The sequence below is a fragment of the Streptococcus sp. 1171_SSPC genome (genome assembly GCF_001069335.1).
Lineage (GTDB): Bacteria > Bacillota > Bacilli > Lactobacillales > Streptococcaceae > Streptococcus > Streptococcus xiaochunlingii.
This window is the reverse complement of sequence record NZ_JWAK01000012.1, coordinates 11,727-68,667: the sequence shown is the minus strand read 5'-3', so window position 1 is coordinate 68,667 and position 56,941 is coordinate 11,727. Positions and strand designations below refer to the sequence as shown.

Here is a 56,941-nt window from a genome sequence, read left to right as displayed (position 1 = left end):
GTGACTTAGCATCTACTGAAGCTGCTGGTTGACCATTTTCATCAAGAAGGGTAATCGTATCCTTGTCGATTGGCGCAACTGGATCACCTTCTGTGAAAGTAACTGTACCAGTTTGAACTACACCTTGAGGGGCTACTGATTCAGCAGGTGACGCTGTTGGTGTCACAGGTGTTACGGTTGGCGTGTAAGTTGCAGAAGCTTTTGTTCCGTTCATGTCTTCACGAACTACAGTTACTGCAGGTGCTTTACCAACAAATGATTTTTCTGGTACAAATGTAACTGTTCCATCTGGAGCTACTGTGTAAGTACCTACTCCTTCAACCTTCTTACTTGTAGTTCCATCATCAAATTTAGCCGGAACAGCTTCGTTAATGGCTACAGTCTTTTCAACACCATCAATTTCAGCAGTACCACCTTTAAATTCTGGTTTACCTTTTTGAGTCGCACCTTGAACATTTATAGTTTCTGCTGGTGTTGCGGTTGGGGTTACTGGAACGATTTCTGGTGTGTAAGTTGTATCCACCTTGATACCGTTTGAACTTTCAGCTTGAACCTTAGCTGGGGTTACTTTACCAGTGTATGATTTGTCTGTTGGTGTGAAGGTTACTTGCCCTGTTACTGGATCAATAGAGAAAGTACCAATTTCAGTTGTACCATCTTCAGCAAAGGCTGGTGTGCTTGAAACTTCGTTACCATCTTTATCTAGCAATGTGTAGCTATTGTCTTTAATGGTAATAGCTTTATCTTCACCATTTACTTGAACAGTAGTTCCTGCAAAGGTTGGTGTCCCTATTTGTGTTGCACCTTGGATATCTTTAGAAGTTGCAGGGTTTGCAGTTGGAACTGCTGGCACAACAGTTGGTGTGTAGGTCGCATCTGAAGTAATGGTTGCAGTCTTACCATTAGCATTTGTAATAGTAGCAGTTGCCTGAACAGTTACGCCTTTTGCAGTACCAACAAAGTCTTTTTCTGGCGCAAATGTTACTGCTCCAGTCGTTGGGTCGATAGTATAGCTACCTTCACCTGCTACTGTCACTGTTGTTTCATCAGTTGGTTGACCAGTTGCGGGATCCACCAATTTCTTTCTTGTGATTTCAGCAGTCTTGTCGTTGCTCAACTCAAATGTAGGAGTTTGTGTTTGAGGAACGTTTTGAACATCCACAGAAACCTTGTCTGTAGGAGTCACTGTGATTGGAGTAACCGTTGGTGTGTATTTAGCTGTAGCAGTCTTGATGTACTCCTGTTGGATCTTACCATCTTTGTTTCGACCAACTGGCGCTGACAATGTAACATCCACACCTTTAGCTGTACCAGTAAAGCTTGGTTCTGGAGTGAAGGTTACTTCACCTGTTGAAGGATTGATCGTGTATGTCCCTTCCCCTTCAACTGTTACAGATGGCTCATCAATCGTGCGACCTGTAGCTGGATCTACCAACTTAGCAGGATATTCTGCACTTGGAGTGATTGCAATCTTGTCACCATTTGAGTTAGTCGCAGTTGTGTTAAAGGTCGGTGTTTCTTTTTGAGTTGCACCTTGAATATCTTTAGAAGTCTTGTCAACCCCTTCAATGTCAATCGGTGTTACAGTAGGAACATATTGACCATCCATAGTATTTAATTGGCCATTCACATTAGGCTCGCTGTCTGGGAATTTTGTTGACCAACCAGTATCATAGCCATTATTATCTGAACGACGGATAGAGATACCATCAGCTGTTCCTAGGAAGTTATCTTCTGGGATAAACTCAACGTCTACATCTTTGCCCTTAGCAGTAATCTTGTATTTACCTTGTCCTTGAACGACGTAGTAACCGTCTGCGTCAAGGGTTGCGCGGTTGCCATCTTTGTCAACGATGTATGGTTCTACAGTTTCATCAATAACAGCATTAGAATCACGTTCAAACTTGTGTTCTCCACGTGCTGTAAAGGCAACAGTTGCTGATTGTTTCGTACCTTGAGGGCCACTTGTTTCCTTAAATTCTCCTTTTGGTGGGTGGGTGATTTGAGTCTTGAAGTCTTCTACTTCACCTGAGAAGGCCATGCCAGTTGGGCTTTCGATCTCGTTCGCTTTCTTAGCGATACGAACACGAGCACCTAACTCTTTAACGCTTGGGTCGACGTAAGTCTTGCTGTTTGCAAAGGTCAACTCAACAGTACCATCTTGTGTGATTGTAGCGAGATTTGAGCGTTCATCTTCATCGAATTTACCATTTTGGTTAAAGTCTACCCAACCATAGATATGTGCTTCTGAAGCTCCATCCGTATGAGCTTGAATTGACATCTTGTAGTTACCTGGTTTGGTACGGTCCATTTGGATCATCTCATTGGTTGTCCCTTTGAGTTCCTCTGGAAGCAATTGGTTAATTCCTTCATCGGCCGTAGTTGCCTTATCATCACCGAACCAGTCTTGAGTGGTGTTCTCATCCATATCTGGGCTCACGTTACCAATGTACGGTTGATTTACTTTAGCTCCAGTAACACCGTCTACAGTTGCAATGGTATGGACTGCCTTACCATATGACTCAGGAGCATCCCCTTCATCAAGTGGGAAGAATCCTAGCATTGCTGACTGTTTACCAGCTGAAGCGATATAAAGTCCCACTTCAGATGCTCCACGTGTCATAACGAGTGGAACTGTTCTATTTCCTTCAGAAATGTTTGGTCCAAAGATACCGGTTCCTAGACCACCTGTAACTTGGTCAGGATTTCCAAAGTACTTCCATGCTACTGGTTTCTTATCTGGTCCAGCTTGAGTAGAATTATCACGAAGTTGTCTTAGGTTAATGTTATTATATTTAGGTTTAGAACCAAAAAGATTCTCTGTATCTTGTGGTTCATAAGGAACAGAGGTAGCTGGTCTAGTAGTTTTCTTCCATTCCCCAATGTGCTGCCAACCTTGTCCGTTGGTAGTAAACATAACAAATTCACCAGGGTTAGCAGACTCACCATCAGCCATAACAATAGCTGGCTTAACTTTCTTTCCACGGAAGGTTGCAGAGATTTCAAACTGAATTCCAATATTCCCACCATTATATGCAGAACTCATGGTCGTCTTTTTGGCTTTCGTATCAACGTTTTCATGTTTGATTTCAGTCCAACGGTTTTGGGCATCAGCGATAACGTCGGCTTCTTTGCCATCAGCAAAATATTGCCTAGCAATTGGTGAAGTAACACCCTTTACATATCCATTTTTTGCATTTGGATCATAGGTCGCTTTTTCAGCTTCTGTAGCCCCTTGTTCTTCCATCCGTTTTTTATAGATTTCAGTTGCTTGGAATGGTTTCAAAGATTTGACTTTTACAGTAACTACATAACCAGGCATGATTTCCTTGGTATAGGTTGCCCCAACTTGAAGAGCTAAGGCCTCTTCTAGTTCATTTGGTTTAACTTCCTTTTTAGCGACTTGGATTGTTTTTGCTCCTGTCCAGTTAGCTACATCTCCAAAGTCCAACCAAGAGATTTGGCTAGTCATAGATTTAGCATCAAGATCTGTTGTAAAGCCAGGTTTTTCAACTTTTGGAGTTGAAGTTGCATCTTCAACATCATCCGCGATCAAGTTAGGATCGTTGGCGTCACCAAGAGCACGACGGCTACGACGGCGAACATCCGAGGTTGCTACTGGAACAGCTGGTGTTTCTGGCGCAGGTGCTACTACAGCTGCAGAAACTGTTTCTTTATTATCAGTTGCTGTTCCTTCTGTCCCTTTGTTACTTGGGTTTGTTGATCCTTCTGCCACTGCAGGAGTTGCTACTGGAGCCTTTTCTTCAACAGGAGCTGTTGTAGTTGGGGCTGTTTCTGGTGCAGTTACAGGAGCTTCAGCTTGGTATGTTGTAGCTGAAGTTGAAACTTCACTAGTTGTTGAAACGGGTGCTTCCGTTGTAATCGCAGGTTGGCCTGCTTCTTCTTTCGTTGCAACCCCTACTTGGTTCTCTGCGTTTTCATCAGCTGCGACGCTTGAAGCTGTCCCAACCATCACTAGCGTCCCTAAAAGAACCGAGCATACTCCGACATTCAATTTTCGAATTGAAAATCTACTAATACGATCATTGAATAAATCCTTACTCACTTAAATTCCTCCAAAAATTTTAAAACTTATATTTATATTTTACGGCTAATGCCTAACCTTATTAATTCTACCAAATTAATTTAACTATTCAAAATACAATGTCTCAAAAATTGATCAATTTTTTAAAATTTGACGATATTACTAATCATTAAATTTAAAAAATAGGAAGTACGAATCATTATTTAAAAAATAACAAACGGTCTTCCTATTTTTGTCAACTAACAATAATCTCTATATAGCTAAATCAAACTTCAACTGAGGTTTGACAGGATCATAATCCTCTAGTACAAAATCTTCAGGTTTGATAGCAAAGAAATCTGTACCATCTGGCACATTCAAAACCAAACGAGGCTTGCAATCAGAAGGCTCACGCCGAAGCAATTCCTCCGCCTGTTCGAATTGGTTATCATAGATGTGCAGGTTGTTAATAAAGTAAAAGAACTTGCCAACCTTCCAGCCAAAGTGCTTGGCAATCATCATTTGAAGAGCTACGTATTGCATGGCATTGATATGGTGCGCCACCAACATATCATTGGAACGTTGGGTCAAGGTCGCATCCAGATAGATTTCCCCATCTATACGGCGCACATCAAACATGGTTTGAAAAGCACAAGGTAAGAGCCCTTCGCTCTCCTCAAAGGCTTGGTAGTCCCATAGAGAAATGATATTGCGACGATTCCAGGGATTGGCTTCCAACTGTTTGAGAATTTTGTTGATGATGTCGTGCTTTTTAACGACAGCACCATAACGCTCTCCAATCGTTCCCGTGTCTCCCACTTCCCAATCATTCCAGTAACGGACCTGATACTTATCATTTAGGAGTTCCAGACTATTGGACTGGTCCTGGTAGATCCAGAGCATTTCCTTGATGGCTGACTTGATGGCGATAGGACGAAGGGTCGTAATAGGGAACTCGCCCTTGGCCAGATCAAACTCCATAAAAGCTCCCGTGATGTACTTGGAATTGGCAGTTGTGCCATCCTTGTACTTGGGCCGAGCTTGCTCAGACCAGACGCCCTCTTCCATAATTCTTCGAATATTTTCTTTAAAAAGGATATCTGCTTTTGTCATTCAATCTCCTTAAATACTGTAATACCTACATTATAACACAGGATAAAAGAAAAGAGGTCCAAATGATTCGATTTGGATCTCTTTCAAATAAATTCTATTGTAGGACAAGTGATGCAGCACCAATCACACCTGCATCATTTCCAAGATTAGCAAGCACCAGTTGGGTCGATGTACGAACTTGTGGGAAGGTATTTTCATCAAAGACCTTTTGAACTCCATCCAAGAGGAATTGACCGGCTGCTGATACACCACCACCAATGACGATGTTGGCTGGGTTCAAGACACTAGCGATGTTGGCACAAGCAATACCCAAGTATTGAGAGAAATGACGGTAGACAATCAAGGCCAACTCATCTCCATCTTTAGCAAGATCAAAGACTGTCTTAGCTGTAACTTCTTCGCCATCATCAATGAGACGTTTCAAGGTCGCATCTCCTGCATATTCATCTGCATAGCGACGAGTCAAATTGACAATCCCGGTTGCTGAGGCTACTGTCTCCAAACAGCCTTTCTTACCACAAGTACAATCAAATGGACGATCGAAGTCTACTGTGATATGACCAAGCTCACCAGCTACACCACCAGCACCGTGCAAGAGTTTTCCTTCCGCAACGATACCGCCACCAACACCAGTTCCAAGTGTCATGAAGACGACATCTGGTTGGTTTTCGCCAGCACCTTTCCAGCGTTCCCCAAGGGCAGCTACGTTGGCATCATTATCGATGAAGAAAGGAATTCCCAAGGCAGACTCAATATCTTTCTTGATCGGCTGTACGGTTTTCCAGTTGAGGTTGTATGCTCCAACGACAGTTCCTTCGAAGCGATCCACTGCACCAGGAGATCCCATCCCAATTCCAATAAAATCTTCTGCGGATAAGTTTAACAACTCCAAGTGGTGTTGAATGGAAGCGATGATATCAGGAACGATGTGGCTTCCTTCGTCAAGGATGTTGGTCTTGATAGACCACTTCTCTTGAATCTCTCCTTCTTGCGTCAAAATGGCAAATTTGACAGATGTTCCACCTAAGTCAATACCAATAATTTTTTTGGACATTTTATACTCCTTTGTTCCTATTCTCTTGACACTAGTATACCAAAATGTGAAAAGGGTTTCAATTATTTTTCAAGAATTCTCTCAATTTCATTTGCAAAAAAAGAACCTGTCTGCAAAAACACAGACAGATTTCTTTACTCTTCGTTATGAAGTTTTAAAAAGAGTCTCAAGGATTGAACGCCAATTATGAAAAAGAACAATCCCAAAATATGTAACAAGAAGATACTAATAGATAGAGGACTAACAATGAGAAACAATCCTGTAAACAATTGAATAAGCCCCCAAAAAGTAAACTTCTTGGATAATTCTTCAGATCGTTTGGAAAGATAGTGAGCCTTACGTAAACTCAAAGCAGACTTATATAAGAGCCAAATTCCAAGTGTAATCGGAAAGACAATCGGCAAGGTCTTGTAGCCATATAGTAAGAGATAGACTGCAAAGACTAGCGAGACCACGCTTTGAAATAAATAGGGATCCGACAAGGTCGCTTGAGTCCGTAGACGGTAGTAACGCGACAAACGCGAAACTGAAATCAAGAAAAAGCCCAGAGAAATCAACCAACTAAAGGTGGCAATTTTTTCGATTGGATTCACAAAGAGAATAAAACCAATACCACAAAATAAAAATGATGACAATAACAGACTGTATTTGCTAATATGATGCATTCTTCCTCCTTTAGTTTTCTGCCAACTCACTCAAGTACTCATACCGTTCATATTTGGCTAAGAGCCGCTCGTTTTCTTCATCCATCTGACGTTGGAGACTGGCCAACTTACCGAAGTCAGAACCATTCTCATTCATCTCAGCCTCGATGGTTGCAATCTTGTTTTCAATCTCTTCAATCTCACTTTCAATGGTCGCCCACTCCTGCTTTTCCTGGTAGCTCATTCGTTTCTTTTCTTCTCGGACTTTGACTACCTTTTCTTTTTCAGGCTTGCTACTTTCAGCTACCACTTCTAGCTCAAACTTTTTCTCATCTAGATAGTCGGTATAGTTGCCGAAAAACTCACGAATGCTACCATTTTCAAATGCTAGAATCTTAGAAGCAACCTTGTCTAGGAAATAGCGATCGTGGCTAACGGTGATGACTGGTCCACCAAAGCCTTGTAGGAAGTTCTCTAACACTGTCAAGGTCGCGATATCCAAATCATTGGTCGGTTCGTCCAAGAGCAAGACATTTGGTTTTTCGATGAGAAGTTTCAAGAGATAAAGACGCTTCTTCTCCCCACCAGAAAGTTTCTCAATCAAGGTGCCATGGGTTGAACGAGGGAAGAGAAATTGCTCCAACAATTCGGCAATTGATGTAGATCCTGCGCTGGTCTTGACTTCTTCCGCTACTTCTTGGAGGAAGTTGATCATCCGCTTACTTTCATCCAAGCCTTCGATCTGCTGGGAGAAGTAGGCAATCCTTACCGTTTCTCCAATAATGACCTTTCCTGCAGTCGGTTGAAGTTTTCCAGCAATGAGGTTGAGCAAGGTTGATTTCCCAACTCCATTATCTCCCACAATTCCAATCCGATCTTTGTTTTGAACCAATAGATTAAACTGCTGCAGAATCGGACCTTGATCATAGGCAAAATCGACATCTTGAAATTCAATGACTTTCTTACCGATTCGACTGGTTTCAAAGGACATTTCTAGATCTGTTTCTGTAACCTGGTGAGATAGGTCCTTTTTGAGGTCGTGGAAACGATTGATTCGAGCCTGTTGCTTGGTAGCACGCGCCTGCGGTTGGCGACGCATCCAGGTCAATTCTTGCTTATAGAGTTGTTGCTTCTTGTGAAGAAGAGCCGCATCCCGTTCGTCCTGCTCTGCTTTTAAGAGAACGTAATCCTGATAATTTCCTTGGTATTCGATTAGACCGCCACGGTCCAGTTCGAAAATACGAGTCGAAATATTATCCAAGAAATAACGGTCATGGGTGATGAAAAGAACAGTTTTCTTAGAGTTCTTCAAGAAATTGGTCAACCATTCAATGGTATCAATATCCAGATGGTTAGTCGGCTCATCTAACAGCAACAAATCATGGTCTCCCAAGAGAACCTGTGCTAGCTGGACACGGCGACGCAGTCCGCCAGACAAACTCCCCACCCTAGCAGACAAATCCTGAATACCCAGCTTGGTCAGGACTGTTTTGACTTGGCTTTCGATTTCCCAAGCATTGAGAGAGTCCATCTCCGCCATGATTTTTTCCAGTTTCGCTTGCTGGCTCTCATCGTACCGGCTCATCAACAACTCATACTGACGGATCAATTGGAGCTCTTTCACGTCTTCTGACAAAACTGTATCGAGAACCGTCTTACTTTCGTCAAACTGGGGTTCTTGGGTAAGATAACCGATCTTATAGTCATTCTTTGTAGTGAAAGGAGACCGGTCTCCATCATAGCCCGAACGGCCCGACAAGACATCTAAAAGAGTTGTTTTCCCTGTTCCATTGACCCCGATTAGTCCAATTCTGTCTAAGTCATGGATGATAAACGAAATCTCTTTAAAGACCGTCTTATCACCGACTGACTTGGTTAGTTTTTCAACAATAAAATCACTCATGATTCTTCCTTATTCATTTCAAGATAGTGGGTCACAAAGTTTGAGATAGATTCCTTGTCATTTTCTAGTTCTCCATCAACGATGGCCCATTCAATAGCAGATAGCACTTGTCCTAGACTTGGACCTGGTTTTAAGCCGTATTCCTTCATCAGCATCCCACCGTTGACTACGATTTCGTGCTTATCATGGATAGCTAGAGAATCATACAATTCTTCGATGACTTGGTAATCTACGGGCAATCCATGAGCCTGACGCAGTTCTTCCGCTGACAAGAGAAGGCTACGGTCATAGCGATAGACATCCCGACGATTTAAACTAGCCTTTTCACGCAAACGGTAGATTTCAACCAACTGCTCCACCTTCTTAGCGAAGTCACGAGAGGTTTTCCATTTCTTGAAAAAAGCAGAGACCTTATTCTCGTCTAGGGTCAAGAGTAAAGCAGCCCAAGCTTGCTCGGAACTCGTAAAGGTATAATCCATGGACAGCTGGAACAGTTTCTCTAGTGACGATTGGCTATTTTGTAAGAGGGGAAGGTACTGATAGCTTTTGCTAGCAATCACACCTTCCAATCCCTTGCGCCAAAAAGGAGCTAAGAGGAGCTTATCCAGCTCAATAAAGACGCGTTCAACAGAGATTTTCTCCAACAAGGGAGCGCAATCTGTCATGGCCTTAAAAGTCTCTTCTTCTAGGTCAAACCCAAGACTGGCCTGAAAGCGAAAACCACGCATGATCCGAAGAGCATCTTCGTTAAAGCGTTCTGTCGCCACACCAACAGCTCTTAGGATGCGATTTCCCAAATCTTCCAGTCCATCGAAGAGGTCAATAATTTCCCCTTCTTCACTCAAGGCAAAGGCATTGACGGTAAAATCGCGACGCTTGAGATCTTCTTCTAAGGAACGGACAAAATTAACTGCACTGGGTCTTCGAAAGTCGACGTAGACATCCTCTGTTCGAAAGGTGGTAATTTCATATTCTTGATGATTTTCAAGAACCAGGACCGTCCCGTGTTCAATCCCGACATCAATGGTCCTCTCGAAAATAGCCTTAGTCTCTTCCGGGTAAGAGGATGAGGCAATGTCTACATCGTGGATGGGCCGACCTAAAATGGCGTCCCGTACAGAGCCCCCGACGAAATAAGCTTCATATCCAGCTTTTCGAATCTTTTCTAATATTGGCAAAGCCTCCTGAAATTCAGAAGGCAGTTTTTTTAATCTCATAATAGATGTTCTAAACCATAGACAAGCTCATGACGCTTGACTACTTCTTTTACTCCCAGATTGACCCCTGTCATGAAGGACACCCGATCGTAGGAATCGTGGCGTAAGGTCAATCCTTCTCCTTGACTACCGAAAATCACTTCTTGATGGGCTACCAGACCAGGCAAACGAACCGAATGGATGTGCATGCCTTGGTAGTTAGCACCGCGAGCACCTGGAAGGCTCTCTTCTTCATCTGGCGCTCCCTGCTCTTGTGGTTGACGGACCTGACTGATCAACTCAGCTGTCTTCACAGCAGTCCCACTCGGTGCATCCTTCTTCTTATCATGATGCAACTCGATAATCTCTACATTCGGGAAATACTTAGCTGCCTGCGCTGCAAATTGCATGAGCAAGACTGCTCCAATAGCAAAGTTTGGCGCGATAAGGCCTCCAAGATTTTTCTCACGAGACAATTCAATCAAGTCAGTGATTTCTTCTGTTGTAAATCCAGTTGTCCCAACCACAGGCGCTAGTCCATGCTCCAAAGCAAAGCGGGTATGTTCATAAGCAACTTTAGGGATGGTGAAGTCAATCCACACATCCGCATCCAGCGACAAAACCCCTTCTTTGTCATGAAAGACCGGAATACCCGCCAGCTCGTTTTCAGACGCATGGGGATCAACCAAGCCAACTAGTTCAAGCTCGGGGTCTTCTAACACCATGTGATAAGCCGCTTGGCCCATTCTCCCTTTAAAACCTGCAATCACTACTCTAATTGGCATGTTTTCTCCTTATACTTTCGGTACAAAACTGATAGCAACACTATGATTTCCTAAGTGCGTACCAATGACACTGCCAAAGGTCGCAAATGGAATCTCACCAGCAAAACCGTCTTGATGAAGAATATCTCGAAGCGTTTCTGCTTTATCCAGTGCATTCCCATGGATGATAATGATCTGATAGTCTTTATCTGCAGTTCCTTCTTTGACAATCTCAGCTAAGCGTTTGATGGCTTTTTTCTCAGTCCGGACTTTCTCGTATACCTCAATCACGCCTTCCTCGTTAAAATAGAGGATGGGCTTGATGCTGAGGAGATTCCCTAGAATCGCCGCTCCATTGGAGAGACGACCCCCTTTGACCAAGTGATTGAGATCATCAACCATGATGTAGGCAGAAGTCCCATCGATTTGTGTCTGGATGTTGGCTAGAATATCATCAAAAGAACGGCCTTCATCAGCCCATTTAACTGCTTCTTCAGCCATCCACCCAAGAGGGGCGCTGGTAATCTTAGAATCTGGAAAAGCGATCGTAAGATTTGGGAATTCATCTTTCATATACTGGATATTCTGATAGAAACCAGAAATACCAGAAGAAAGGAAAATCCCTAAAACATGGGTATAGCCTTTAGCCTCTAGTTGCGGTAAGAGTTCTTCTAATTCCGCGATACTAGGTTGGCTGGTTTTCGGAAGTTCAGAAGAAGCTTCCATCTTTTGATAGAACTCTTCTGCTGTCAGATTTTTACCTTCTACGTAAGATACTCCATCAATGACAACTGGAATATCTAGGACAAATAAATTATCGTGTCCTCTTGATTCATCTGATAGATAGGCAGAAGAATCTGTGATGACTGCTAATTTCATGCATTAAAACTCCAAATTAATCCCTGGTAAATCAAGGGCGATTTCAGTTACCTCATAAGTCAAACGATTCAGCATATTCAAGCAAGGACGAGCTAATTCTTCCACTTCTTCTTTGCTAAACTCACTTGGCTCGTTGACCAAACGGTTGTGAATGTGGTTGATTTGGGTAATGGTCCCGCTGATGACAAAGCCATCAAAGACAATCATATAGGTTAAAATAACGATTAAAGAGGTTGTCTTTAACTCTGTATCGCGTTGAATCAATTGAAAGTTGACGTCTACTTTTGTCTCGGGAGTTCCATTTTCTTTTTCCCATTCAAAGTTACGAGCATCATAATGATACTGGCTGACGAATTCTTTTTCACGTTGGATATCCATACTTGTTCTCCTAAAAATAAGCGTTATGAAAATTATACCATAAATTAAATCAAGATTCTATTGCAGAACCATGTCTTTTCACACTGTTTTCTATCAGAGAAAAAAGAAAAAGGCTGGGGAAATCCCAGCCTTTTCGTCATGTTTAGTTTTTAGGTTTGCGAAGCAATCCAAACAAGATACCACTTACAACTGCACCGATCAATACGAACAAGATGTAAAGAAGTGGATTTGATGTAAGAGCGATAACGAAGATTCCTCCGTGAGGAGCCATGAGTTTCAAGCCTGCAAGACCAACAAGAGCACCTGTCAATGCTGAGCCTGCGATGAAGCTAGGGATGGCACGAGCTGGGTCAGCTGCACCGAATGGAATGGCACCTTCTGTGATGAAGGAAAGACCCATAACAATGTTTGTCAAACCAGAATCGCGTTCTTCTTGTGTGAATTTATCTTTGAACAATACAGTTGCTACGAATACTGCCAATGGAGGAACCATACCAGCTGCCATAACGGCTGCCATAACAATAGAACCACCTGAAGCAACAGATTCAGCAAGTGTACCTGTAGCGAAGACATAAGCGGCTTTGTTAACTGGTCCACCCATATCGACAGCCATCATACCGCCGACGAGAAGTCCAAGAAGGACAGCTGAGCTACCTGACAAGCTTGAAAGGAAGTTGTTAAGACCAGTATTGATAGCAGCCATTGGAATATTGATGAGGAACATCAAGAATCCTGTCAAACCAACTCCAAGTAATGGCAAGAGAAGGATTGAACGGATACCATCAAGAGAGCGTGGAAGACCTGCTAGAGCTTTACGAAGAACAAGAATCACTCCACCTGCAAGGAAACCACCAACTAAGGCACCAAGGAAACCAGATGATACTGCACCTGGCAACTCACCTTTTGCAGCGCCGTAGGCGATATTTCCAAATGCTGATCCTGAACTAGCAATAGATCCAGCGATAAACCCTGCTACAAAACCAGGTTTTTCGGCGATTGAGAATCCGATGTAACCTGCAAGTACAGGAAGCATGAAGCCAAAGGCCGCTCCACCGATTGTTTTGAATTGAGCTGCTAATTCATGGTATGAACCAAGTTGGGACAATTGATCTTGAGGCACCCCAAGAATTTGGTCAATCAAGAAGGCAAGGGCAATCAAGATACCACCACCGATAACGAATGGAAGCATTTGAGAAACCCCACTCATCAAGTGTTTGTAGAAGGCTCCACCCAAGCTTAATTTTTCTTGACTAGCGCTAGCTTGTGCAGCATTTTCAGCGCGGAAGACATCTGCTTTGCCGTCCAAGATGGTTTGGATCAATTCTTCTGTTTGACGGATACCTGCTGCGACTGGTTTAGAGATCAATTTTTTGCCATCGAAACGAGCAGTTTCAACTGCCTTATCTGCAGCAATGATGACCCCTTCAGCTTTTGCGATTTCTTCAGCTGTCAGGCGGTTGCCGACACCAGATGCACCGTTGGTTTCAACACGGACCGTAACACCCATTTCTTCACCTTTTTTGATGAGGGCTTCTTCTGCCATGTAAGTGTGGGCGATACCTGTTGTACATGCTGTAACAGCAACGATGAGAGGCTTGTCAGATGAAGTTGCTTCTTTGACTGCTTCTGCTTTTTTCGCTTCTTCAGCTACAGCTTCTTGCTCTTCTGCATCAAAGGCTGCGATCACTTGATCAGGAGTGCTTGCTTGGCGAAGTTTGTCCGCAAATCCTGGTTTCATCAAGTATTTAGACAATTCAGCTAGGGCTGCCAAGTGAGTGTCGTTTGCTCCTTCTGGAGCTGCGATCATGAAGAACAAGTCAGTTGGTTGTCCATCAAGCGATGCATAGTCCACACCCTTGTTTGATTTTGCAAACAAGACTGTTGCTTCTTTGACTGCTTCATTTTTGCTGTGGGGCATAGCAATTCCGTCACCCAAACCAGTTGAAGTTTGTGCTTCACGGTTCATGATTCCAGTTTTAAAGGTTTCAAAATCTGTCACCACACCATTGTCAACGAGCGATTGGACCATCTCATTGATCACGCCCTCTTTATCTGTTGCCTGAAGGTCAAACAACATCACGTTTTTATTTAAAACGTCTTGAATTTTCATAGTTTTTCTACCTCTACTTTTTCATAAGTTTCTTTTATATAGTCAGCTGTCGCCAAATCATCTGAGAAGGTGGTTGCTGTGCCACAAGCCACGCCCCATTTGAAGGCTTCGATGACATCTCCCGTCGTTGCGAGATTCCCAGTGAAACCTGCCACCATGGAATCTCCAGCCCCGACAGAATTCTTCACTTGACCCTTGATTGGTTTTGCGAAGTATGTGCCACTAGGGCTTACCAGAAGAGCACCATCACCCGCCATGGAAATAATGACGTTTTGCGCTCCTTTGGCCAAGATTTCTTTGGCGTAGCGTTCAATTTCTGGCAACTCTGTCAAGGTAACTCCAAAAATAGCTCCCAACTCATGGTTGTTTGGTTTAACCAATTGGGGATTGAACTCCAAGGAATCAATCAAGGTTTGCCCTTCAAAATCACAAACCACTTGAGCACCTGTCGCACGAGTTGCTGCGATCAATTGTTTGTAAACGGCATTCCCAAGTGAAGATGGGGCAGATCCTGCAAAAACTACTACATCATCTGCTGTTAAGCTTGAGAGGATGCTGAGCAATTCTTGCAACTGAGCTTCTGTCACTTCAGGGCCGTTCCCATTGATTTCTGTTTCCTTATCAGCCTTGATCTTGACATTGATCCGTGTATCTTGGTCCACTGTCACAAAGTTGGTCGAAATAGCTTCGCTGGTCAGTACATCTTCAATGAAGCGTCCTGTGAAACCACCGATAAATCCAGTCGCTGTGTTCTCGATGTCGAGACGCTTTAAGACACGACTGACATTGATTCCCTTACCACCGGCGAATTTATCTTCCGAAGCCATCCGATTGACCGCCCCTGTCTCTACATGATCGAGACGGACGATGTAATCAATCGCTGGATTTAATGTAACTGTATAAATCAAACCTCAATAACCTCCGTTTTTTCTTTTAATTTAGAAAGGATTTCCGTATCTGAAACATTGGTAATGATGGTTGCTCTCTTCACTGGAGCTACCTTAACAAAGGATGTCCGCCCAAGTTTTGACGAGTCTAGAAGAATGTAAGTATTCTTTGCATTCTCTAAAATGGCCCGTTTGACGGCCCCCTCTTCAAGATCCGGTGTGCTGTACGACTCTAGGTCGACGCCATTCATCCCAATAAAAGCTCGATCGAAACTTAACTGACCGATTTGATTCAAGGCCATCCCTCCGATGCTAGCGTCGGTCGACGTCTTAACCATCCCTCCGATGATGACCGTCGGAATATCTCTCTCCACTAAACTCGCTGCATGGTGAATGGAATTGGTCACAACTGTAACGGTTGGATTGGCCAATTCATGAACTAATAATTCATTGGTGGTCCCTGCATCGATAAAGACAACTTCAAAATCTTTGATCAATTCTGCTGCTTTTTTTGCAATGGCAGATTTTTCTTGCACGTTTTTGATCGCTTTATCTTTATTGCTTTCTTCTTCCTGCAAGGAATGAAGACTTTCAGCCCCACCGTGAATTCGTCTTAGTTTATTCTCAGCTTCTAGTTCATCCAAATCGCGTCGAACCGTTGATTCTGAAGAGTTTAACTCTTGAACCAAATCCTCAATAGAGACGATTCGCTCTTTGATAACCTTTTCTAAAATGATATGTTTTCGTTCAGATTTTAACATATTACCTCCTTTCGGAAACGATTACAAGGACTATTATACTCTCTTATCTTTCAAAGTCAAGCATTAAATATCATTTTCTTTCATTTTCTATCAATTTCTTTAAAATCGTCCATTATACTTTCTTTTCATATCGCTACTTAAGTCTTGAACAAAATACCTAAAAACCTCAGCAGTAAATTTCTGACAGAATAAAAAAGAGGCTGGGACAAAAGTCCTAGCCTCTCAATTGTCTTTGGATTRTYGARCAAGACGCAGTGGTTGAGTGGGCTCTACTACGCTGATTTCATCATCTTTTACAGCCCTACTCAACAGTGCGGAGGTGGGACGACGAAATCGAATTCTAACGAATTACCGATTTCTGTCCCACTCTCACTTTAACAACTATTCAACTTTTTTAAACCCAAGCCCTCGGAACCATTTGGATAATCCTTTTTTACTTTTGTGTTCGTCTTTTCCAGTAGCTTTCTCAAGATCATCTTCGACTTGCAAGTGTTCTTCTGATTGAGTAGAAGCCAGTAACGTAACTTGAGCCTGATCAGCAGCTCCTTCTTCTCCTGCTACTACAGGTTGGTTTCCATCCTCATTTGACTGAATTTTCTTTATCTGACTCCTGAACTCACTAGCTTCTTTTTGGTAAGCCATAAAACTTGCAAAGGCTGTTTCAAATTCTACTTTTTTCTCTTCGAGTTCAGTTTTTGCGGAAGCCACCAAGGCCTGGGCATCAACTAGCAGTTCAGATGAATTGGTAAACAGTTTCAGATGACCTTTGGCTTGCTTTAATTGTTTTTGAGCGATTTGAAGTTGAGCATGTGCGCCTTCAAGCTTAGATCCAGTCTCTTTCGCTGCATTCTGTAAAGCTTCTAATTGCTTTTTATCTTCTTCTAATGCCAGAGTAACATTTTTCAAGGCTTCTTCTTTAGGGCTAATACTACCTTGTATACGAGCTCGTGATACTGCCAGTGAGTTTTCGGCTTCCTTGACTTCTATCGACGCAGCCTGCCATTTCTTCATCGCAGAAGCTAAGTTACGTTGTGCACGCGCCAATAGTTGCTCATGACTTGCAAGAGAATTCTTGACATCGAATAAATGACCAGAAAGAATATTGATGCGAGACTCTTGGTTAATCTTTTCGACCTTTAGACTCTCCAATGTATTTTTTACAGCCTTCACATCTGCTTTTGTCGTCCTTGCATCGGCAACTTTTCTCATCCACTTGGTCAGTTCTTCACTGGTATAAAGCGGACTTCCTTCTTCAAAGAAAGCTGCTTGAGATACTTCTAAATCTGGATCATAGGCAACTGAAATGGCCTTGTATTGATTTCCCATCATGTGGACATAGTGTCCAACCTTAGCAAATAGCTCCGGTTCCACTTTTCTGGAGATTTGTCTAGGATCTAACTGACTTTCATCCGTCGATAAACCATATTGATGAGCCAGTTGACGATAGAGGTCTTTTTCACTATACCAGATGGCAACAGCTTCTCTAGGCCGATACCCCCAAGCCACATTTTCATTCTCCTGGAAGTTGGACTGTTCTGACCGATGGTTTACATAGTACTCTGTTTGGAGTTGACTAGCAGGTAACTGATAAGGAGCTACCAAAAGTTCCGCTAAACCAGCCTGGCGCCGATATTGATTGACGGCATCAACAATTTCTAACGCTTTTAAGACGTTATCTAATCTAGTGACCTTTCCACCTGCCAGCTGGTCCTCTTCACTCCTACGGCGATAAAGAGCCAAGGCTTCGACAGCGCCTTGGTCACCTGCCTTGGCCCACTCTTGAAGTAAGGTCTCATAGCTTGCCTGTTGAAGATTGATGGGACTCAGCATTGCCGCTTCACGGACCTGTTCTAACTCCACTTCTTTTAGGGAAATTTGATGGGCTAATCTCTCAATTTTCTCCTGTGCACCAGCAATCTCACTGGAAACCTGCTTTAAGACCTGGGGCACATTGGCATGAGTTTCTGTCAAATTAACCACTAATGCTTGAGCTATTTTTACTTCGTTTTGCGCCTGCTCCTCTTTTTGCTGTGCATTGGCTAATACTGTCTCATCGTTCTGGATGGGTTGTTTGGCTTTTCTCAATTCATTACCTGCAATATCAACAAGCAACTGTTGAGCAGCGATTTTATTCTCTTGATTCTTTATAGCAGAACGGACTTGTTGATCAGATTCTGTTGCTTGGCGTACCTTCTCTTCTTCTAAAATAACAACTGCTTCAGCAACCGCAACTTCATTCTCAGTTTTGCCAATGGAGCTTAGATTGGAGTCTTGAATCCTTGTTTCAGTGATTTGCAGGTTCGCTTCCGCAGCTTCCAGACCAGATTTGGCTACATTGTATTCAGATTGAGCTTGATTCAAGCGCAAACGTTGGTCTTCTACTCTTTTTTCAGCTTTTAACAACTGTTCATTTAAGATATCCACATCCATAAAACTTGTATCCATTCCAATCACATCCGTCGATTGCTGATCAGCAGTGTCCTTCTGGGCGATCTCCTCTGCTTGCGCCTTATGTCCAGCCAAACCTGAAAAGAGGGTTGTCTCTGCGACACCCGTTGTAAAGACTGATTTTCTTATTTTTTTGCCCATTGCAAATACCACCAAAACTTTTTCATATCTCTTCTCTCTCCACTTTAGAATACCACATTTTGTTACCAATAACTAGTAGGATGAGGAAGATTTTTTATTATTTTTATGGCAAAAGAAAAACAGCAAAGGCTGTTATTCTTCTTGTTTAATTTTCTCCAATATCTTCTCTTCTTCTGCTGTCAATTTATAGTTTTCTAGCAGATCAGGACGACGCTCCAAGGTCTTTTTCAAACTCTGATAGAGACGCCATTGACGGATATTTTCATGGTGACCACTCATGAGGACATCTGGAACTGTCATCCCTCGGTATTCATAGGGCCGAGTGTATTGAGGATATTCTAGAAGCCCAGACGAGAAACTATCATCCTGGTGACTGGACTCTTTTCCGATCACCTCTGGAATCAAGCGAACTGTCGCATCAATCATGGTCATGGCAGCTAGCTCACCACCGGTCAAGACATAATCGCCGAGAGAAATCTCATCTGTCACTAAGGTCTTGATCCGTTCGTCGTAGCCCTCATAGTGACCGCAGATAAAGATCAATTCTTCTTCTTGAGCTAATTCTTCTGCGTAACTTTGATCAAAGGTCCGACCTGCTGGATCAAGTAAGATCACGCGCGGGTTCTTTTTCTCAATAGCATCAAAGGCATCGAAAATGGGCTGAGCGCGTAAGAGCATGCCCTGCCCGCCACCATAAGGTTCATCATCCACATGACGGGCTTTCTCTGCGTTTTCACGGAAATTATGGTAGTTGATCTCGAGAAGTCCCTTTTCACGCGCCTTTCCGACAATAGAGTGCTCCAAAGGCGAAAACATTTCTGGAAAGAGGGTTAAAATATCAATCTTCATCGTCTAACCCTTCTAAGATGTCTACATCCACCCGATTTCCTGGGATATCAATACTGAGGACTACTGGTGGGATATAAGGCAGGAGAAGGTCACGTTTTCCTTTGCGTTTTACGACCCAAACATCATTGGCACCTGGTTGCAGGATTTCCTTGATCTGACCGATGAGGTTGTCATTTTCGTATACATCAAGGCCAATGATCTCATGGTAATAAAACTCACCCTCATCCAAATCTGTCAAGTCTCCCTCAGCAACTTTGAGGCTAAAACCCTTGAACTTTTCGATGGCATTGATATGGTACATATCCTTAAACTTGATGATGTCGAAGTTCTTGTGCTTGCGGTGGCTAGCAATGGTCACTGTTTGGACAAACTGATCCTTCTCATCAAAGAGGGCCAATTCAGCTCCTTTTTTAAAACGCTCTTCCGCAAAGTCTGTCACAGACAAGACCCGCATCTCTCCTTGTAAGCCTTGGGTATTGACAATTTTCCCAACGTTAAAATAATTCATTTTATTCTTTATATTCCTCTTTTAATTAATTTATCTCTACAGTTCTCTAATAAGAGCTGCAATTTTTTCCGATTCTGACCACTGTAGATAGTGGTGGTTTCCACCTAGAATGAGTTTTGTATTAGAATTCCAATATTCTGAATCTCTGTACTCTTTTTCTCTGTACGCCTGACAAAATACGAAAACAGGAATATTATCTGCTAAGGACAAACTATCAAAATCTTCAGAAGTAATATTTACAGATATCTGAAATCCAGGAACTTGCTTTTCCAATTCTAAGCCCTTTTCTTCCATCAATTTCCAAATCAGTCTATCAGTTTCAGGTTCAAATGTTGCTTGAGTTAGTCCCTTAAAATAATTTTCCGGACCACATTCTTCGATCATTCTCATTTGCTCTTCCATTTTTGGATAAGGATTTTTTGAAAAATCAGCAAACATTATATTTTTTGTTGTTGGTTCAATTGCTATCAAGGCTTGACACTTAATTGGTTGACTCATTAACTTTAAAGCCAAAACACCACTTAAACTATGAACACAAAGTATATAATTGGAAATTTCCAATCCTTTCAGGATTTCGTATACCGCTTCAACAAGATTATCCAAATTAATTCCTGTTTGATTATGAATCGGACTCCTACCTGTATTCGGAAAATCAATCGTAAGGTAACCTATTGAGGAAGGAAGTTTTTCAAGTATTGGTAGAAAATTTTCATAACTCGGTATCAAACCAGCACCATTTAAACAAACTAGTACTTTATTTCTCTTTTTATAAGTAACAGAGAAACAACCAATCTTTGTAGTTACTTCAAATCGGTTCATATCAAAACAACTCTTTCTAAACAACAATTCACTTAACAACCTTACGTTTTATTTTATCACGTTCAAAGGATTTTCTCAAATGCTCTTTTCTGCTAGAAACTGCTCCAAATCCTTCTGGTGCTGGTATTTGACAGCTGCTGTTTTATCTTTTTCAAAAATTGTTTTAGTAAGGTCAATCTCATTAATGGCAGCGATGGCAACCGTATAGTGTATGATATCAGCCAGTTCTTTGGCCAATTCCTCATTTGAGTCCTGAACCCCTTCTTTTCGTCCAGAACGACCATTTAAGACCTCGGCAACTTCCCCAACCTCTTCGACGAGCTTGATAAACAAACCTTCTTCCGTACGACCGTCTTTGTAATGTTCTTTTAAATAGGCTTGTAATTGCCGAATGGTCACTTCTTTCATAGCTTCTCCTTGCAACAAAAAAACGGGACAGAGTCCCGCCTTTTATTTTTCGTCAATAACGATTCTTACTTTTTTATCTTCAGTTGGGACAGAGTAGACAATCGTTCTTATCGCAGAAATGGTGCGACCTTTCCGACCGATCACTCGACCAACATCGCTAGGATCAAGGTCAAGGTGGTACTCCAAGAATTCAGGAGTATCTTCGATCTTGATGGTTAAGGCATCCGGTTGTGAAATCAAGGGTTTCACAATTGCAATAATAAGATTTTCAATCGTATCCATACATCAACCTACTTTATGATTATTTTGAGAATTTAGAATCGTGGAATTTCTTCAATACACCTTCTTTTGAAAGGATATTGCGAACTGTATCTGAAGGTTGAGCTCCATCAGCCAACCATGCAAGAACGCGGTCTTCTTTCAAAGTTACTTGGTTTTCTTCAACAAGTGGATTGTAAGTTCCAACTGTTTCGATGAAACGTCCATCACGTGGTGAACGTGAATCTGCTACGTTGATACGGTAGTAAGGTTTTTTCTTAGAACCCATACGAGTCAAACGAATTTTAACTGCCATTTTTATAAGTCTCTTTTCTATATTTTAATTTTCGGTGAAATAGACAAGCTATTTAGCACATGATCTATTATAACACATTTTATAGACCTGTCAAGAAAAAAACTTGACACTATTAAAAATTTTTTAATCGATCTCAAAGTAATAAGATCCTTCATCTTTGGAATCCGATTCAATCACATAGTTCCCAGGAGGAAGACCGGATACACCCGAGTGCTTTCCTTCAAATTCTTTGGCGAGGGAAGTCACTGTGATGGTAAAGGAAAATCCCTTAATTTGGCGGTAGGTAGCATAATCCAAGGTTAGAATCCCTCGAAGATCCGTTTCTCCAGCTTTCTCGGCAGCTAGCAAGTCTCTTGCTAACTGATCTTCAAAATCGGGATTTTGTATTGGTAACTGGAGACGAATCTCGCTTACCTCGAGGCCCTGTTGATGGAATCGCTCTTTTATCTCTTGCGTCACTTGTTGAAATCCTTGAGATTCCGTAAAGGCTCTTTCGAAGAACGGAGCTACTAACCAACTGTTGTAATGTTGAGCCAGTTCTCCTGCCGTGTCATAGTTTTTCCCAGTTTCTTCTTTTGATAGATGAGTCGCATCGGGAAAGTCAAACTGAACCGTCTTTCCCTCAACTCTTTCTTGATAGGTATAAGCATATTTGGTCGACATCCCATGGAGTTTAGCTGCTTTAAAATGTAGGTCTCCTTTAAATCCTGCTTCCTGATAAAAGCCAGAAATTTGCTGTTGGATTTCTTTTTCTTCTTGATTAGTAAAATAAAAGAGAAAACAAATCAAGAGAGCGACCACCGTGAAGAATGCACGAACTAGGTAGCCGACCCATTTCTTAATATTGAATGGTATTTGTTTAAATATATTCATTTTTCCATAATAACAAAAAACTAGCCCGAGAGCTAGTTTGTAATGGAATGAAATTTGAACAAAGCTTGTTCAGATTCTTAAAGAAACGCTTATATTTGATGTTCCTCCACATCACCGCTGCACTCTATCCATGGATATTCCCTGATCAGATAGGACCAAAAGTGATGCCACTCCTCTTTCTGATAGCTAATAGCGAGATAGTATTCCTTGTAGTCAAAATCCCTTAACACAAGAAAATACTTAGGAGGAAGAAGTGATTTGTTTCTACCAGAGTATCTACTATAACTATACTTTTGAAATTTCTGAAGTTGGATTTTCCAAATGTCCTCATCTATTCTCAGATAGTCGAAACAAGACCGATAGGTTATCAAATAGCCCTTATATACAAGTAATTTCAACCTCGGTTCTCTGAATTCCGCTTCCTTCTCTATTTCCTGCAAAGAGATTGATTCGATCCATTCCTGCGAAAACTCTCTGCCTTTTCTGCTTGTTTTACAAATCAGACGAACAAATTCGAATACTTGCCGAATGAGAATGAAAGAAACCGTACAGCCAAGCATGATCCACGCTCGAAACCCTTTTCTTTCCTGGATAGTAGCTTGATCCCAATCCATCCCATTTAACAAGAATAACAGATAGAAAGCTGCACCAGCTAATAGGAGGATATAAGCTAGTCGAATAAGAAATTGAAAAAATAAACTCTTTCTAATCATTTATCCCCGTTTACACTCTCCTTCTTTTCAGGTCAATTCCTTTTTACCTCTAACTGAAAGCAACTGTTATCCGTACTAGGCTAATCTTTTCGCAAGAGCGCCAATAAGGCCTCATAAGAATCCACTTCATAAGTCGGCACTGCTGGACTGGTATTTTCTTTGTGATTCGGATTGTACCAGACAGTATCAATCCCCGCAGCATTGCCTCCAGCGATGTCCGCCGTCAAAGAATCCCCAATCATGAGAGCTTGTTCCTTGGCAAATCCTGGGATCAAGTTACTGATCTTTTCGTAAAAGGCCACTTCCGGTTTTTGAGTTCCTAATTGTTCAGAAATAAAGATTTCTTTGAAATAAGGGGTAATGGATGATTGCTTTAAGCGCCCTTGCTGAATAGCAGTAACGCCGTTGGTAGCACCATAGAGTTGGTAACCTCTTTCTACTAGCTTGGCTAACAAGTCTTCTGCTCCTGGGAAAGTCTGTCCCTGTTGACTAATGTAGTCCTGGTAGCGTAAGGCCATCTCTTCACCATCTACCTCTCTACCAAAATGGGCAAAGGCGATGGCAAACCGGCTGTTTATCAAGTCTTTCTTGCTAATCTTCTTTTGCTCCAAATCCTTCCAGAGCCCCTGATTCATGGGTTTGTAGTAATCCTTAAAGGCTTGGATATCTTGAACCCCCTGATCTTGGAGAAATTGCGTTAAGGCTACTTCCTCTGCTGTATCAAAGTCCAATAAGGTATGATCTAGGTCAAAAAGTAAAAATGTATATGTCATTACAAACGATCCTTCAATTTTTCTACAAATAAATAAGCTGCTGGGCAAGTGAGGGTATTCTTGATAGTCAGATGGTTGATCTGGTAGATTTTCTTGCGGTCTGTATGAGGAAATTCTCGGCAAGCCTTGGGACGCACATCGTAGATGGAACAGAGATTATCACCACCCAAGAAAGGGCAAGGCATGGATTTAAAAACCTTATCCCCATCTTCATCGACTTGAAGAAATTCCGCCTCAAAAGCTGGAAGCTTCATCTTGAAATACTTGGCGATGCGCGTGATATCTGCTTCTTTAAAATCGGGTCCTAGGGTCTTACAGCAGTTGGCACAGGCTGTACAATCAATTTCTTGAAAGACTTCATCGTGGATCTCTTGGGCTATTTTATCTAGATTTTTAAGAGGCTTCTTTTTCAGATTCGCCAATACCTTGCGGTGCTCCTTTTGCTTTTGAACCGCTAACTGATGGTATTTTTCTAAGTCAATTTCTTGAGACATAAACTACTTTCTAATTGCTAAATGGATAAGAGCATTATACCATACTCAACAAAAAAGAGCAGGTTAAAATAAATGGAAGACACCATTCATTCTATCCTACCCTCAAGATCTTCGATTAAGAGAAATTCAATTTCCCATAGTAGCTGCTTTTCCAGCGCCTCATGACTTTTATCAGACCCTTTCTAGCTTAGACATATTGGCTTATTCTTCATAAGAACTTAGGCTTTTGGACCTTTCTCATCCAAACTCCAAGTTTCTTCAATGTAAGGAATGAATTGAGCCAAGGTCTCTGGATCCCCTTCAAAAGACATCAAGTATACCTTATCATCCTTTTGGAAGACCCAAGTAATGAGGTACTGTCCAGATTTAAGGATAATATTCAGCTGCAAGGCTTCATTCCCTGAGACAGTGGTCTTCGCTCCCCACATTTTCTCTACTTCTTTATTGTCTTTCCAATAATAAGCAATTCGGTTCGCAATCAACTCTGCGTTGAAGACTTCCCCTTCACCGACATTTGCTTTTTCTTTGGTATACCCGTTCATGGTAACGATATTGTAGGCACTTCCATCTGTAAATTGAATGCTGTCTCCGCCATCTATATCTGTAAATTTAATCCACTTGCTTGGGATATCGATATAACCATAATCTGCAGAACCAATCCGTTTGGTTTCGACAGAACTCTTGGTATCATCCGATGATTTTGACTCTACCTTGCTAGAAGTCTTTTTACTAGAGGATTTTTTACTCTTTTTTACCACCTCAGTGGAACTAGATTCAGATGACAATGGTTTTCTAGACTCTTTTTTAGGTGTGCTACAAGCTACAAGGGCAATAGCTGATAAGACCGAGACAGTCGCTAGTAGGAACTTATTTTTCATCTTTCCTCTCCTTTGTGATGGATTTTAATACCTCTAGTTTATCACGTTCAATGAAGATTTGAAAGCGCTATTTGTCTAGTCCGATAGAAAAACGCCCCTAGCGGGACGTTTGATTTGTTGGAATATTTCAGAGAGAAGCTTACTCCTCATCCATTGAAAGAACTGACAAGAAGGCTTCCTGTGGTACTTCTACAGATCCGATAGCTTTCATCCGTTTCTTACCGGCTTTTTGTTTTTCAAGAAGCTTCCGTTTCCGTGAGACGTCCCCACCATAACACTTGGCCAAGACGTTCTTACGAAGAGCCTTGATATCTGTACGTGCAACGATCTTATGACCGATGGCTGCTTGGATAGGCACTTCAAACTGTTGACGAGGGATAATCTTCTTGAGCTTCTCAACAATCAATTTACCACGTTCATAGGCAAAGTCCTTGTGAACGATAAAGCTGAGGGCATCGACGGTATCGCCATTAAGAAGGATATCCATTTTAACCAATTTAGATGGACGGTATTCAGACAGCTCGTAGTCAAAGCTCGCATAACCACGCGTAGAAGATTTCAATTTATCAAAGAAATCAAAGACTATTTCCGCCAGTGGGATTTGATAGATCACATTAACCCGATTTTCGTCGATGTAGTCCATGGTCACAAAGTCCCCACGTTTGCGTTGGGCCAATTCCATGACAGCTCCGACAAACTCTTGCGGCACCATGATTTGCGCTTTGACATAAGGTTCTTCGATCGAAGCGATCTTGGTTGGATCTGGGAACTCAGACGGATTGGACACATCCAGCACTTCTCCATCTGTCAAATTGACCTTATAGATTACAGACGGCGCTGTCATAATCAAGTCAATATTGAACTCGCGCTCCAAGCGTTCCTGGATAACATCCATATGAAGGAGTCCCAAGAAACCACAACGGAAACCAAAACCAAGGGCTTGAGATGTTTCTGGCTCAAATTGAAGACTAGCGTCATTCAATTGCAACTTCTCCAAAGCTTCCCGAAGATCGTTATATTTGTTGGATTCGATTGGATAAAGACCTGCAAAGACCATTGGATTCATTTGTTTGTATCCATGAAGAGGCTCGCTAGCAGGATTGGACGCTAGAGTCACCGTATCCCCGACACGGGTGTCCGCAACAGTCTTGATAGATGCTGCAATATAACCAACATCTCCTGTCGCAAGAAAATCACGACCAACCGCTTTAGGAGTAAAAATCCCTACTTCAGTCACATCAAAGGTCTTGCCATTGCTCATCAACTGGATGGTGTCGCCAGGCTTCACCATACCATTAACCACCCGAACTTGAAGGATAACTCCACGATATGGGTCGTATACTGAGTCAAAGATCAAGGCTTGCAATGGAGCAGCAACATCCCCAGTAGGAGCTGGAACTTTCTCAACGATTTGTTCCAAAATCTCTTCAATCCCGATACCAGCCTTGGCTGAAGCTAGGACTGCCTCACTGGCATCCAGACCAATGACGTCTTCTACTTCTGTGCGCACCCGTTCTGGATCGGCAGCTGGTAAATCGATTTTATTGATAACTGGCAGGATTTCCAAATCGTTATCCAAAGCCAGGTAAACATTGGCTAGGGTCTGAGCTTCAATCCCTTGAGCCGCATCCACTACGAGAATGGCTCCCTCACAGGCAGCCAGCGAACGAGAAACCTCATAAGTAAAGTCCACGTGTCCCGGTGTGTCAATCAAGTGGAAGATATAGGTTTCCCCATCTTTAGCCGTGTAATTCAACTCAATGGCATTAAGCTTGATGGTAATCCCACGTTCCCGTTCTAGGTCCATGCTATCCAAAAGCTGGGCTTGCATTTCCCGACTAGAAACGGTCTCGGTTTTTTCTAAGATTCGGTCCGCCAAGGTTGACTTTCCGTGGTCAATATGGGCGATAATGGAGAAGTTCCGAATCTTCTCTTGTCGTTTCTTTAATTCTTCTAAATTCATTTTTTCATCCTTATAAAACTATTCAGTATATTATAACAAAAAAGATAGGCCTTTGCCTATCTTAATCCATTATTTTCAAAAATCGCTTCTGTGTTTTATTTCCTTCATAACCTATATGTTCATAAAAAACATGGGCATCTTTACGATGAGAGGCTGAACTCAAACGAATAAAGGAATAGTTATGAGTTCGAGCAAGAGTTTCAACTCGCTCCATCAATTGCCGACCAATCCCACATCCTTGGGCAGAAGGGAAAACAGCAAGTCCTAAAACATTTAGACCCGGATCGCTATATATACTCTCATAGGCTTCTGCTTCGACATATCCTAAAATATTTCCAGTTTGGTCCTCTTCGTAAACAAAGCAAAAGTGACCCGAATCTGGCTGATTAAACTTATCAATCTGAGTCGCAACTTTCTCAACAGTTGAATCATACCCCAATGCCTGGTGGCACAAATCACGAATTTGACCTGCATCTTTAATTTGAATGGTCCGAATCATACTTCAACCTCCATGAAGTCTTTTCCTTTATTTTAGACCTTATACCTAAAAATATCAAGTTTTAGAATATATTAACAGATTATTTCTTTGTGCTATTTAATTCGAATTAAAATAACTAATGAAGAATAAAGGATTTCTATTTACTTTTTCGATTTAATTCGCTATAATAAGTTGTAATGTAAAAAGGAGGTGAAGCTCTTGGCAAGAGGACGTGGAAAAGCAAGCCCACAAGATAAAGAGGCTTTGCGCATTATTTCCGAAAAAATAAGAGAACTATTAAAGGTTCAAAATAAGAAACAGGTCGATTTATCTCGTACAACTGGTATTCCAGCTAGTACTTTGACTGGCTATGTGAAAGGGACTTCTCTTCCAGTCAGTGAGAACTTAGAAAAGATTGCTAGCTTCTTTGAAATCCCCATCTCTGACCTAGATCCTCGTTATGGACAACCAGATACCTTGGAGGATTCTAAGATTGAGTTTATCTATAAGCAACTGGATGAGGATTTTCAAGATTCACTCTTAGAGGAAGCCAATCGCTTGTTGGTTTTACAGGCTGAACGGAAACGTATCGAGAAAAAATACACACCATATACCGTCTTCGATAGTTATGCTGCAAGTCAAAGTGCTTCTAAGGGAGATTTGGTTTGGTTTGATCAAAAACTGGCCTACGATCTAGCACTTTGGATTCATACAGACTCACTGGAACCTAAATATCCAAAGGGATCTGTTGCCCTAATCAAGCAAACTTTCTACGATACTGCCGGTGCAATCTATGCTATTGAGTACGACGGGCAAACCTTGATCAAGCGTGTCTTCCGTGAAGCCCAAGGAATTCGTCTCGTTTCCCTCAATAAAAAGTATAGTGATAAGATTATTCCTTTAGAAGAGGAACCGAGGGTCATCGGAAAAGTCATTGCTAGCTTTCTTCCAGCTAAGGAGGATGAGCTATGATTCGATTAGTTGCTATTGATTTAGATGGGACACTTTTATCACCAGACAAAACCATTAGTCCTGCTAATAAGCAGGCTCTTTTGGATGCTGAAGCTGCTGGTGTACATGTCGTTATCTGTACAGGTCGCCCTCTCTCTGGTGTTCGTCCAATTTTTGAAGAAATTGGCTTCAAAAGTAACCACTCCTACTCTGTGATTAATAATGGTTGTACAACTGTCAAATCATCAGATTGGTCCGTCATCAGTTATAATGCCTTATCTGAAGAAGATTTGGGTTATCTCGATCAGTTGACGCAGGAAATTCATCCTCAATTAAGTTTGTTCGATTTAAATCGTTATATCATTTTGAATAAGGAACCTTCTGAAATAGCTAAAATGGATGCTAGCATCGTTTCTGCAGTCCCCGTGTCACTTGGCCTAGAAGAAATTCTTGAGGCACAACCGATTTTCCAAGGAATGTTTATCGATAAGAAAGAGCAGATTGATGTCTTTCAAGAAACCTATGAAGAAGTATTAGCCCAGCGCTTCCACACTATTCGCTCCCAACCGATCCTATTTGAGATCCTTCCTAAAGGGGTAAATAAAGCGACCGGCTTAAAGGCACTGGCTGAATACTTGGGAATACCAAGGCAAGAAGTCATGGCTATCGGGGATGAGAACAACGATATTGAAATGATTGAGTACGCGGGTCTTGGAGTTGCTATGGGCAATGCTTCAGCTCCTATTAAAGCCTTGGCTGATGTCACTACTACTTCTAACGAAGAAGACGGTGTCGCTACTGCTATCAAGCGCTATGTTTTACAAGCACAGAACTAGAAAAGGAAAAACAAATGAAATACCCAACATTATTAGAACGTTTTTTAACCTATGTCAAAGTCAACACTCGCTCTGATGAGACTTCAACAACAACTCCTAGTACAGCTTCTCAAGTAGAGTTTGCAAAGAATGTACTGCTTCCTGAAATGGAACGAGTTGGACTTCAGAATGTCTACTACCTTCCAAATGGTTTTGCTATCGGAACGCTACCAGCAAACGATCCAAGTCTCACCCGAAAGATTGGCTTTATCTCTCATATGGATACAGCTGACTTTAATGCTGAGAATATCAGCCCTCAAGTCATCGAAAACTATGATGGTGGGGCTATTCCTCTTGGTGATTCTGGTTATTCACTAGATCCAGCTGATTTTGCTAACCTCCATAACTACAAAGGTCAAACCTTGATTACTACTGACGGTACGACCCTTCTTGGTGCAGATGACAAATCAGGGATTGCTGAGATTATGACAGCTATCGAATATTTGAATGCTCATCCAGAAATCAAACACTGCGAAATCCGAGTTGGCTTTGGACCAGATGAAGAAATCGGAGTCGGAGCAGATAAGTTTGATGCAGAAGATTTCAATGTAGACTTCGCTTATACAGTGGACGGTGGTCCTCTTGGTGAATTGCAATACGAAACCTTCTCTGCTGCAGGAGCTGAAATTACCTTTAAAGGGCGCAATGTGCACCCAGGTACTGCTAAGAACCAAATGGTCAATGCCCTTCAGTTAGCCATTGACTTCCACAATCAACTCCCTGAAGAAGACCGCCCTGAAAAAACAGATGGCTACCAAGGCTTCTTCCATTTGATGAATATCGAGGGGACTGTTGAGGAAGCGCATACTAGCTACATTATCCGTGACTTCGAAACAGAGAACTTTGAAGCCCGTAAAGCCATGATGGAAGACATCGCAAGCAAGATGAACCAAGAACTTGGGGCCGAACGTGTTCTCTTGACCCTTAAAGACCAGTACTACAACATGAAACAGGTCATCGAGAAAGATATGACACCAGTCAACTTGGCTAAGGAAGTCATGGAAGATTTAGGCATTACTCCTATTATCGAACCAATCCGCGGTGGTACAGACGGTTCTAAGATTTCCTTCATGGGAATTCCAACTCCAAACCTTTTCGCTGGTGGCGAAAATATGCATGGTCGCTTTGAATATGTCAGCCTACAAACCATGGAACGTGCAGTGGATACCATCATCGGAATTGTTAGTCATTCCTAATCCACACTATTGGATTAAACAAAGAGCTTCGGTTATCTTGACCGAAGCTCTTTTTCTATTCATCCAAATATTCTACCTGACCAAACTGGCTGTTAATCTGGTCTTGGTAAGTCTCATAAATTGAAAGAGGGATTCGCAAGCACGTATCTGCCGCATGTCCTACAAAAGGACGATGGGTCAGAAGGGCTACTTTTCTTCCTTTTTCATGCTCCTTCTTCAAGCGATCTATCAGTCTAAGAATCTGGCTTGAATCTTCTGGAGCGCTTCGATCAACCAATAAGCTCCATTGACTCCAATCTGATGCCTCATTCTCGCCACAGATAGAAGTATAGTAAGAAAACCTTTCGCCAACTTGACCGAATCCAGCTGTTAAATCCAAAGGACGTAATTTTAGCTCAGGACATAGTTGCTCCTTCTCCTGTCGCTCATACAAGTAAAGATTATATAAAAACTGGAGATAAAACGGATCCATTCGGCTCAGGTCACTCACTTCTTCCATCTCAAATCCTCTATGAAATGCCTCTAAGATAGATGAAAAGCGATATGGCATTCGTTTGGCAATCCGTTGGATGAGTTCATCGTCCGAAACTTCTTTTAGAATATGCTTAGGCCAATGATCCGAACCGAAGTTTTCAACGGCTTGCTGATAGGCTTCTTCCAAACTAGTACCAAACCCATGAATTGCACCAACTGAATGAATTTGTGTATTGAGAACTTTTGTCACCTTTTCCATTGGAAAGACGGGTAGTTTAAAGAAAATACGATCTAGAGTGGGTTCAAAGAGGGCTGTAAGACCCTTCATCGTAGGATGAGGAAGGTCCAAAAGGTGGTCGCCTAATTTTAAGCATAAGGCCTGGTGGTAAATCGAATAACCTAAGGCCATGGACATGGTCGAGAAGGAATCCGAAGCAAAAGGATTGACCTCAAGAATATAGAATTGGTAACTCTTTGGATCTAGCGCAAACTTGATGGATGTCGCTCCAACCAATCTCAAGTGCCGAACAATAGACAAAGCTGCCTCTCTCAAGGTCTGATGCTCAGTATCTGTCAACGTCAGACTTGGGATGACTTGATAAGAATCACTAGAATGGATCCCAACCGGGTCGATACTCTCAATGTTTCCCGCAAGATAATAATTATCCTGACGATCTCGGACGACGATGTATTCCAACTCCTTGAAACCAACCGTTGAGAGCTCCAACAAACACTGAGCCTGTGGCGATACTTCTAGTCCTTTTTCGACAGCATCACAAAGGTCGTCCAAGTTATTAGCAATCCGACGACCTTGCCCATGCTTGCTGGCAAGTGGCCAAACAACAATTGGGAATTGGATCTGCTCTGAAAACTCAATAGCCTCTCTGACTGTCGAAACCAAGGATGAGGAAGGAACTTGATAGCCCAAGTCCTGTAGAAATGATTTTTGGTCTGCCTGGTGGTAAAAGGTACGGTACTGCCTAAGCGAAGTTCCTAGAATACGGATCTTGTGTTCCTTGAGAAATCCAATTTCCTCCAATCGGAATAATAGCCCAAGGACTTGCTTATCCGCAAAAGACAACAGTAAATTTTTTGTTTTTGTCGCTAGAAGGGCTTCTTTGAGACTATCCAACTTTAAACGAATAACCGAAAGAGCATCTCCTGCCTCTTTGGTGATGTCGTTCTCGTCTCCACAATAGAGGACTTCTGTCTGATAACCACGTTCTTTTAATAAGGGACAAGACGTGAGTGCTCCAAGCAAACTGACATCATTGAAGGATTCTGCACACAACAGCGTTACTTGATTCATGACCATAACTCCTCCCTTCTTTCGTCTAATTTACTTTCAATCAGATCCATAAATTCGTCATAGAAATAGAGACTTTCCCTTGGTCCTGGACTGGACTCAATATGGTAGAGAACACCAATCAAGGGAAGATAGCGGTGACGAAAGGCCTCGATCGAGTGATCATGAAGTTCCTCATGGGTGATCAGAAAATCTCGTGGAAGAGTATCGCGCTCGATGTTGTACTGGTGATTCTGACTAGTGATTTCGACTTTTCCAGTAGCCACCTCTTTTACAGGAATGTTTAGACCTCGATGAGGACTTTTTAATTTCGCGAGGCTTCCTCCGTGGGCAAGGGCCAGCAATTCTGCCCCCAAGCCAATCCCCATGATCGGAATATGAGGATCGATTTTAGCAATTACCTGGCAAATACCATCGATATGATGAGGATTCCCTGGACCACTGGATAGAATGATGCCATCTGGCTGCAAATCCTTTAATTCCTTCAATTTAACTGAATAAGGAACGACCGTGACGTTACAACCTCGTGCAATCAATTGACGCAAAACGGAATGCCGTAAGCCCAAGTCGATCAAGACGATACTCTTACCAAACCCTGGTGCAGCATAGGGGGTTTTGGTCGACACCTGGCGGACTTGGTCAAAAGGTAAGACGGTTGCCCGAAGCTGGTCCAAGATATGCTCGATCGCATCCCCCTCATTGACCACTGTAGCCTTGATACTTCCATGTTCTGTAACAATTTTAGCCAGCTTTCGAGTATCGATTCCTTGGATCCCTGGAATATTGTGTTTCTTCAGGTAAGCATCCAAGGATAACTGTTTGCGCCAATTATTGGGATGACTCGCTAATTGATGCACCACCACTGCTAGACACCCAGGAAAAATAGATTCATAATCATCTCGGTTTATCCCAGTTGTACCGATAACTGGAAAAGTAAAGGCTAAAATTTGCCCCTTATAGGACTGGTCGGTAATCAACTCCTGATAACCCGTCATGGCAGAATTTAAGACCAATTCCCCACTGACATAGGTATCAGCTCCAAAACCAGTTCCTTCAAAAACCGTCCCATCTTCTAATACTAAGAGACGTTTTACCATAAATTCTCCTTACAAACTCCAAAAAGAAAAGTGAGAAAAGACCACCTTTTTGTAGACTCTCTCACTTCTCCTTTCTTTTTTACATATTATTTACGTCCAGCTAAAACCGCTTCGATGATAGCCATGCGGACAAAGACACCATTGGTCATTTGCTCCACGATGCGTGATTTAGGAGCTTCTACCAAGTGGTCAGCAATCTCCACATCACGGTTTACTGGAGCTGGGTGCATCAAGATGGCTGTGTCTTTCATACGATCATAGCGTTCTTGTGTCAAGCCATGCAAACGATGGTAGTTCTCTTTTGAGAAGAGTGACTCATAATCATGACGCTCGTGTTGCACACGGAGGAACATCATGACATCGACCTCTTCGATCACTTCATCAATCGTCACAAAGGTTCCATAATCTTCAAATTCCGCACTTCTCCACTCGTCTGGACCAGCAAAGTAAAGGGTTGCTCCCAAGCGTTTCAAGATTTGCATATTGGATTTTGCCACCCGTGAGTGATCCAAGTCACCAGCGATACAAACCTTGAGTCCATCAAAATGACCAAACTCTTGATAGATGGTCATCAAGTCTAGCAAACTTTGACTTGGGTGTTGACCAGATCCATCTCCCCCGTTGACAATAGAGGCTGTGATGGTTGGACTTTCAATCAATTGCTTGTAGTAGTCTACTTCTGGGTGACGGATGACGCAGATATCAACTCCGAGAGCTGACATGGTCAAAATAGTATCGTAGAGAGTTTCTCCCTTGTTTACAGAGCTCGTTTTCACATCAAAGTCAAGGAGGTCACAACCTAATTTCAACTCAGCCACTTCAAATGCTTTGTGCGTACGTGTTGACGACTCAAAGAAGAGATTAGACACGATGTGTTGCTCATCGTAATGAGCTTTTGCTCCATTTTTAAACTCAATCCCACGCTTAATCAAAGCCATAACTTCTTCGTTTGATAAAGCTTCCATTGAGACAAGGTTTTTAAGTGCGATTTGATTTGTAGACATGTTGTAACTCCATTCCAAAGATATGCATATGTGAAAACGATACAGGAGGCTTCCTCAGTCGCTCCTGTATATAGCGACGATTTGAAAACTACCTTATTCACTCACCTCGATCAAGATGCGATCTTGACCATCCAACTCAGTCATCTCGACAATGATTTCCTCTGATCGACTTGTTGGAATGTTCTTTCCAACATAGTCTGGTCGGATCGGCAATTCTCTATGACCACGATCAACTAGGACTGCCAGGCTGACACGCGATGGACGTCCACGACTGACAAGATTATCGATGGCTGCTCGAATGGTCCGACCTGTATAAAGGACATCATCAATCAGGATGACATCTTTGCCAGTAATATCTACTGGTAAAACGGTTGAATCTTCTGTTACTTTGATATCATCACGGAAAGGCTTGGTATCCAATTCACAGACTGGAACTTCTATTTGTTCTAGCTGTGCTAACCTTTCTTTGATGCGATTGGCAATGAAAACGCCACGAGTTTTGATCCCTACCAAAACAATTTGGCTCAGATCCTTATTCCGTTCAATGATTTCATAAGTGATGCGTGTAATCGCTCGCTTCATGGTCAAATCATCAACGACTTCTTTGATCTTCATCTTTTCCTCCTAATTGATAGAAAAAAGCCTCCCTTTTCAAGGAGGCTTCAGAAAAATATCAAGAGATAAGACCTAGAACGCATCTAGTTCACCCCTTATTTTGATCAGACTCCTTGCCTGCCTCACGGGACAGGATTAAAGGACTATTTAATTATCCATACTATATCACAGTTTATAGTGGGATGCAAGAAAAAACTCATTATTTTCTATGAATGTTCGGATTTACATCCACAAATCTTCTATTTAATGATGATCTGTTCCTTTTTTCCCAATCCTCTTCAAGGCAAACAAGCCACATCCAGCTAGTAAATAAGCAACAAAAATGATGCTCGCCATCTTGACCACATAGAGCCAACCAAAACGATTGACATTGATAAAGAAATAAGGGAAAGGACTGTCTTTTGCCCCTGGTACTGGCCACTTAAGGACCAAACCGTTGAGAAGGGCAAAGACCATATAGAGCAAGGGAAGCACGGTCCAAGCTAATGGATCCGACTTACGGTATTGTTTCGGTTTATCAATCACCAGGGTGTCAAAGAAGAACATCAAGGGAACAATGTAGTGACAGAGGAAGTTTTCCAAGCGGTAAAACTTCTCAGGTGTCGCGATGGGTGCTAGCATAAAGTGGTAGATGACACAGGTGATCATGATAGACATGGTGACACCACCCTTTAAGCGAAGATAGCCCTGAGTCTGGGTCGAACGACCACGAAGCATGCGCCAGACCATGTCCCCCACAAAGAACATGACCAACATGTTGGACAAAATGGTGTAATAGAGCATCATCCCAAAGCCACCATGTTTGGTCAGTTGCAGATAAACGCCAATCACACTCAAGATAAACAATAGAAAACGATAGCTAAACAATAGTTTGAATTTCATAGTATTCTCCCAAAAGAAAAGGGGCTAGGCCCTTCAGTTTAATCAGGAACTTTCCTTAAGTGAAGACGGACGTCAGCGAACTTCTTCGAAGTTCCATGACTTAGTTTTGAACCTAAAGTTTCAAAACTCCCGAGTACTTGAAACAATACTGTTTCAAGTACTTTTCTCACAGCGGAATGTTCCTTATAAACTTAAACAACTCTATTAATTTGTGTACTTTATATAGAACTATTTCTTCTTATCCTTAGATTTTCTTGACAAATTCTGATTTGAGTTTCATTGCGCCAAATCCATCAATCTTACAATCGATGTTGTGGTCACCTTCGACGATACGGATGTTTTTCACGCGCGTTCCTTGTTTCAAATCTTTTGGTGCGCCCTTCACTTTCAAGTCTTTGATCAAGGTAACAGTATCGCCATCAGCCAATTTATTCCCATTCGCGTCGATGGCTACAACACCCTCTTCTTCTACGACTTCAGCTGGGTTCCATTCATAAGCACATTCTGGACAGACCAAGAGCGCACCATCTTCATAGACGTATTCAGAGTTACATTTTGGACAGTTTGGTAAGTTATTCATTTCAATCTCCTTAACAAAATTAACTCCCATAGTATACCATGAAAGGGAAAATTTGACAAATTCTGTTTAACTGTAGCATTTTCAATAAAAGAAGTGGCAACTTGGCCTCCTAAAATTGATGATCACCTTTATCTTCTTGCAATTCTTGAATCTCTCGAATCACGCGCACGCCTGCTTGACTCTTATTCTGTAATTCTTCGTCCGAGTAGGGAAAGGTATTGATCAAGATACTTTGCATGCCAATGCTTTTCGCTACAGCCACATCTGTACTGAAGTCATTCCCTACCATGACCGTTTTATCCGGATTCAACTGGTGTTCTTTGATGACTTTCATGAGAAATTCGCGCTGAGGTTTGCGAATCCCTGCATCAGACGACAGATAAATATCATGGAAAATCTCTCTTAGGCCAAGCAAATCAATCTCTGGGTTGGTAAAGTCCGCTTGGGCATTGGATAAGAGATAGATCCGACACCCTGCAGCCTTCATATCTTCTAAGACTTCTTTCGTGTGCGGATAGAGCTCCAATCGTTTGCGAGAGAGGACACGGAAGGTCCGAGCAATCAAGCGTCCCCACTCTTTGAGATGATGGACACTGGCTCCAGTTGGATGACTCTCTAGATAGAGTTGAACGAAAATCACAGTCAAGTCAATCTCTGGATAAGTGACTTGTTTTTCCTTAGCGATACTTTCCTCAGCTTGCTGCACCAACTCCTTATACCGGACTTGCAGGCTGTCCCCTGTATAATGAGCTCCATAGGACTGGTAGATTTGGGCCATGGTCTCCCATAAGACTGGACTCGACTCATCGGTTTCGATATCAACCAAGGTTCCATAAAAATCAAAAATATAGTTTTTAAATGCGTACTTTTGCTGATTCATCTCTTTCTCCCATTACAAACATGGTAAAGGTCGCCTTACAGACATTGACACCTTCCTGATTGGTAATGTCGACATCGACAACTCGAGTCGTCCGCCCACTGTGGACACACTGCCCATGGATGGTTAGGACATCTCCTAGACGCCCTGCTTTCAAATAATTGATGGATGACTGCAAGGTCACACCATCTACTCCCTGTGAAATCACGACCAAACCACTGATCTGGTCACACAGAGTAAAGAGATATCCTCCATGCGCGTTTCCATAATAATTAAGAGAGGATTCGACCACCTTGGTTGTCACCACCACATGGCCATCTCTCATGGTTTCGATCTCGTAATTTTCAAATGCTGCAATGGCATCAAAGTGAAAATCCTTCATATATAATAAATCCCCCTAGATCAGGTATTCCTAAACCCTTCCATCATACTACTTTTTTCCACTTCTTACAAGAATAAGAAAAGAGCTGGTCTACCCAACTCCTTAATAGCGAAATTTTTCCCAATCATCGTCTGTCCGTTTGCGATAATAGAACTCAGACAAGTCCGGGTCTTCCATCACTTCCAGCAGAGGAAGCATATCGTAGGACAAGTCCAACTTTTCTAATTGGTCCTTCTCAACCCAAGAAACTTCTCCTTCATCAGACGATCTTAGCTGGCCTGTAAATTCTGTCGCTTTGTAGCAAAAGACGATGTAACGACCGCCCTCATCTTGTGGCCAGTCTTTGACTGCGACCAGTTTTGGATTTGTAATTGTAAGTCCTGTCTCTTCGTAGATTTCACGAATGACGGATTCTACAAGGCTTTCTCCTTCTTCGATATGGCCACCTGGAAAAGCATAGCCAGCCCAGTGAGTCTTTTCAGGTGAGCGGTATTGGAGGACTACTTTCCCATTTTCAAGATCTTCGACCATGCAAAGATTGCACAGTATAGTAGGCGTTGTACGTGACATATTTTTCCTTTCTATGATATTGACAATTAATCAATATAAACTTTTTTCTTTATCTCTTTTTTCATGACAAAGGGATTTACTAGCTCATGGTATTCATCGAAGGCATCTAAAAGGGAGCCTCTTTGAAAGACAATTGACTTCTCTTTTAAATAATATTCCGAGTGTATCGTTACTGAACCATGACCATCAAAACTAAAGAAAAACACAATGAATAATACTAGGATCAGGCTAGCAAAGAAACTAAACAGTAGCCCCACTACATTCTTCCAATTGACTGCGTGAGTTAGATAAAAGCGATACCAGATGTGACAAAAAATCGTCACTGCTCCTAGATACAACCAAGGGTTCCACAGGAGCGGAGTAAAGGCGTAACCATAGAAGCCTAATATGAAGTTAGCAATAACAAAAAGTAAAAGAATTAGATACAGGATCCTAAACAGATTCAAATGCTTTCTCATCATTGACCTCTCCTATGTAAACATTGGTTTGAGTTTAAGATAAAACGAATAGCGTGCTCCCCTTAAATAATAATCAACAGAATATGGACTGCTAACCGTAGCCAATGATCAATCAGAGGCGTATCCGGATCACTATTTTTACTATCTAAGAATAGACTGAGCGATAATAAAAGTAAAGCAAGGGCAATGACTATTTTCAGAGACAGCATCATACCACCAATAGCAAGAGCAGCTAGAAAGCCAAAAAATGGCAACGGGCTAAATAAAAATGACAAAAAACTGAAATAGAGCATAAACGAGGAGAGTATCAATAAGCCGTAAACAATCAAATTAGTGAAAATTGAGACTCTTTTACCTTCATTTTTCATTTTTGATAGTGAATAAATGACATAGATCATATAGATAAAAAGTAGCATATTGAATCATTCCTATATTTTATAGATTATGTTAATAGTTTAACCAAAAGCCAATCAAAATACAACTAAAGACACTATTTAGAACAAACTAACTTTTACTCAGATTTTTTTCACTTCTGCTGCTACCTTTTGGAGATGGTGTTTCCGCATGCTAGCGGTGTTTACATCCCGGCCGACTTCACCCAAGATGCAGACACGCTTGGTTTTGATCCCACAGTGGTTCAATACGGCATTCTTCAAGACAGAGATGCCATAACTATCTGGAATATTGAGAGGGCCTGAAAAAATCTTGTACCACCAAGTAGGGGCCATGGAGGTCGCATATATACTAGCTGTTTTCCCTTTGAGCAACTTCTTGAATTGCTTGCCTCTGAGGTAATTCCAGATAAAACTTCCCTGATCATTGGCCGAGTAGGCAATTCCCGGTGTAAAGACCCGATCGATCCAGCCTTTCATAAGGCTCGGCATACTGCTCCACCAGATGGGATAGACAAAGATCAGGTGATCCGCCCACTGGATCCATTCTTGAGAACGAAGAATAAAGGGATCTTCCTCCATCCGCTTTCGATAGCCATAGCGAAGGACAGGATCAAAATCTTCTTCATTGAGACTGATCACTTTAAGCTCGTGGCGATTTGAGTCAATAGTTTCGACAATAGTTTGAAAAATAGCCTGACAGTAACTTTCCTTATCAGGATGCCCATTGATGACTAAAATCTTCATTCTTCCCTCCTATCTAATCCAAGGCCTTGACTTCCAACATCATATCGCGAATTTGCGCTGCTAACTCAAAGTCAAGCACTTCGACGGCTTCTTGCATCTGGCCTTGCAGTTTCTTGACTAGTTCCTTGCGCTCTTGGCGGTTGAGACTGGTGATATCCACTTCCTTGTCCTCTTCTTTGGCAACCGCCTTGGTAACAGAGATGAGGTCACGGATTTCCTTCTTAATGGTTTGTGGCACAATCCCATGCTCTTCATTATAGGCCATTTGAATCTGACGACGACGGGCTGTTTCATCGATGGCTTTTTGCATAGACTGGGTCATGGTGTCCGCATACATGATGACGTGACCCTCGCTATTACGAGCAGCACGACCAATGGTCTGGATCAGCCCCCGTTCGTTACGGAGGAAACCTTCCTTATCCGCGTCGAGAATGGCCACCAGACTGACTTCAGGTACGTCAATCCCTTCGCGAAGAAGGTTAATCCCAACCAAGACATCAAAAACACCCAAACGCAAATCACGGATAATTTCTGTCCGCTCCAAAGTCTTAATATCCGAATGCATGTATTTGACCTTGACACCCATTTCTTTGAAGTAGTCGGTCAAGTCCTCTGCCATCTTCTTGGTCAGGGTGGTGACAAATGTCCGCTCTCCCCGTTCTACACGCGCATTGATCTCACCCAAGAGATCGTCCATTTGTCCCATGGTAGGGCGCACTTCCACCTCGGGATCGAGTAGACCTGTCGGACGAATGATCTGTTCGATGACAGTATCGGTTTGTTCCATCTCATAATCACCCGGTGTCGCTGACACATAGACAATCTGGTGGACATGGCTTTCAAACTCCTCCCGACGCAGTGGCCGGTTATCCAAGGCAGACGGCAAACGGAAACCATAGTTGACCAGCATTTCCTTACGAGAACGGTCACCATTGTACATTCCCTTGATCTGTCCCATGGTCATGTGACTTTCATCGATCATGATGAGAAAATCTTCTGGGAAGAAGTCAAGAAGGGTGTAGGGAGGCTCTCCTTCACTCCGGCCATCCATGTGACGAGAGTAGTTTTCGACCCCATTGGTATAACCCATCTCACGTAGCATTTCAATATCGTACTCAGTACGTTGTTTTAGACGTTGAGCTTCCAGAAGCTTGCCTTCTTTTTCAAATACCTTCAACTGCTCTTCCAATTCCGCCTGAATCTTGGCAATGGCTACTTCCATATGATCGTCATTGGTCACGAAGTGGGTAGCTGGGAAAATGGCCAAGTGGTCCACATCTCCCAGTACCTGGCCCGTCAGAGCTTCAACCTCACGGATGCGGTCAATCTCGTCCCCAAAGAACTCAACGCGAAAGGCATGCTCATCACGCGAAGCTGGGAAAATCTCGACCACATCTCCCCGAACACGGAATTTGCCTCGTTGAAAGTCGATGTCATTGCGCTCAAACTGGATGTCCACCAAATCATTGAGCAGTTTATCACGAGAAATATCCAGACCTGGACGCAGACTCACCACACTATCGGCATATTCCTTAGGCGAACCCAAACCATAGATACAAGAGACAGAAGCCACAACGATCACATCGTTACGCTCCAGCAAAGCTGAAGTTGCTGAGTGACGAAGCTTGTCAATCTCATCATTGACCGAGCTATCTTTTTCGATATAGGTATCGCTCGACGGCACATAGGCTTCTGGCTGGTAGTAATCATAGTAGGAAACAAAATACTCAACCGCATTCTCTGGAAAGAATTCTTTGAACTCCCCATAGAGCTGGCCTGCTAGTGTCTTATTGTGGGCGATGACCAAGGTCGGTTTATTGACTTGGGCAATGACCTGACTCATGGTATAGGTCTTCCCCGTACCAGTCGCTCCCATCAGGATTTGTGCCTTCTCACCACCCTCGATGTTATCCACCAACTGTTCAATGGCCTGTGGTTGGTCCCCAGAAGGTTGATATTTGGATACAAGTTTAAATTTGTTATCTGTAATTCGATTAATCATCTCTTTGTCCTCACATATATAGACCTTATTTTACCATAAATCACTAGAATTCTCTGAGATGAGGAATGAAGAGGGAAGACAACATGTTACAAAATGATCCGTTAAATCGGGATATGTCCGAATTACAACATCATTAATTGGACACGCATTAGCATGAAAACTAAACAAGACTCTCGCAATTACTTCGAAAGTCTTGTCTTTTATTCTAAAACCATGAAATACGTAATTAACATCAACGTCATTGATTTACAAAATTAGCAAGGTTTGCTCATCAGTATCATATTTATTTACTACTTAACCTCTTGATTCCTTACCAAGAGGTAGAGAGTTACTCCAAGTGAACTTACAAGTCCAAAAACGTAAATACAGAGTTGCAAATTGGAAGCACTACCTAATATGGTATCCGCAACAATATTATAAAATAGATAATTAGTCAATGGTTCCACTACTCTTTCTATGAATGGTTGTACTAAAATAGGAAATAGCAATAAAATAGCTAAACTCCCCATTGGACTTTTGAAAAAATAGCTTAAAAAGTAAGAAATCAAAAAGTATTGGATGGAGCCAATCAAAAAGAAACAGAAAAATTCTATACTGACACCATTTTCGCTCCTAAAAAAATGAAACCATATAAGCAGTACAATGTAATATAAGGTTGATTGGAGTAATACATCAAATAACTCTATGAACAGGATCCTAATTGAACTTAAGATTCTTTTTCCACTTACCAAGTAAACTAGTTTTGTTTCGTGTGATTGTAACTCTACAAATGCATTAACACTCCCAATACCAACAGAGAGCATTGATGCAAAAACAAGAGCTTGCTTTAAAGATAATTCTACAATTGTACCATTGATTGCAACTGGTAAAATACTTAAGAGACACACAAAACCTATCAAAAATGACTGTATGGTTATCTGGTACTTCACGGGTTTTAAACTATATTTTTTGACGATAAGACTTCTAAATAGACTTGCCATTCTTCCTCCCCATTCGAATCTTTTCTACAACCATTATGAACACCAAGAACAAGATCCCTTCTACTATTAAAAGTGTAATTCCATACAATTGGCTCGTTTGAGTCCCTTCAATTCGGCCAAAAGCAAATGATTTTGCTCCAATCAATGGCAATAGATTTTCTATTTTAGAGGAAATTCCTCTTAGAATACCTGATAAACTGATAACCAATAATAAAACATCTGCAATTAATGCAGTCATTGATTTTTTCGTTACGATTACGAAAAGTAAAGCTAATAAAGTAAGAACGATTGCAAATATCATAACTCTTACCGTGACATCTAAGAACAAGGTCAATTCTAAATGATTCTTTAGAGTTGAATCTAGAAAAATGAGTAAGATAACAGCATTTACTATAGAAATTATTAAAGTAGAAAGTAACGATAGGACAATCGAACTAACAATAAAACCAGTAAGACGAACTTTCCAGTTTGGGATCAATAACTGAGTAAAATTATCATCACCAAATTGGTAATGGGTTGAATAAACAAGTGAAACCAAGATTGGCAAGAAAATAACACTTGCTTGGTAGGGGGAGGATAAGAGGGCATCCCTAACTGTATAGACTGGATTCGATGATAACATAGATGGATCAAGGTTAACTGCTCGGCCATTTCCTTCTACTAAGGCATTTATCACCTGGATATTTTGAATTGTAAAAAATATGCTGACTCCCAAAATAAGAAAAAAAGTAAATTTAAAAGTAGGTAAACTACAATATTTATAGAGGTCACTAAAAAAGGAACGCTTCAACATATTATGCACCTTCTTTCCCTTCGAGCGCCTTAAAATATGCTTCCTCAAAAGATCCAAACTCTTTCAAAATGTCTTTTGTAGGAGCATCAATAACGATCTTCCCATTAGAAATACCAACCAAATGATCTACAGTTAATTCTAACTCACTCATATAATGACTTGTCATTAAGACAGTTTTACCTTCATTGACAAAAGATTGTAAAAAATTGCGTACCCAGCGTATACCCTCTGGATCTAGTCCATTGATTGGTTCATCTAAAATTAAGATATCAGGATTTGCTAATAAGGCTGTTGCTAAACCAAGACGTTGCTTCATTCCTAATGAATAGTCTTTTACTTTTTTATTTTTAGCTTCACTTAACCCCACCAACTCTAAACATTCCTTGCACCTATTTCTATCAACCCCACAGGCCAAGCCAATCCACCGAAGATGCTGAAATCCAGTTCTGGTCGGGTAAGGTTGGCAACTGTCAAGGAACGATCCAACAATACAAAAAGGATTATCTCCCAATTGAGAGTATTTTTTTCCATCGATCAACGCCATTCCCATTTGACTATTTTCTAAACCAAGTAAAATTCTGATTAAAGTTGATTTTCCAGATCCATTCGGTCCAATCAATCCAGTAATCTCACCTTTCTTAGCTTTGAAAGACACGTTTTGAAGGACAATTTTATTATTATATTCCTTATGTAGCTTTTGAATTGTTATCATTCATTCTTTTTCCTTTCTGACTTTTAGTGAAATTCCACCTTCACTTGGAGCAAGTATAACAGGAGAAAATCAGGAAAATCTCAGAATAATAATTTTTTTCATTTCTAACAAATTGCATTCCATATTTGCTATAATATGCTCATATAATTGGAGGAACTATGAAGTATAAAATTTTAGCCATTGACGATGATGAAAAAATCTTACGATTAATAGGGAATGCATTAGAAGCAAACAACTTTCACGTGGAAACTCGTAAATATATAGAGGAAATCAATATCTGTGACTTTACTGGATTCGATCTAATTTTACTTGACGTTATGATGCCTATTTCTGGTTTAGAAATCTGTCGCTCCATTCGTTCACAAATTGCTACCCCAATCCTATTTCTAACCGCTAAAGATTTTGAAGAAGATTTACTAAAAGGGATTCAAGCTGGGGCAGATGATTACATCACAAAACCATTCAGCATTAAAGAATTAATTGCAAGAATTCAAATGCATCTTCGTAGAGAAGAAAGATCACATCATGCCTCTAAAGAAGAGATGGATTCAAATATAACTTTTTATCGAGATAGTCAAGAAGTTTATTATCAATCAAAGAGAATTTCATTAACTAAGCGAGAGTTTGATTTACTTTATCTTTTAGCAAAAAATAAGAACCGAATATTTAGCATAGAAGAACTGTACAATTACCTCTATCCTGTAGACTCTGATGCACAACTACGATCCATTACTGAATACATCTATCAAATCAGACAAAAATTTAAGATTCATCAAATTGATCCCATTAAAACAGTATGGGGAGGAGGATACAAATGGAAAAAGAATTGACAATCAAGCAACTCATTAAGCGTACCTACCTTAAAATCATGTGGCAATTTCTTCTATGTCTGATACTTTTTTACATAGTTCCAGCTCTTCTATCTTCTGTGTCTGGAATCAATGAGAAAAACGTCAATCACTTTGCTTTATTTTTTAGCGTCAGTTCTTGGATTTATCTTTGCATCATTTTAATTTTTATCATTGTAATAAATATTAGACAATTATTAACCAAGATTCAAAAAGAAATGAACATGGTTTATCATAGTGGTCTATATTTCACCAAAAATGAACATCACCATTTGCAGATTAAAGAATTCATTGAAACAAACGATCTGATCGAAAAAATGCAATCTGAAATAAAAAATAGAATTCAAAATGAAAAAGATCAAAAAAAAGAACTCATGTTTCAAGTATCTAGCGCTGCACATGATCTTCGAACTCCTCTAACTGTCATCAGAGGAAATGCTGAATTCTTACAATCTACCAAGCAAACACCCCAAATAATGGAATGTCTAAAAGATCTTGAGCAAGCAAGTATTCAGTTAAACGAGTATTTTGATCACTTCATCCAATACTCCAAAACCTTTTATGACCATGATATTCAACTTGAAAACATATCAATTAAACAAGTAACTTATCAATTGAAAAATCAAATCACTCCTTTACTCCCTAGAAATACACAATTTGTTTTTACAAACACAGTAACCCCATCGACCCAAATTGCAATTCATTCCAATCTATTTTTCCGTGCAATCACAAATATTATTAATAATGCAATACAACATCAAAAAGAAAATGATGCGCAAATCCACCTAACAATTTCACAAGAAAATAATCGATTAGTTCTAACTATATGGAATAATCAATCTAGTTTTTCAAAAAATATACTACAACATGCTGGAAATCTTTTCTATAAAGATGACCAAGCAAGAACACCCTCTCAAGAAAGTCACTATGGACTTGGTTTATCTTTTGTGAAACGCGTCATGAAACTCCATAATGGAACGATGCATTTAGAAAATATTAGTAATGGTGCACAAGTCAAGCTAATTATTCCCATTATATAAAACAAACCGAACTCATCATTAGGTGTTCGGCTTGTTTTATATGATTGATAAAAAAGACCGGCACTTTTGCCAGTCTTCGTTTTTATTTTCATTTCCTATCAGCCATTTCACACTTGTTCATTAACAACTTTTTCTCTTCTTTCACCTAAGCGGTAAACAATCACGACGGATAATAGAAGAACCAAAGTGGTAATGATTGATCCTTCTGCACCAAATGCTCCTCCTGTTAGCCAGTCAGGTCCTGATCCCATGGTAAAGCTAAAGATAGACGCATCTGCGCCCGTCCCACTGACTTGAAAACCAAGGAGATTTCCTTGTACATAGTTCCAAGTACCGTGTTGAGCGACCACTAGCCAGATACTATCGGTGTAGACAAGGAGCAGACCAGCTAGCACCCCATCAAGGACAATATTCAGTACGGATAAGAAGGTCACTCCTGAATTTCCCAGATGGAGAAAGCCAAAGAGACTACTAGAAATCGCGATTGCTAAAGGCAAATTAGTTCTTGCTGCAATCCGAGTGAGGAGCCAACCCCGTGTCGCTACTTCTTCAGTTCCTCCTTGAAGGAGCCAAAATGGAAATAAACCGAGAATAAAGAGAATGGGTTCTAAACTTAATTCATTAAGCTCAAAAGATCCAATACCACCCAACTGGTAGACAAGGGCAATCACTCCCATTTGAAGAAGAGAAAGCAAGATCCCCCAACCTAGATACTTAAGCCAATTCCTTTTTACAAAACCTAAAGTCGATAGAGGATTCTTCTCAATGAACTTCACCCAAAAAATAAAGAGTAAAAGAATAAATACAAAACTGAAGAGCTGATAATAGAGAATATAATGGTAGAAAAATTCTTGGACACTTGCTCCCCCATTGCCTGGTGAAAAGAGCTCTACTAGAAACCATAATCCAATTGAAAAAGGTCCAAGTAATTCACTCCCAAGCCAAAGCCCTCCTTCGACAAATAGATAGGTTAAAAACACATAGAATAGTGTAGAAACAAGTACTGGCCATGAGGTGTTAGTTTTTATATCTTGAATAATGTTACCTTTCTTCATTATCTTCCTCCTTTTATCTTATAGTTTTATTGTAGCAAAGAAAATCAGAGACTGCAATATTTAACGATGTTAGAAAACCTAACATCGACTAGTTAAAATTCTTGATTTTAATATTCATTTGTGGTATGATAAATCTTGTAAAAAATAAATGATTGAAATTCATACTTGTTTTCAGTATGAATTCTTTGTTTTTTTAAAGCCCTCTTAGGGTATCCCTTCCATTGCTCTTCTCGAGACCAATGGATTAGATATAAAGGAGAACGAAATGAAGAAAAAAATAGTAGCATGTTTGCTTTTCTTATTTCCACTATTCGCCTTTGCGAGCCAAGCACAGGCTGAAACTGTTAAGGTCGTTTTCGATACGGCATATGCACCCTTCGAATTTAAAGACTCAGACCAAGTTTATAAAGGAATTGACGTTGAAATTTTGGACAAGGTCGCTGAAATCAACGGTTGGACATTAGACAAGTCTTTCCCAGGCTTTGATGCGGCTGTCAACATGGTCCAATCCGGCCAAGCCGATGCCATTATGGCAGGGATGACCAAGACCAAAGAGCGCGAACAAGTCTTTGCTATGTCTGATACCTACTATGATACAAAAGTCGTGATTGCGACCAAGAAAGCTAATAAGATCACTTCCTATGACCAGCTCAAAGGCAAAACAGTCGGTGTCAAAAACGGGACAGCTGCGCAACGCTTCCTTCAAAAGAACAAGGACAAGTACGGCTATAACATTAAGACCTTCGACACCAGCGATCTGATGAATAACAGTCTATCAACTGGTGCAGTGGATGCCATTATGGACGACCAACCTGTTATCGAATACGCCATTAAGCAAGGACAAGACCTTTCTATTAATATGGAAGGAGAAGCTGTTGGAAGCTTTGCTTTTGGGGTCAAAAAAGATGGGTCCCATGAAAACCTTATTAAACAATTCAATACTGCCCTTGCTCAAATGAAAAAAGATGGTACGCTAGACCAAATTATCGAAAAATGGACTGGCAGCAGCCAATCATCATCTTCAACAACGACTACCGCCAGCACTTCTGCTGTTCCAGAAACGAGCACTGAAGCCGGCCAAAAGGCGACTCCTAAGAAGAAAAAATACAAAATTTCTAGTGATTCCTCTTTTGCTCCCTTCGTCTTCCAAAATGATCAAAGTAAATATACTGGGATTGATATGGAATTGATTAAGGCGATCGCTAAAGATCAAGGCTTTACTCTAGAAATTAGCAATCCCGGATTTGATGCCGCGGTCAGTGATGTTCAGAATGGAAATGCGGACGGAATGATTGCCGGCATGACTGTGACAGATGCGCGTAAGGCAACCTTTGACTTTTCTGATCCATACTATACAACAAATTCGATTCTTGCTGTTCAAGAAAGTAGTAAAATTTCTTCCTACGAAGACCTAAAAGGAAAAACAGTCGGTGTCAAAAATGGTACTGCTTCTCAAACTTTCCTCGAGGAAAACAAGAGTAAGTATGGCTATAAAATCAAAACCTTTTCAGATGGGGCTTCTATGTATGATAGCTTGAACTCTGGTTCTGTAGCTGCCATCATGGATGACGAACCTGTGATCAAATACGCCATTAAACAAGGACGTAAATTCAAAACACCTATCGAAGGAACTCCAAGTGGTCAGATTGCCTTTGCTGTCCAAAAAGATTCTAATCCTGAATTGATTGAAATGTTTAACAACGGTTTAGCCAACTTAAAAGAAAGTGGCGAATACCAAAAAATCTTGGATAAGTACCTTTCAAGCGATAGCGAAGAAAGCACAGAATCTACTTCAGTGGATGAAACGACTATCTGGGGCTTGCTCCAAAACAACTACAAACAATTGTTAAGTGGACTTGGGGTCACTATTGCACTAGCACTTCTATCATTTGCGATCGCTATGGTGATCGGAATCATCTTTGGAATGTTCAGTGTGAGTCCTTATAAATGGCTTCGTTGGACTGCTGAGATTTTCGTCGATGTCATCCGTGGTATCCCACTGATGATTCTTGCTGCCTTTATCTTCTGGGGAATTCCTAATTTGATCGAGTCCATGACGGGTCACCAATCCCCAATCAATGACTTCCTTGCAGGTACGATTGCTCTCTCACTCAATGCTGCTGCTTATATTGCTGAGATTGTTCGTGGTGGGATTCAAGCCGTACCAGCTGGACAGATGGAAGCTAGTCGAAGCCTCGGGATTTCTTATAGCAAGACCATGCGCAAGATCATCTTACCTCAAGCAACCAAACTCATGCTTCCAAACTTCGTCAACCAATTTGTCATTGCACTGAAAGATACGACGATCGTGTCAGCTATCGGTTTGGTCGAGCTCTTCCAGACTGGGAAGATTATCATCGCTCGAAACTACCAAAGTTTCAAGATGTATGCGATCCTTGCCGTCTTCTACCTCGTCATCATTACCTTATTGACACGCTTTGCAAAACAATTAGAAAAGAGGGCTAACTAATGGCTAAATTAAAAATTGATGTCCATGACCTCCACAAATATTACGGTGAAAATGAGGTCCTAAAAGGCATCTCAACAAAATTCTACGAAGGAGATGTGGTTTGTATCATCGGACCATCTGGTTCAGGTAAATCAACCTTCCTACGCAGTCTTAACCTTCTTGAAGAAGTAACTAAAGGACAAATTACTGTGAACGGCCATGATCTTACTGATCCAAAAACCAACATTGATATCGTCCGTGAAAATGTCGGGATGGTTTTCCAGCACTTCAACCTCTTCCCTCATATGAGTGTTATTGAAAACATCATGTTTGCTCCTTTAGAGCACAAACGCATGAGTCGTGAAGAAGCTAAGGAATTAGCGATGGAACTCTTGGAAAAAGTTGGACTGGCTGACAAAGCTGACGTCAGTCCTGATAGTCTATCAGGTGGTCAGAAACAGCGGGTGGCCATTGCGCGTGGTTTGGCAATGAAGCCAGACGTCATGCTCTTTGACGAACCGACTTCTGCCCTTGACCCTGAGATGGTCGGAGATGTACTAAACGTTATGAAGGACTTGGCTAAACAAGGCATGACCATGATTATCGTTACCCACGAGATGGGATTTGCCCGTCAAGTGGCCAATCGTGTCATCTTTACGGCTGATGGAGAATTCCTCGAAGACGGCAAACCAGACCAAATCTTCGACAATCCACAACACCCACGTTTGAAAGAATTCTTGGATAAAGTCTTAAACGTTTAATAAAAATAAAAACTGGAGCTTGACCTCCAGTTTTTTTCTTCTTCCAAATATGAAAAATATTAAGAAATTTCATTTAAATAACTTGCTAAATGAATCAAAAAACTATACCATAGTAGAGTGTCAAAAGACGTAATAAAAGAATGTAGGTAAATATGAAAAAATTATTAGAAAAAGTTAGTATCCTTTCTTTATCTCTGGTACTAACAACTTCTTTCTCTATCTCAAGCGCACTTCCTTCCATGTTTAATTATTACAAGGATTTACCTAAAGGCCAGATTGAACTCTTGGTATCTCTTCCATCTGCTGGTATCATGGTCACCTTATTTTTAAATACTCTTATCGAGAAGTTTTTAGATGAAAGAAAGATGATTGTTACCGGTCTCTTGATTCTTTCCTTTTTTGGAATGATTCCCTTCATCAACCAAGCTTATCCGATTCTTTTTCTTTCACGTTTAATTTTTGGGATGGGAGTCGGATTGATCAATGCAAAGGCAATCTCCATCATTAGCGAGCGCTACCATGGTCGCGAAAGAATCCAAACACTTGGATTTCGTGGTTCTGCTGAAGTAGTCGGAACTGCATTAGTCACCTTATTAGTTGGTTTTCTATTACAATTTGGTTGGACTGCAAGTTTCTTAGCTTATGGAGCTGGTTTAATTGTTCTCTTCCTTTTCTTAACCTTCGTTCCTTATGAAAAACAAGAAGAAGAACATCATGCTTCTGCTAACCATAAAGAGTCGCTAAAAAAAGAAGAGTGGAAATTAACCATTATCTTAGCTCTTGTAGCCGCAATGATTGTCTTATGTAATGTCGGTGTTACTCTTCGCATACCAAGTATTGTTGCTTTTACCTTCAAAGAATCATACAACTCAGCTAGTCTCATCCTAAGCGGTATGCAACTAATTGGTATCCTCGCAGGTCTCACATTCTCTGGACTTGTCCATACCTTTAAGAATAAGCTCATTACATTTGCGGGTATTGCTTTTGGCCTTTCATTAATTGCGATAGCTCTATCTCCTAGCATTCCTTTACTTGGAATTTCTGCTCTCTTCTCAGGTTATACCTATAGTACATCCCTCACAATGGTCTTTCAGATTATTTCAGAGAAGATCCCTGCTCAACGCTTGAATCAAGTTACTTCTGTTGCCGTTTTAGGTTGTAGCTTTGGAGCAGCCATGACACCTTTTGCTCTAAGTACCATCGGATTCATCTCCGAGAGCAATGCTTTTATTTTTACTGTATTAGGTATTGCAATGGCTCTCCTGGCCTTCTCTCTTCTCTATCTTTTAAAAGATCAGCAGGATTAAATACAAAAGACTGGACAAAGATCCAGTCTTTTTCTGTATTAATTACTAGAAAGTTGGGCAGTTTGCATTTTGTAATAAACACCTCTTTGAGTCATCAACTCCGTATGATTCCCGTGTTCGACAATATTTCCATCTACCATAACTAGGATGAGATCCGCATTTTCAATTGTAGATAGACGATGGGCAATCACAAAGCTCGTTCGACCCACCATCAACTTATGAAAGGCATCCTGAATGAGCAACTCTGTCCGCGTGTCAATGGAAGAGGTCGCCTCATCTAGGATCAGAATCTTAGGTACTGCAAGAAAGACTCGAGCAATGGTCAGAAGCTGTCTTTGTCCTTGAGAGAGGGAGTCTCCAGCATCTGCTAAATAAGTATCATAGCCATCTGGAAGCTGTTGGATGAAGAAATCAGCATTGGCAGCTTTTGCTGCTTGGACCACTTCTTCCTGACTAGCATCTGGGCGACCAAATGCGATATTCTCATGAACCGTTCCAACTTTGAGCCAAGTCTCTTGGAGAACCATCCCAAACTGCTTGTGGTAGCTAGCAAGACTATAGTCACTTACAGGTACTTGGTCTAAGAGTAGGCGACCTTGATCCACATCATAGAATCGCATGAGAAGATTAATCAATGTAGATTTCCCAGCCCCAGTTGGACCGACAATAGCTACCTTACTAGCCGGCGGGATAGAAATGGAGAGGTCCTTTATGAGGGTCTGATCAGGGCGATAACCAAAGCTGACATGATCAAATTGGACTGCTCCTTTGACAGTCTCTTCTTGCAAGTCTCTCTTACCACTTTCTTTCACTTCCTCTTGGTCTAGGATACTATAGAGGCGCTCTGCACAAGCTAAGGCGCTCTGCAGTTCAGCAAGGACAGAGGAGATGTCATTGAAGGGTTTAGTATACTGATTGACATAGTTGAGAAAGGTCACCAACTGACCAACTGTAAAGCCAGTTCCAGATAGGATACGGAAGGTACCAAATCCCGTCACAAGCGCATAGATTAGGGCATTGACAAAGCGCGTCGCTGGATTAACGGTGGAGGAGTAAAAAATCGCTTCTTGAGAGTAACCAGCATAGTCTCCATTAATCTCGATAAACTTCCTATGAAATGCATCCTGAGCATTAAAGGCTTGAAGCAAGCTTTCTTGACTAAGAGATTCTTCAATCATTTGCGTCTGAGCCCCACGCGCCTGGGTCTGCATGCGAAAGAGATGATAAGAACGCTTGGCAATAAAACGGGCGATAAAGAGAGATAAAGGAGTCAAGATTAAGACCATCCCCATCATCATCCAATCTAATCGGGCCATACTCGCGATGGTCACTAGAATCGTAAGAAGACCAACAAAGAACTGACTGAAGACCATGAATAAACCATTGTTCAGTTGTTCAACGTCCGTGGTCAAGCGACTGACCAAATCGCCAGTACCTTGACGATCCAGGTAAGATAAGGGAAGGACATGCACTTTCTGGATGACCTTCTCCCTTAAGTCCCTACTGTAGCGATAGATCATCTGATTGTAGATTAAAGGATTCAACCATTGAATCAGCGTTGCAAAGAGAATCACTAGACCCATTTGCAGGATAAGTGTGGGCAAGAGGTGTGCTGCATCAGGGAGGACCACTAGGTCCACTGCCCGCCCGATCAAGATGGGGATATAGACGGTTAACAGGACTTGCAAGATGGTTCCCAGACTGGCTAAGATTAGCCAAATAGGCTGCTTGGCTATATCAACAAGCAAGCGCCCTAAATAATTCTTCTTTTTCATTCTGCTCCCTCCTCTCTCTTCTGTTGGGAGAAATGAATCTCTTGGTATAAAGGATTCGTTGCCACCAAGTCCTCATGACTTCCTAGGCCGACTTGACGACCTTTATCTAAGACGAGAATTTGATCAGCACTTCGCAGACTATTGGTCCGTTGCGAGATGAGGATGAGACTTGTCTCCGTCAATTCCTCTTTTAGAGCCTGTAAGAGTCGTGCTTCTGTCAAATAGTCCAAGGCAGATGTAGAATCATCCAAGACCAAAAATGGAGCTTGGCGAAGGACAGCCCGAGCGATGGTTAAACGTTGCCGTTGACCACCAGAAAAATTCCGTCCAAAAGCTTCTACGGGAGCCTCTAGTCCTCCCTCTTTCTCACGGACGAAATCAGCTGCTTGCGCAACTCCCAAGGCCCACCACAACTGCTCTTCGTTCGGTTCCTCATTTAATCCTAATGTTAGGTTTGAACGAATACTCCCTTTAAAGAGCTCTGCTTTTTGAGGAACTACTGCTACCCAGTCACGCCATTGACGAAGAGTCTTTGGACTCTGACCATCCTTAAAGAGACTTACACTCCCGTGGCTTGGGCTATAAAGATGCCCTAGCAATTGAACCAGAGTCGACTTCCCAGCTCCTGTCCCTCCTATAATTCCCAAGGTTTGTCCCTTCTTTAGTGATAAATCAATACCCTCTAAGGATGGTTTTGCAGCTAAAGGATAGGTAAAGACAAGGTCTTGGATCTGGAGGGCCAGTTGAGGATCAGAAACAGATACATCATCCAACTCTTGATCCAGCTCTTCACTTTTCTCATCAAAGACCTGGACTATCCGACCAGCAGCAATATAGCTTTGGTTGAGCGAGGTCACCAACATGGCTAACTTCAATAATTCTGTTAAGATTTGAAGCAGGTAATTAACCAAAGCAACCAACATTCCTTGACTGAGGGTCCCCATTTGAATAGAGGCTTGCCCTTGCCAAAGAATACAAAGCAAGGTTCCATTCACGACGAGGAAAGTCAAGGGACCGATTAAACTAGACCATTTAGAGACCACTAATTGCCACTTCGTATAGTCTTGGTTGACCTCATTAAACTCTGCTTCTTCGTGAGCTGCCTGCCCAAAGGCGCGGATAACCCTCATCCCTTGAAACTGCTGACGCGTGATGGTAACCATCCGGTCCGTAATTTTCCTGATGCGCGCATAAAGAGGATTGACCAGACGAGACATAAGGACAATGATTAGGGTTAAGAGAGCAACCATACCAATAAACCACAGGGTCAGTTGCGGACTAATGGTGAAGGCCATAAAAATAGATCCAAAAACGACAATCGGCGCACGGAGAAATAGACGTAAAAATAGATTAATCCCCGTTTGAATCTGATAAGTATCACTGGTTAAGCGCGTCACGAGACTTGAAGTGGTTAAACGGTCTCTTTGCTCCTTAGACAAGCTAAGAATCTTCTCATATAGGTCATTGGTCAATTCCTTGGTATAGCCTACCGCTGCCTTCGAAGAAAAATATTGGGCCGTTATCGCTACAAGAACCCCAAAACCAGCAAAAACAAATAAGAGACCAACCAGTCCAAATATCCCCCCTTGATCCTGAAGGGGGATAAGCTGATCGACCAGATGGGCAATTAAAAGTGGAACCAGTAATTCAAAAGTTGCTTCTAACAACTTGAAAAACGGTCCCAGTATGGTTTCTTTTTTATAATTCCTGAAGTATTTCAATAAGTCTTTCATACTAGTCATTTTTCTTTCTAAAGGATGTACTTATTTTACCACAATTTAGAAAGAGAGAAAAACTCTCCCTGCAAAGCAGAGAGAGTTGAAAAACGACCCAATGTACGTCAGGAATATTATTCCATCTTTGTCCCCTTATTTAATAGCTTGCCCATTTTCCCTAATCCAATCATTAAGAGAGGGAAAGATAGGAGGGTCACAAGGCCTAGTACAAGGAAAACAGCTACAAATCCACAAGTGTCAATCAACCAACCAGTCAGAGGGAAGATCACAATCATAGACAAACTAAACATCATCGAATTGATACTAAGCATGGTTGCTCGTACACTGGACGGTAAATAAGCTTGTAAATCATTGTAGTAAATGGGTTGATACACTGCATAAAGGGCATTGGTCAAGAGATAAACACTCAGGTAGGAGAATGGAGTCCTCCACCCTACCAACAGCAAGGCCAAACCTGTCAGTAAAACCAAAACTGGAAAGACTTGATTGCTCTTCCATTTCTTCCCGATTTGACTAGCTAGATAAACCGCTAGAAGATTAAACCCACTACCAATCAACATGATGAGCGAAACTTGCCAACTGGCTAGGTCGCTGATTTTCTGTTGGTAGTAAAAATAAAACATACACATGATGGTTCCTACCAGTTGATAGGTAAGCATCCAGTAAAACAAGACTGGTTTCTCCTGCCATTCTTGTTTTATAACCACCAATATCCGTTTTAAGGTCAAGTGATCTCTTTCACCACTCTTGGTTTCTGGCTCCTTCATCAGAAAAATCAAGAGAATGGAAAGCAAGGAAAGCCCAATAGCAATCAGGTAGGTCCAAGCCAATGCTCCATGAACAAAGAAGCCTGCCACAACGGTACCTAAAGTTCTGGTGACTTCGGCCACACCAGACAAAAAGCTAGAAATCTGAAGATATCGGTCCTTTTGACCCGCTTCAACCGCCGAATCATATAAGAAAGCGGTATTGGTTCCCGAGTCAAAATTGTAAGACCAAGCATTAACCATCATGGCAATCGCATAAATCCAAAAATTGCCCTGACCAAATAGAATCAAGATAGAAGACACAATACTGGCCAAGCGAGCCAAATAGAGATTGGTCTTATAACTAAATCGGTCGGCCAACATACCGGATGGGATCTCACACAAGAGACTTGTCCCATGAAAGATACTCTCTAATAGACCGATTTGAAGCAAGGAAAGACCATTTTGGATAAAAAATAAAATCCAAAAGCTAGTAATTCCAAAATAAGATGTAAATTCCAAACCTGCTAGGAGTGAAATATTGCCTTTGTAAGTTCTTTTGAACATTGTTATTCCTCTTTCAATAGATAGTTTGACTGTTTCTAAAAGACTTACTTAGAGTTGCCTACATTTTCTCCACCTCTTTCATTTAAAGTGAGAGTGGGACAGAAATCGGTAATTCGTTAGAATTCGATTTCG

General features: G+C 41.4%; 54 protein-coding genes. 8 read left to right on the top strand and 46 right to left on the bottom strand.

The features are described from left to right. The 26 genes from ADF75_RS01330 to ADF75_RS01205 all read right to left on the bottom strand — a co-directional run. Window positions 1–4,066 (bottom strand): CshA/CshB family fibrillar adhesin-related protein (locus ADF75_RS01330; protein ID WP_048788869.1); only part of this gene is annotated, 4,066 nt, incomplete at its 3' end. A 231-nt stretch (window positions 4,067–4,297) separates the two neighbouring features. Further along, window positions 4,298–5,137 carry a thymidylate synthase gene (locus ADF75_RS01325; RefSeq protein ID WP_048788867.1) on the bottom strand — a complete coding sequence of 280 codons (840 nt, stop codon included), beginning with the start codon at window positions 5,135–5,137 and terminating at the stop codon, window positions 4,298–4,300. A gap of 94 nt (window positions 5,138–5,231) precedes the next feature. Further along, window positions 5,232–6,191: an ROK family glucokinase gene (locus ADF75_RS01320; RefSeq protein ID WP_048788866.1), complete on the bottom strand. Its 960-nt coding sequence runs from the start codon at window positions 6,189–6,191 to the stop codon at window positions 5,232–5,234. Window positions 6,192–6,325: 134 nt separating this feature from the next. Continuing rightward, entirely contained in the window at window positions 6,326–6,856 is a 531-nt protein-coding gene (locus tag ADF75_RS01315; protein ID WP_048788865.1) for a DUF308 domain-containing protein, read from the bottom strand. A gap of 10 nt (window positions 6,857–6,866) precedes the next feature. Then, complete coding sequence (locus tag ADF75_RS01310) at window positions 6,867–8,738, bottom strand: ABC-F family ATP-binding cassette domain-containing protein (RefSeq protein WP_048788864.1); 1,872 nt, start codon at window positions 8,736–8,738, stop codon at window positions 6,867–6,869. Next, complete coding sequence (locus ADF75_RS01305; protein WP_048788863.1) at window positions 8,735–9,955, bottom strand: CCA tRNA nucleotidyltransferase; 1,221 nt, start codon at window positions 9,953–9,955, stop codon at window positions 8,735–8,737. Before ADF75_RS01305 ends, ADF75_RS01310 begins: the two co-directional genes overlap by 4 nt. Further along, window positions 9,952–10,719, bottom strand: a complete 768-nt coding sequence (gene dapB, locus ADF75_RS01300) for a 4-hydroxy-tetrahydrodipicolinate reductase (protein WP_048788862.1) — start codon at window positions 10,717–10,719, stop codon at window positions 9,952–9,954. The genes ADF75_RS01305 and dapB overlap by 4 nt, the downstream gene beginning before the upstream one ends. 9 nt (window positions 10,720–10,728) lie before the next feature. Then, window positions 10,729–11,577, bottom strand: coding sequence for a DegV family protein (locus ADF75_RS01295; RefSeq protein ID WP_048788861.1), 849 nt, complete (start codon window positions 11,575–11,577; stop codon window positions 10,729–10,731). A gap of 3 nt (window positions 11,578–11,580) precedes the next feature. Further along, window positions 11,581–11,955 carry a DUF1149 family protein gene (locus ADF75_RS01290; RefSeq protein WP_048788860.1) on the bottom strand — a complete coding sequence of 125 codons (375 nt, stop codon included), beginning with the start codon at window positions 11,953–11,955 and terminating at the stop codon, window positions 11,581–11,583. Window positions 11,956–12,097: 142 nt separating this feature from the next. Then, window positions 12,098–14,065, bottom strand: a complete 1,968-nt coding sequence (locus ADF75_RS01285; protein WP_048788859.1) for a PTS fructose transporter subunit IIABC — start codon at window positions 14,063–14,065, stop codon at window positions 12,098–12,100. Beyond that, the gene (gene pfkB, locus ADF75_RS01280) at window positions 14,062–14,973 is read right to left on the bottom strand and encodes a 1-phosphofructokinase (protein WP_048788858.1); all 912 of its coding nucleotides are present in this window, start codon (window positions 14,971–14,973) and stop codon (window positions 14,062–14,064) included. Before pfkB ends, ADF75_RS01285 begins: the two co-directional genes overlap by 4 nt. After that, on the bottom strand, window positions 14,970–15,713 hold the full coding sequence (locus ADF75_RS01275) for a DeoR/GlpR family DNA-binding transcription regulator (RefSeq protein ID WP_048788857.1): 744 nt from the start codon (window positions 15,711–15,713) through the stop codon (window positions 14,970–14,972). The genes pfkB and ADF75_RS01275 overlap by 4 nt, the downstream gene beginning before the upstream one ends. Window positions 15,714–16,094: 381 nt before the next feature. Beyond that, window positions 16,095–18,302 carry a CAP domain-containing protein gene (locus ADF75_RS01270; protein WP_239665188.1) on the bottom strand — a complete coding sequence of 736 codons (2,208 nt, stop codon included), beginning with the start codon at window positions 18,300–18,302 and terminating at the stop codon, window positions 16,095–16,097. A 132-nt stretch (window positions 18,303–18,434) separates the two neighbouring features. Beyond that, entirely contained in the window at window positions 18,435–19,151 is a 717-nt protein-coding gene (gene trmD, locus ADF75_RS01265; protein ID WP_023023340.1) for a tRNA (guanosine(37)-N1)-methyltransferase TrmD, read from the bottom strand. Next, a complete protein-coding gene (gene rimM / locus ADF75_RS01260) occupies window positions 19,141–19,659 on the bottom strand; it encodes a ribosome maturation factor RimM (RefSeq protein WP_006596295.1) in 519 nt (172 codons plus the stop codon). Before rimM ends, trmD begins: the two co-directional genes overlap by 11 nt. Window positions 19,660–19,695: 36 nt before the next feature. After that, window positions 19,696–20,478, bottom strand: a complete 783-nt coding sequence (locus tag ADF75_RS01255; RefSeq protein ID WP_006596294.1) for an alpha/beta fold hydrolase — start codon at window positions 20,476–20,478, stop codon at window positions 19,696–19,698. Between the two features lie 75 nt (window positions 20,479–20,553). After that, window positions 20,554–20,886 (bottom strand): MazG nucleotide pyrophosphohydrolase domain-containing protein, encoded by a 333-nt coding sequence (locus tag ADF75_RS01250; protein WP_006596293.1) that lies wholly within the window; start codon window positions 20,884–20,886, stop codon window positions 20,554–20,556. Window positions 20,887–20,928: 42 nt separating this feature from the next. After that, on the bottom strand, window positions 20,929–21,168 hold the full coding sequence (gene kphA / locus ADF75_RS01245) for an RNA-binding protein KphA (protein ID WP_003001620.1): 240 nt from the start codon (window positions 21,166–21,168) through the stop codon (window positions 20,929–20,931). Between the two features lie 19 nt (window positions 21,169–21,187). After that, entirely contained in the window at window positions 21,188–21,460 is a 273-nt protein-coding gene (rpsP, locus tag ADF75_RS01240) for a 30S ribosomal protein S16 (protein ID WP_006596292.1), read from the bottom strand. A gap of 123 nt (window positions 21,461–21,583) precedes the next feature. Continuing rightward, complete coding sequence (locus tag ADF75_RS01235) at window positions 21,584–22,333, bottom strand: hypothetical protein (RefSeq protein WP_048788855.1); 750 nt, start codon at window positions 22,331–22,333, stop codon at window positions 21,584–21,586. Between the two features lie 89 nt (window positions 22,334–22,422). Beyond that, the gene (locus ADF75_RS01230; protein WP_048690666.1) at window positions 22,423–23,046 is read right to left on the bottom strand and encodes a hypothetical protein; all 624 of its coding nucleotides are present in this window, start codon (window positions 23,044–23,046) and stop codon (window positions 22,423–22,425) included. Window positions 23,047–23,126: 80 nt separating this feature from the next. Beyond that, window positions 23,127–23,819, bottom strand: coding sequence for a YjjG family noncanonical pyrimidine nucleotidase (locus ADF75_RS01225; RefSeq protein ID WP_048788854.1), 693 nt, complete (start codon window positions 23,817–23,819; stop codon window positions 23,127–23,129). Then, on the bottom strand, window positions 23,819–24,313 hold the full coding sequence (locus tag ADF75_RS01220; protein WP_048788853.1) for a YkgJ family cysteine cluster protein: 495 nt from the start codon (window positions 24,311–24,313) through the stop codon (window positions 23,819–23,821). Before ADF75_RS01220 ends, ADF75_RS01225 begins: the two co-directional genes overlap by 1 nt. 218 nt (window positions 24,314–24,531) lie before the next feature. Beyond that, entirely contained in the window at window positions 24,532–25,191 is a 660-nt protein-coding gene (locus ADF75_RS01215) for a hypothetical protein (RefSeq protein ID WP_048788852.1), read from the bottom strand. A gap of 139 nt (window positions 25,192–25,330) precedes the next feature. Then, window positions 25,331–27,154, bottom strand: coding sequence for a translation elongation factor 4 (lepA, locus tag ADF75_RS01210; RefSeq protein ID WP_048788851.1), 1,824 nt, complete (start codon window positions 27,152–27,154; stop codon window positions 25,331–25,333). A 61-nt stretch (window positions 27,155–27,215) separates the two neighbouring features. After that, window positions 27,216–27,653 (bottom strand): GNAT family N-acetyltransferase, encoded by a 438-nt coding sequence (locus ADF75_RS01205; RefSeq protein WP_048788850.1) that lies wholly within the window; start codon window positions 27,651–27,653, stop codon window positions 27,216–27,218. A 198-nt stretch (window positions 27,654–27,851) separates the two neighbouring features. Between ADF75_RS01205 and ADF75_RS01200 the strand changes: the two genes are divergently transcribed. From ADF75_RS01200 to pepT, 3 genes are read left to right on the top strand one after another with little or no spacing between them, the layout of a single operon-like run. Continuing rightward, window positions 27,852–28,604, top strand: coding sequence for a LexA family transcriptional regulator (locus tag ADF75_RS01200; RefSeq protein ID WP_048788868.1), 753 nt, complete (start codon window positions 27,852–27,854; stop codon window positions 28,602–28,604). Then, on the top strand, window positions 28,601–29,419 hold the full coding sequence (locus ADF75_RS01195; protein ID WP_048788849.1) for a Cof-type HAD-IIB family hydrolase: 819 nt from the start codon (window positions 28,601–28,603) through the stop codon (window positions 29,417–29,419). Before ADF75_RS01200 ends, ADF75_RS01195 begins: the two co-directional genes overlap by 4 nt. 14 nt (window positions 29,420–29,433) lie before the next feature. Then, complete coding sequence (gene pepT, locus ADF75_RS01190) at window positions 29,434–30,654, top strand: peptidase T (protein WP_048788848.1); 1,221 nt, start codon at window positions 29,434–29,436, stop codon at window positions 30,652–30,654. A gap of 55 nt (window positions 30,655–30,709) precedes the next feature. Here pepT and ADF75_RS01185 read toward each other — a convergent pair whose 3' ends face one another. The 16 genes from ADF75_RS01185 to ADF75_RS01110 form a co-directional block, all read right to left on the bottom strand. Continuing rightward, window positions 30,710–32,437 (bottom strand): ATP-grasp domain-containing protein, encoded by a 1,728-nt coding sequence (locus ADF75_RS01185; RefSeq protein ID WP_239665187.1) that lies wholly within the window; start codon window positions 32,435–32,437, stop codon window positions 30,710–30,712. Continuing rightward, on the bottom strand, window positions 32,434–33,531 hold the full coding sequence (locus tag ADF75_RS01180; RefSeq protein ID WP_048788846.1) for a carbamoyl phosphate synthase small subunit: 1,098 nt from the start codon (window positions 33,529–33,531) through the stop codon (window positions 32,434–32,436). Before ADF75_RS01180 ends, ADF75_RS01185 begins: the two co-directional genes overlap by 4 nt. 86 nt (window positions 33,532–33,617) lie before the next feature. Next, window positions 33,618–34,535 (bottom strand): aspartate carbamoyltransferase catalytic subunit, encoded by a 918-nt coding sequence (locus tag ADF75_RS01175; protein ID WP_048788845.1) that lies wholly within the window; start codon window positions 34,533–34,535, stop codon window positions 33,618–33,620. Between the two features lie 93 nt (window positions 34,536–34,628). Further along, window positions 34,629–35,150 carry a bifunctional pyr operon transcriptional regulator/uracil phosphoribosyltransferase PyrR gene (gene pyrR / locus ADF75_RS01170; protein ID WP_006596278.1) on the bottom strand — a complete coding sequence of 174 codons (522 nt, stop codon included), beginning with the start codon at window positions 35,148–35,150 and terminating at the stop codon, window positions 34,629–34,631. 243 nt (window positions 35,151–35,393) lie between these two features. Further along, on the bottom strand, window positions 35,394–36,032 hold the full coding sequence (locus ADF75_RS01165; RefSeq protein ID WP_048788844.1) for a Pr6Pr family membrane protein: 639 nt from the start codon (window positions 36,030–36,032) through the stop codon (window positions 35,394–35,396). Window positions 36,033–36,276: 244 nt separating this feature from the next. Next, window positions 36,277–36,612 (bottom strand): zinc ribbon domain-containing protein YjdM, encoded by a 336-nt coding sequence (locus tag ADF75_RS01160; protein ID WP_009731127.1) that lies wholly within the window; start codon window positions 36,610–36,612, stop codon window positions 36,277–36,279. Between the two features lie 109 nt (window positions 36,613–36,721). Beyond that, window positions 36,722–37,492 (bottom strand): HAD family hydrolase, encoded by a 771-nt coding sequence (locus tag ADF75_RS01155; protein ID WP_048788843.1) that lies wholly within the window; start codon window positions 37,490–37,492, stop codon window positions 36,722–36,724. Beyond that, the gene (locus ADF75_RS01150; RefSeq protein ID WP_048788842.1) at window positions 37,467–37,871 is read right to left on the bottom strand and encodes a PaaI family thioesterase; all 405 of its coding nucleotides are present in this window, start codon (window positions 37,869–37,871) and stop codon (window positions 37,467–37,469) included. The genes ADF75_RS01155 and ADF75_RS01150 overlap by 26 nt, the downstream gene beginning before the upstream one ends. 102 nt (window positions 37,872–37,973) lie before the next feature. Continuing rightward, window positions 37,974–38,441: an 8-oxo-dGTP diphosphatase gene (locus ADF75_RS01145; RefSeq protein WP_185776837.1), complete on the bottom strand. Its 468-nt coding sequence runs from the start codon at window positions 38,439–38,441 to the stop codon at window positions 37,974–37,976. Between the two features lie 26 nt (window positions 38,442–38,467). Beyond that, complete coding sequence (locus tag ADF75_RS01140; protein ID WP_048788840.1) at window positions 38,468–38,902, bottom strand: hypothetical protein; 435 nt, start codon at window positions 38,900–38,902, stop codon at window positions 38,468–38,470. A 59-nt stretch (window positions 38,903–38,961) separates the two neighbouring features. After that, window positions 38,962–39,315, bottom strand: a complete 354-nt coding sequence (locus tag ADF75_RS01135; protein WP_048788839.1) for a hypothetical protein — start codon at window positions 39,313–39,315, stop codon at window positions 38,962–38,964. 99 nt (window positions 39,316–39,414) lie between these two features. Continuing rightward, the gene (locus ADF75_RS01130; RefSeq protein ID WP_048788838.1) at window positions 39,415–40,038 is read right to left on the bottom strand and encodes an NAD(P)H-dependent oxidoreductase; all 624 of its coding nucleotides are present in this window, start codon (window positions 40,036–40,038) and stop codon (window positions 39,415–39,417) included. 13 nt (window positions 40,039–40,051) lie between these two features. After that, a complete protein-coding gene (gene uvrB, locus ADF75_RS01125; protein WP_048788837.1) occupies window positions 40,052–42,040 on the bottom strand; it encodes an excinuclease ABC subunit UvrB in 1,989 nt (662 codons plus the stop codon). 290 nt (window positions 42,041–42,330) lie between these two features. Then, window positions 42,331–43,020 (bottom strand): hypothetical protein, encoded by a 690-nt coding sequence (locus ADF75_RS01120; RefSeq protein WP_048788836.1) that lies wholly within the window; start codon window positions 43,018–43,020, stop codon window positions 42,331–42,333. Then, window positions 43,004–43,813, bottom strand: coding sequence for a hypothetical protein (locus ADF75_RS01115; protein WP_048788835.1), 810 nt, complete (start codon window positions 43,811–43,813; stop codon window positions 43,004–43,006). Before ADF75_RS01115 ends, ADF75_RS01120 begins: the two co-directional genes overlap by 17 nt. Before the next feature lies 1 nt (window position 43,814). Beyond that, window positions 43,815–44,525, bottom strand: a complete 711-nt coding sequence (locus ADF75_RS01110; protein ID WP_003007544.1) for an ABC transporter ATP-binding protein — start codon at window positions 44,523–44,525, stop codon at window positions 43,815–43,817. Between the two features lie 158 nt (window positions 44,526–44,683). Here ADF75_RS01110 and ADF75_RS01105 point away from each other — a divergent pair, with 158 nt between their 5' ends. Together ADF75_RS01105 and ADF75_RS01100 are read left to right on the top strand one after the other, a co-directional pair. Continuing rightward, the gene (locus ADF75_RS01105) at window positions 44,684–45,355 is read left to right on the top strand and encodes a response regulator transcription factor (protein WP_048788834.1); all 672 of its coding nucleotides are present in this window, start codon (window positions 44,684–44,686) and stop codon (window positions 45,353–45,355) included. Further along, window positions 45,340–46,413: a sensor histidine kinase gene (locus ADF75_RS01100; protein ID WP_048788833.1), complete on the top strand. Its 1,074-nt coding sequence runs from the start codon at window positions 45,340–45,342 to the stop codon at window positions 46,411–46,413. Before ADF75_RS01105 ends, ADF75_RS01100 begins: the two co-directional genes overlap by 16 nt. 107 nt (window positions 46,414–46,520) lie before the next feature. On the opposite strand, the gene ADF75_RS01095 is transcribed toward ADF75_RS01100, so the two are convergent. Further along, on the bottom strand, window positions 46,521–47,468 hold the full coding sequence (locus tag ADF75_RS01095) for a CPBP family intramembrane glutamic endopeptidase (protein ID WP_048788832.1): 948 nt from the start codon (window positions 47,466–47,468) through the stop codon (window positions 46,521–46,523). A 265-nt stretch (window positions 47,469–47,733) separates the two neighbouring features. On the opposite strand from ADF75_RS01095, the gene ADF75_RS01090 reads away from it, so the two are divergent. The 3 genes from ADF75_RS01090 to ADF75_RS01080 all read left to right on the top strand — a co-directional run bounded on the left by ADF75_RS01090 (window position 47,734) and on the right by ADF75_RS01080 (window position 51,985). Beyond that, the gene (locus ADF75_RS01090) at window positions 47,734–49,938 is read left to right on the top strand and encodes an ABC transporter substrate-binding protein/permease (RefSeq protein WP_048788831.1); all 2,205 of its coding nucleotides are present in this window, start codon (window positions 47,734–47,736) and stop codon (window positions 49,936–49,938) included. Beyond that, window positions 49,938–50,678, top strand: a complete 741-nt coding sequence (locus tag ADF75_RS01085; protein WP_048788830.1) for an amino acid ABC transporter ATP-binding protein — start codon at window positions 49,938–49,940, stop codon at window positions 50,676–50,678. Before ADF75_RS01090 ends, ADF75_RS01085 begins: the two co-directional genes overlap by 1 nt. A gap of 152 nt (window positions 50,679–50,830) precedes the next feature. Continuing rightward, entirely contained in the window at window positions 50,831–51,985 is a 1,155-nt protein-coding gene (locus ADF75_RS01080; RefSeq protein WP_048788829.1) for an MFS transporter, read from the top strand. A gap of 38 nt (window positions 51,986–52,023) precedes the next feature. On the opposite strand, the gene ADF75_RS01075 is transcribed toward ADF75_RS01080, so the two are convergent. The 3 genes from ADF75_RS01075 to ADF75_RS01065 all read right to left on the bottom strand — a co-directional run bounded on the left by ADF75_RS01075 (window position 52,024) and on the right by ADF75_RS01065 (window position 56,809). After that, window positions 52,024–53,760 (bottom strand): ABC transporter ATP-binding protein, encoded by a 1,737-nt coding sequence (locus ADF75_RS01075; protein ID WP_048788828.1) that lies wholly within the window; start codon window positions 53,758–53,760, stop codon window positions 52,024–52,026. After that, window positions 53,757–55,493, bottom strand: a complete 1,737-nt coding sequence (locus tag ADF75_RS01070; RefSeq protein WP_048788827.1) for an ABC transporter ATP-binding protein — start codon at window positions 55,491–55,493, stop codon at window positions 53,757–53,759. The genes ADF75_RS01075 and ADF75_RS01070 overlap by 4 nt, the downstream gene beginning before the upstream one ends. 116 nt (window positions 55,494–55,609) lie before the next feature. Next, on the bottom strand, window positions 55,610–56,809 hold the full coding sequence (locus ADF75_RS01065; RefSeq protein ID WP_048788826.1) for an MFS transporter: 1,200 nt from the start codon (window positions 56,807–56,809) through the stop codon (window positions 55,610–55,612). Window positions 56,810–56,941 lie beyond the last annotated feature (132 nt).

What these genes read in the sequence shown, in the direction of transcription:
- ADF75_RS01325 (WP_048788867.1), bottom strand. Translation starts at nt 5,137, where the DNA reads ATGACAAAAGCAGATATCCTTTTTAAAGAAAATATTCGAAGAATTATG.
- ADF75_RS01320 (WP_048788866.1), bottom strand. Translation starts at nt 6,191, where the DNA reads ATGTCCAAAAAAATTATTGGTATTGACTTAGGTGGAACATCTGTCAAA.
- ADF75_RS01315 (WP_048788865.1), bottom strand. Translation starts at nt 6,856, where the DNA reads ATGCATCATATTAGCAAATACAGTCTGTTATTGTCATCATTTTTATTT.
- ADF75_RS01310 (WP_048788864.1), bottom strand. Translation starts at nt 8,738, where the DNA reads ATGAGTGATTTTATTGTTGAAAAACTAACCAAGTCAGTCGGTGATAAG.
- ADF75_RS01305 (WP_048788863.1), bottom strand. Translation starts at nt 9,955, where the DNA reads ATGAGATTAAAAAAACTGCCTTCTGAATTTCAGGAGGCTTTGCCAATA.
- dapB (WP_048788862.1), bottom strand. Translation starts at nt 10,719, where the DNA reads ATGCCAATTAGAGTAGTGATTGCAGGTTTTAAAGGGAGAATGGGCCAA.
- ADF75_RS01295 (WP_048788861.1), bottom strand. Translation starts at nt 11,577, where the DNA reads ATGAAATTAGCAGTCATCACAGATTCTTCTGCCTATCTATCAGATGAA.
- ADF75_RS01290 (WP_048788860.1), bottom strand. Translation starts at nt 11,955, where the DNA reads ATGGATATCCAACGTGAAAAAGAATTCGTCAGCCAGTATCATTATGAT.
- ADF75_RS01285 (WP_048788859.1), bottom strand. Translation starts at nt 14,065, where the DNA reads ATGAAAATTCAAGACGTTTTAAATAAAAACGTGATGTTGTTTGACCTT.
- ADF75_RS01275 (WP_048788857.1), bottom strand. Translation starts at nt 15,713, where the DNA reads ATGTTAAAATCTGAACGAAAACATATCATTTTAGAAAAGGTTATCAAA.
- ADF75_RS01270 (WP_239665188.1), bottom strand. Translation starts at nt 18,302, where the DNA reads ATGGGCAAAAAAATAAGAAAATCAGTCTTTACAACGGGTGTCGCAGAG.
- trmD (WP_023023340.1), bottom strand. Translation starts at nt 19,151, where the DNA reads ATGAAGATTGATATTTTAACCCTCTTTCCAGAAATGTTTTCGCCTTTG.
- rimM (WP_006596295.1), bottom strand. Translation starts at nt 19,659, where the DNA reads ATGAATTATTTTAACGTTGGGAAAATTGTCAATACCCAAGGCTTACAA.
- ADF75_RS01255 (WP_006596294.1), bottom strand. Translation starts at nt 20,478, where the DNA reads ATGAACCGATTTGAAGTAACTACAAAGATTGGTTGTTTCTCTGTTACT.
- ADF75_RS01250 (WP_006596293.1), bottom strand. Translation starts at nt 20,886, where the DNA reads ATGAAAGAAGTGACCATTCGGCAATTACAAGCCTATTTAAAAGAACAT.
- kphA (WP_003001620.1), bottom strand. Translation starts at nt 21,168, where the DNA reads ATGGATACGATTGAAAATCTTATTATTGCAATTGTGAAACCCTTGATT.
- rpsP (WP_006596292.1), bottom strand. Translation starts at nt 21,460, where the DNA reads ATGGCAGTTAAAATTCGTTTGACTCGTATGGGTTCTAAGAAAAAACCT.
- ADF75_RS01235 (WP_048788855.1), bottom strand. Translation starts at nt 22,333, where the DNA reads ATGAATATATTTAAACAAATACCATTCAATATTAAGAAATGGGTCGGC.
- ADF75_RS01230 (WP_048690666.1), bottom strand. Translation starts at nt 23,046, where the DNA reads ATGATTAGAAAGAGTTTATTTTTTCAATTTCTTATTCGACTAGCTTAT.
- ADF75_RS01225 (WP_048788854.1), bottom strand. Translation starts at nt 23,819, where the DNA reads ATGACATATACATTTTTACTTTTTGACCTAGATCATACCTTATTGGAC.
- ADF75_RS01220 (WP_048788853.1), bottom strand. Translation starts at nt 24,313, where the DNA reads ATGTCTCAAGAAATTGACTTAGAAAAATACCATCAGTTAGCGGTTCAA.
- ADF75_RS01215 (WP_048788852.1), bottom strand. Translation starts at nt 25,191, where the DNA reads ATGAAAAATAAGTTCCTACTAGCGACTGTCTCGGTCTTATCAGCTATT.
- lepA (WP_048788851.1), bottom strand. Translation starts at nt 27,154, where the DNA reads ATGAATTTAGAAGAATTAAAGAAACGACAAGAGAAGATTCGGAACTTC.
- ADF75_RS01205 (WP_048788850.1), bottom strand. Translation starts at nt 27,653, where the DNA reads ATGATTCGGACCATTCAAATTAAAGATGCAGGTCAAATTCGTGATTTG.
- ADF75_RS01195 (WP_048788849.1), top strand. Translation starts at nt 28,601, where the DNA reads ATGATTCGATTAGTTGCTATTGATTTAGATGGGACACTTTTATCACCA.
- pepT (WP_048788848.1), top strand. Translation starts at nt 29,434, where the DNA reads ATGAAATACCCAACATTATTAGAACGTTTTTTAACCTATGTCAAAGTC.
- ADF75_RS01185 (WP_239665187.1), bottom strand. Translation starts at nt 32,437, where the DNA reads ATGAATCAAGTAACGCTGTTGTGTGCAGAATCCTTCAATGATGTCAGT.
- ADF75_RS01180 (WP_048788846.1), bottom strand. Translation starts at nt 33,531, where the DNA reads ATGGTAAAACGTCTCTTAGTATTAGAAGATGGGACGGTTTTTGAAGGA.
- ADF75_RS01175 (WP_048788845.1), bottom strand. Translation starts at nt 34,535, where the DNA reads ATGTCTACAAATCAAATCGCACTTAAAAACCTTGTCTCAATGGAAGCT.
- pyrR (WP_006596278.1), bottom strand. Translation starts at nt 35,150, where the DNA reads ATGAAGATCAAAGAAGTCGTTGATGATTTGACCATGAAGCGAGCGATT.
- ADF75_RS01165 (WP_048788844.1), bottom strand. Translation starts at nt 36,032, where the DNA reads ATGAAATTCAAACTATTGTTTAGCTATCGTTTTCTATTGTTTATCTTG.
- ADF75_RS01160 (WP_009731127.1), bottom strand. Translation starts at nt 36,612, where the DNA reads ATGAATAACTTACCAAACTGTCCAAAATGTAACTCTGAATACGTCTAT.
- ADF75_RS01155 (WP_048788843.1), bottom strand. Translation starts at nt 37,492, where the DNA reads ATGAATCAGCAAAAGTACGCATTTAAAAACTATATTTTTGATTTTTAT.
- ADF75_RS01150 (WP_048788842.1), bottom strand. Translation starts at nt 37,871, where the DNA reads ATGAAGGATTTTCACTTTGATGCCATTGCAGCATTTGAAAATTACGAG.
- ADF75_RS01145 (WP_185776837.1), bottom strand. Translation starts at nt 38,441, where the DNA reads ATGTCACGTACAACGCCTACTATACTGTGCAATCTTTGCATGGTCGAA.
- ADF75_RS01140 (WP_048788840.1), bottom strand. Translation starts at nt 38,902, where the DNA reads ATGATGAGAAAGCATTTGAATCTGTTTAGGATCCTGTATCTAATTCTT.
- ADF75_RS01135 (WP_048788839.1), bottom strand. Translation starts at nt 39,315, where the DNA reads ATGCTACTTTTTATCTATATGATCTATGTCATTTATTCACTATCAAAA.
- ADF75_RS01130 (WP_048788838.1), bottom strand. Translation starts at nt 40,038, where the DNA reads ATGAAGATTTTAGTCATCAATGGGCATCCTGATAAGGAAAGTTACTGT.
- uvrB (WP_048788837.1), bottom strand. Translation starts at nt 42,040, where the DNA reads ATGATTAATCGAATTACAGATAACAAATTTAAACTTGTATCCAAATAT.
- ADF75_RS01120 (WP_048788836.1), bottom strand. Translation starts at nt 43,020, where the DNA reads ATGGCAAGTCTATTTAGAAGTCTTATCGTCAAAAAATATAGTTTAAAA.
- ADF75_RS01115 (WP_048788835.1), bottom strand. Translation starts at nt 43,813, where the DNA reads ATGTTGAAGCGTTCCTTTTTTAGTGACCTCTATAAATATTGTAGTTTA.
- ADF75_RS01110 (WP_003007544.1), bottom strand. Translation starts at nt 44,525, where the DNA reads ATGATAACAATTCAAAAGCTACATAAGGAATATAATAATAAAATTGTC.
- ADF75_RS01105 (WP_048788834.1), top strand. Translation starts at nt 44,684, where the DNA reads ATGAAGTATAAAATTTTAGCCATTGACGATGATGAAAAAATCTTACGA.
- ADF75_RS01100 (WP_048788833.1), top strand. Translation starts at nt 45,340, where the DNA reads ATGGAAAAAGAATTGACAATCAAGCAACTCATTAAGCGTACCTACCTT.
- ADF75_RS01095 (WP_048788832.1), bottom strand. Translation starts at nt 47,468, where the DNA reads ATGAAGAAAGGTAACATTATTCAAGATATAAAAACTAACACCTCATGG.
- ADF75_RS01090 (WP_048788831.1), top strand. Translation starts at nt 47,734, where the DNA reads ATGAAGAAAAAAATAGTAGCATGTTTGCTTTTCTTATTTCCACTATTC.
- ADF75_RS01085 (WP_048788830.1), top strand. Translation starts at nt 49,938, where the DNA reads ATGGCTAAATTAAAAATTGATGTCCATGACCTCCACAAATATTACGGT.
- ADF75_RS01080 (WP_048788829.1), top strand. Translation starts at nt 50,831, where the DNA reads ATGAAAAAATTATTAGAAAAAGTTAGTATCCTTTCTTTATCTCTGGTA.
- ADF75_RS01075 (WP_048788828.1), bottom strand. Translation starts at nt 53,760, where the DNA reads ATGAAAAAGAAGAATTATTTAGGGCGCTTGCTTGTTGATATAGCCAAG.
- ADF75_RS01070 (WP_048788827.1), bottom strand. Translation starts at nt 55,493, where the DNA reads ATGAAAGACTTATTGAAATACTTCAGGAATTATAAAAAAGAAACCATA.
- ADF75_RS01065 (WP_048788826.1), bottom strand. Translation starts at nt 56,809, where the DNA reads ATGTTCAAAAGAACTTACAAAGGCAATATTTCACTCCTAGCAGGTTTG.